Origin of the sequence: Kocuria atrinae, assembly GCF_039531425.1 — a bacterium.
Classification (GTDB): Bacteria; Actinomycetota; Actinomycetes; order Actinomycetales; family Micrococcaceae; genus Kocuria; species Kocuria atrinae.
This window is the reverse complement of the sequence record NZ_BAAAQA010000008.1, coordinates 1-57,281: the sequence shown is the minus strand read 5'-3', so window position 1 is coordinate 57,281 and position 57,281 is coordinate 1. Positions and strand designations below refer to the sequence as shown.

General features: G+C 63.9%; 49 protein-coding genes, 1 other RNA gene and 4 riboswitches (1 of these 54 running past the window's edge). Of the genes, 18 read left to right on the top strand and 32 right to left on the bottom strand.

Going from position 1 to position 57,281, the window contains the following annotated elements; translation table 11 throughout:
* Positions 1-1,457, bottom strand: the 5' portion of a protein-coding gene (gene paaZ, locus ABD283_RS04825; protein ID WP_344223864.1) for a phenylacetic acid degradation bifunctional protein PaaZ. The gene continues 655 nt to the left of window position 1, outside the view; the window shows 1,457 of its 2,112 coding nt (coding positions 1-1,457); the start codon lies at positions 1,455-1,457; its stop codon lies beyond the left edge, outside the window.
* A 167-nt stretch (positions 1,458-1,624) separates the two neighbouring features.
* On the opposite strand from paaZ, the gene ABD283_RS04820 reads away from it, so the two are divergent.
* Entirely contained in the window at positions 1,625-2,122 is a 498-nt protein-coding gene (locus ABD283_RS04820; protein WP_344223863.1) for a hotdog fold thioesterase, read from the top strand.
* 265 nt (positions 2,123-2,387) lie between these two features.
* Here the strand turns inward: ABD283_RS04820 and aceA are convergent, their stop codons facing one another.
* Entirely contained in the window at positions 2,388-3,674 is a 1,287-nt protein-coding gene (aceA, locus tag ABD283_RS04815) for an isocitrate lyase (RefSeq protein ID WP_344223862.1), read from the bottom strand.
* A 164-nt stretch (positions 3,675-3,838) separates the two neighbouring features.
* Here aceA and ABD283_RS04810 point away from each other — a divergent pair, with 164 nt between their 5' ends.
* Positions 3,839-5,383 carry a helix-turn-helix domain-containing protein gene (locus tag ABD283_RS04810; protein ID WP_344223861.1) on the top strand — a complete coding sequence of 515 codons (1,545 nt, stop codon included), beginning with the start codon at positions 3,839-3,841 and terminating at the stop codon, positions 5,381-5,383.
* A 139-nt stretch (positions 5,384-5,522) separates the two neighbouring features.
* Entirely contained in the window at positions 5,523-5,990 is a 468-nt protein-coding gene (rraA, locus tag ABD283_RS04805) for a ribonuclease E activity regulator RraA (RefSeq protein ID WP_344223860.1), read from the top strand.
* A gap of 112 nt (positions 5,991-6,102) precedes the next feature.
* Here rraA and ABD283_RS04800 read toward each other — a convergent pair whose 3' ends face one another.
* The 7 genes from ABD283_RS04800 to ABD283_RS04770 all read right to left on the bottom strand — a co-directional run bounded on the left by ABD283_RS04800 (position 6,103) and on the right by ABD283_RS04770 (position 14,274).
* Positions 6,103-6,882 carry a hypothetical protein gene (locus ABD283_RS04800; RefSeq protein ID WP_344223859.1) on the bottom strand — a complete coding sequence of 260 codons (780 nt, stop codon included), beginning with the start codon at positions 6,880-6,882 and terminating at the stop codon, positions 6,103-6,105.
* 149 nt (positions 6,883-7,031) lie between these two features.
* Positions 7,032-7,820, bottom strand: coding sequence for a hypothetical protein (locus ABD283_RS04795; protein ID WP_344223858.1), 789 nt, complete (start codon positions 7,818-7,820; stop codon positions 7,032-7,034).
* Positions 7,821-8,109: 289 nt separating this feature from the next.
* A complete protein-coding gene (locus tag ABD283_RS04790) occupies positions 8,110-8,976 on the bottom strand; it encodes a 3-hydroxyacyl-CoA dehydrogenase family protein (protein ID WP_344223857.1) in 867 nt (288 codons plus the stop codon).
* On the bottom strand, positions 8,973-9,782 hold the full coding sequence (locus ABD283_RS04785; protein WP_344223856.1) for an enoyl-CoA hydratase/isomerase family protein: 810 nt from the start codon (positions 9,780-9,782) through the stop codon (positions 8,973-8,975). Before ABD283_RS04785 ends, ABD283_RS04790 begins: the two co-directional genes overlap by 4 nt.
* Before the next feature lie 7 nt (positions 9,783-9,789).
* Positions 9,790-11,013: a thiolase family protein gene (locus ABD283_RS04780; RefSeq protein WP_344223855.1), complete on the bottom strand. Its 1,224-nt coding sequence runs from the start codon at positions 11,011-11,013 to the stop codon at positions 9,790-9,792.
* Positions 11,014-11,245: 232 nt separating this feature from the next.
* Entirely contained in the window at positions 11,246-12,676 is a 1,431-nt protein-coding gene (locus tag ABD283_RS04775) for an MFS transporter (protein WP_344223854.1), read from the bottom strand.
* Between the two features lie 386 nt (positions 12,677-13,062).
* Complete coding sequence (locus tag ABD283_RS04770; RefSeq protein WP_344223853.1) at positions 13,063-14,274, bottom strand: cobalamin-independent methionine synthase II family protein; 1,212 nt, start codon at positions 14,272-14,274, stop codon at positions 13,063-13,065.
* Positions 14,275-14,287: 13 nt separating this feature from the next.
* Positions 14,288-14,378, bottom strand: a riboswitch (SAM riboswitch).
* A gap of 156 nt (positions 14,379-14,534) precedes the next feature.
* On the opposite strand from ABD283_RS04770, the gene ABD283_RS04765 reads away from it, so the two are divergent.
* Positions 14,535-15,725: an acetyl-CoA C-acetyltransferase gene (locus ABD283_RS04765; RefSeq protein WP_344223852.1), complete on the top strand. Its 1,191-nt coding sequence runs from the start codon at positions 14,535-14,537 to the stop codon at positions 15,723-15,725.
* A gap of 107 nt (positions 15,726-15,832) precedes the next feature.
* Positions 15,833-16,666, top strand: a complete 834-nt coding sequence (locus ABD283_RS04760) for an HpcH/HpaI aldolase/citrate lyase family protein (protein ID WP_344223851.1) — start codon at positions 15,833-15,835, stop codon at positions 16,664-16,666.
* Positions 16,667-16,689: 23 nt separating this feature from the next.
* Here ABD283_RS04760 and ABD283_RS04755 read toward each other — a convergent pair whose 3' ends face one another.
* Positions 16,690-17,235, bottom strand: a complete 546-nt coding sequence (locus tag ABD283_RS04755) for a MarR family winged helix-turn-helix transcriptional regulator (protein ID WP_259916383.1) — start codon at positions 17,233-17,235, stop codon at positions 16,690-16,692.
* Positions 17,236-17,429: 194 nt separating this feature from the next.
* Here ABD283_RS04755 and ABD283_RS04750 point away from each other — a divergent pair, with 194 nt between their 5' ends.
* Positions 17,430-17,951 carry a DUF2243 domain-containing protein gene (locus ABD283_RS04750; RefSeq protein WP_259916380.1) on the top strand — a complete coding sequence of 174 codons (522 nt, stop codon included), beginning with the start codon at positions 17,430-17,432 and terminating at the stop codon, positions 17,949-17,951.
* Between the two features lie 8 nt (positions 17,952-17,959).
* A complete protein-coding gene (locus ABD283_RS04745) occupies positions 17,960-18,778 on the top strand; it encodes a cytochrome c oxidase assembly protein (protein WP_259916377.1) in 819 nt (272 codons plus the stop codon).
* A 10-nt stretch (positions 18,779-18,788) separates the two neighbouring features.
* Here the strand turns inward: ABD283_RS04745 and ABD283_RS04740 are convergent, their stop codons facing one another.
* A complete protein-coding gene (locus ABD283_RS04740; RefSeq protein WP_344223850.1) occupies positions 18,789-19,283 on the bottom strand; it encodes a GNAT family N-acetyltransferase in 495 nt (164 codons plus the stop codon).
* 226 nt (positions 19,284-19,509) lie between these two features.
* Entirely contained in the window at positions 19,510-20,037 is a 528-nt protein-coding gene (locus ABD283_RS04735) for a TetR family transcriptional regulator (RefSeq protein WP_344223849.1), read from the bottom strand.
* A gap of 93 nt (positions 20,038-20,130) precedes the next feature.
* Between ABD283_RS04735 and bioB the strand changes: the two genes are divergently transcribed.
* From bioB to bioD, 4 genes are read left to right on the top strand one after another with little or no spacing between them, the layout of a single operon-like run.
* Entirely contained in the window at positions 20,131-21,237 is a 1,107-nt protein-coding gene (gene bioB / locus ABD283_RS04730) for a biotin synthase BioB (RefSeq protein WP_344223848.1), read from the top strand.
* Positions 21,230-22,708 carry an adenosylmethionine--8-amino-7-oxononanoate transaminase gene (gene bioA, locus ABD283_RS04725; protein ID WP_259916368.1) on the top strand — a complete coding sequence of 493 codons (1,479 nt, stop codon included), beginning with the start codon at positions 21,230-21,232 and terminating at the stop codon, positions 22,706-22,708. Before bioB ends, bioA begins: the two co-directional genes overlap by 8 nt.
* A complete protein-coding gene (locus ABD283_RS04720) occupies positions 22,705-23,853 on the top strand; it encodes an 8-amino-7-oxononanoate synthase (protein WP_344223847.1) in 1,149 nt (382 codons plus the stop codon). Before bioA ends, ABD283_RS04720 begins: the two co-directional genes overlap by 4 nt.
* Complete coding sequence (gene bioD, locus ABD283_RS04715; RefSeq protein WP_344223846.1) at positions 23,853-24,575, top strand: dethiobiotin synthase; 723 nt, start codon at positions 23,853-23,855, stop codon at positions 24,573-24,575. The genes ABD283_RS04720 and bioD overlap by 1 nt, the downstream gene beginning before the upstream one ends.
* A gap of 163 nt (positions 24,576-24,738) precedes the next feature.
* Here bioD and ABD283_RS04710 read toward each other — a convergent pair whose 3' ends face one another.
* A complete protein-coding gene (locus ABD283_RS04710; RefSeq protein WP_344223845.1) occupies positions 24,739-26,265 on the bottom strand; it encodes a gluconokinase in 1,527 nt (508 codons plus the stop codon).
* A gap of 253 nt (positions 26,266-26,518) precedes the next feature.
* Between ABD283_RS04710 and ilvD the strand changes: the two genes are divergently transcribed.
* From ilvD to ABD283_RS04690, 4 genes are all read left to right on the top strand, one after another.
* Positions 26,519-28,357, top strand: coding sequence for a dihydroxy-acid dehydratase (gene ilvD, locus ABD283_RS04705; RefSeq protein WP_344223844.1), 1,839 nt, complete (start codon positions 26,519-26,521; stop codon positions 28,355-28,357).
* A 189-nt stretch (positions 28,358-28,546) separates the two neighbouring features.
* Positions 28,547-30,202: an amino acid permease gene (locus tag ABD283_RS04700; protein WP_344223843.1), complete on the top strand. Its 1,656-nt coding sequence runs from the start codon at positions 28,547-28,549 to the stop codon at positions 30,200-30,202.
* A gap of 58 nt (positions 30,203-30,260) precedes the next feature.
* Positions 30,261-31,289, top strand: a complete 1,029-nt coding sequence (locus ABD283_RS04695) for an ornithine cyclodeaminase (protein WP_344223931.1) — start codon at positions 30,261-30,263, stop codon at positions 31,287-31,289.
* 137 nt (positions 31,290-31,426) lie between these two features.
* Positions 31,427-32,929, top strand: a complete 1,503-nt coding sequence (locus ABD283_RS04690; protein WP_344223842.1) for an alanine/glycine:cation symporter family protein — start codon at positions 31,427-31,429, stop codon at positions 32,927-32,929.
* A gap of 122 nt (positions 32,930-33,051) precedes the next feature.
* Here ABD283_RS04690 and ABD283_RS04685 read toward each other — a convergent pair whose 3' ends face one another.
* Positions 33,052-34,353, bottom strand: coding sequence for a YkvI family membrane protein (locus ABD283_RS04685; protein ID WP_344223841.1), 1,302 nt, complete (start codon positions 34,351-34,353; stop codon positions 33,052-33,054).
* Positions 34,354-34,497: 144 nt separating this feature from the next.
* On the opposite strand from ABD283_RS04685, the gene ABD283_RS04680 reads away from it, so the two are divergent.
* Positions 34,498-35,064 carry a hypothetical protein gene (locus ABD283_RS04680; RefSeq protein ID WP_129700919.1) on the top strand — a complete coding sequence of 189 codons (567 nt, stop codon included), beginning with the start codon at positions 34,498-34,500 and terminating at the stop codon, positions 35,062-35,064.
* 132 nt (positions 35,065-35,196) lie between these two features.
* Here the strand turns inward: ABD283_RS04680 and ABD283_RS04675 are convergent, their stop codons facing one another.
* From ABD283_RS04675 to ABD283_RS04660, 4 genes are all read right to left on the bottom strand, one after another.
* A complete protein-coding gene (locus ABD283_RS04675; protein ID WP_344223840.1) occupies positions 35,197-35,688 on the bottom strand; it encodes a CoA-binding protein in 492 nt (163 codons plus the stop codon).
* Positions 35,685-37,079 (bottom strand): O-acetylhomoserine aminocarboxypropyltransferase/cysteine synthase family protein, encoded by a 1,395-nt coding sequence (locus ABD283_RS04670; RefSeq protein ID WP_344223839.1) that lies wholly within the window; start codon positions 37,077-37,079, stop codon positions 35,685-35,687. The genes ABD283_RS04675 and ABD283_RS04670 overlap by 4 nt, the downstream gene beginning before the upstream one ends.
* Before the next feature lie 61 nt (positions 37,080-37,140).
* A riboswitch (SAM riboswitch) is annotated at positions 37,141-37,238 on the bottom strand.
* 111 nt (positions 37,239-37,349) lie between these two features.
* The gene (locus ABD283_RS04665) at positions 37,350-38,045 is read right to left on the bottom strand and encodes a 2Fe-2S iron-sulfur cluster-binding protein (protein WP_344223838.1); all 696 of its coding nucleotides are present in this window, start codon (positions 38,043-38,045) and stop codon (positions 37,350-37,352) included.
* Positions 38,045-38,848 carry a succinate dehydrogenase cytochrome b subunit gene (locus tag ABD283_RS04660; RefSeq protein ID WP_344223930.1) on the bottom strand — a complete coding sequence of 268 codons (804 nt, stop codon included), beginning with the start codon at positions 38,846-38,848 and terminating at the stop codon, positions 38,045-38,047. The genes ABD283_RS04665 and ABD283_RS04660 overlap by 1 nt, the downstream gene beginning before the upstream one ends.
* Before the next feature lie 178 nt (positions 38,849-39,026).
* Between ABD283_RS04660 and ABD283_RS04655 the strand changes: the two genes are divergently transcribed.
* Positions 39,027-39,584, top strand: coding sequence for a hypothetical protein (locus ABD283_RS04655; RefSeq protein ID WP_016996184.1), 558 nt, complete (start codon positions 39,027-39,029; stop codon positions 39,582-39,584).
* Between the two features lie 70 nt (positions 39,585-39,654).
* On the opposite strand, the gene ABD283_RS04650 is transcribed toward ABD283_RS04655, so the two are convergent.
* Both ABD283_RS04650 and ABD283_RS04645 read right to left on the bottom strand, forming a co-directional pair.
* Positions 39,655-41,793 carry an AMP-binding protein gene (locus tag ABD283_RS04650; protein ID WP_344223837.1) on the bottom strand — a complete coding sequence of 713 codons (2,139 nt, stop codon included), beginning with the start codon at positions 41,791-41,793 and terminating at the stop codon, positions 39,655-39,657.
* Positions 41,787-41,881: riboswitch (SAM riboswitch) on the bottom strand. (Overlaps the previous gene by 7 nt.)
* 216 nt (positions 41,882-42,097) lie before the next feature.
* On the bottom strand, positions 42,098-42,517 hold the full coding sequence (locus ABD283_RS04645) for a CoA-binding protein (protein WP_344223836.1): 420 nt from the start codon (positions 42,515-42,517) through the stop codon (positions 42,098-42,100).
* A 90-nt stretch (positions 42,518-42,607) separates the two neighbouring features.
* Positions 42,608-42,722: riboswitch (SAM riboswitch) on the top strand.
* Positions 42,723-42,805: 83 nt separating this feature from the next.
* Here ABD283_RS04645 and ABD283_RS04640 point away from each other — a divergent pair.
* Complete coding sequence (locus ABD283_RS04640) at positions 42,806-44,227, top strand: LLM class flavin-dependent oxidoreductase (RefSeq protein WP_344223835.1); 1,422 nt, start codon at positions 42,806-42,808, stop codon at positions 44,225-44,227.
* Between the two features lie 72 nt (positions 44,228-44,299).
* On the opposite strand, the gene cls is transcribed toward ABD283_RS04640, so the two are convergent.
* The 12 genes from cls to ffs form a co-directional block, all read right to left on the bottom strand.
* Positions 44,300-45,787 carry a cardiolipin synthase gene (gene cls / locus ABD283_RS04635; protein ID WP_344223834.1) on the bottom strand — a complete coding sequence of 496 codons (1,488 nt, stop codon included), beginning with the start codon at positions 45,785-45,787 and terminating at the stop codon, positions 44,300-44,302.
* A 12-nt stretch (positions 45,788-45,799) separates the two neighbouring features.
* Entirely contained in the window at positions 45,800-46,333 is a 534-nt protein-coding gene (locus ABD283_RS04630) for a GNAT family N-acetyltransferase (protein WP_344223833.1), read from the bottom strand.
* 15 nt (positions 46,334-46,348) lie between these two features.
* Positions 46,349-48,646 carry a phosphoribosylformylglycinamidine synthase subunit PurL gene (purL, locus tag ABD283_RS04625; RefSeq protein ID WP_344223832.1) on the bottom strand — a complete coding sequence of 766 codons (2,298 nt, stop codon included), beginning with the start codon at positions 48,644-48,646 and terminating at the stop codon, positions 46,349-46,351.
* Positions 48,647-48,753: 107 nt separating this feature from the next.
* A complete protein-coding gene (gene purQ, locus ABD283_RS04620) occupies positions 48,754-49,545 on the bottom strand; it encodes a phosphoribosylformylglycinamidine synthase subunit PurQ (protein WP_344223831.1) in 792 nt (263 codons plus the stop codon).
* Between the two features lie 2 nt (positions 49,546-49,547).
* Entirely contained in the window at positions 49,548-49,805 is a 258-nt protein-coding gene (gene purS / locus ABD283_RS04615) for a phosphoribosylformylglycinamidine synthase subunit PurS (RefSeq protein WP_016997403.1), read from the bottom strand.
* 36 nt (positions 49,806-49,841) lie between these two features.
* A complete protein-coding gene (locus tag ABD283_RS04610) occupies positions 49,842-50,201 on the bottom strand; it encodes a Rieske 2Fe-2S domain-containing protein (RefSeq protein WP_344223830.1) in 360 nt (119 codons plus the stop codon).
* Complete coding sequence (locus ABD283_RS04605; protein ID WP_344223829.1) at positions 50,198-51,106, bottom strand: 3-methyladenine DNA glycosylase; 909 nt, start codon at positions 51,104-51,106, stop codon at positions 50,198-50,200. The genes ABD283_RS04610 and ABD283_RS04605 overlap by 4 nt, the downstream gene beginning before the upstream one ends.
* Positions 51,099-51,581: a MarR family winged helix-turn-helix transcriptional regulator gene (locus ABD283_RS04600; protein ID WP_344223828.1), complete on the bottom strand. Its 483-nt coding sequence runs from the start codon at positions 51,579-51,581 to the stop codon at positions 51,099-51,101. The genes ABD283_RS04605 and ABD283_RS04600 overlap by 8 nt, the downstream gene beginning before the upstream one ends.
* Before the next feature lie 103 nt (positions 51,582-51,684).
* Complete coding sequence (locus ABD283_RS04595) at positions 51,685-52,971, bottom strand: aspartate kinase (protein WP_344223827.1); 1,287 nt, start codon at positions 52,969-52,971, stop codon at positions 51,685-51,687.
* A 110-nt stretch (positions 52,972-53,081) separates the two neighbouring features.
* Positions 53,082-53,687 carry a recombination mediator RecR gene (recR, locus tag ABD283_RS04590; protein WP_344223826.1) on the bottom strand — a complete coding sequence of 202 codons (606 nt, stop codon included), beginning with the start codon at positions 53,685-53,687 and terminating at the stop codon, positions 53,082-53,084.
* A gap of 21 nt (positions 53,688-53,708) precedes the next feature.
* Positions 53,709-56,879: a DNA polymerase III subunit gamma and tau gene (locus ABD283_RS04585; protein WP_344223825.1), complete on the bottom strand. Its 3,171-nt coding sequence runs from the start codon at positions 56,877-56,879 to the stop codon at positions 53,709-53,711.
* A gap of 64 nt (positions 56,880-56,943) precedes the next feature.
* Positions 56,944-57,040: signal recognition particle sRNA small type (gene ffs / locus ABD283_RS04580), an RNA gene on the bottom strand.
* Positions 57,041-57,281: the final 241 nt, after the last annotated feature.

Sequence of the window (57,281 nt, the reverse complement as noted above, 5' to 3'; positions counted from 1 at the left end):
ACCAGGTGCGGAACGGGGGAGCCGTGACCGGTGGAGGTTTTGGCGTCATCGCGGTCCAGGAACAGCACGCGTCCGTGGTGGGAACCGATGCCTGCCGCAAACTCGCCCGCCAGCTCGGGCGAGTGGGTGCACACCGTGGCCACCAGGGAGCCGCCGCCCAGGGCGGCGATCTCCACGGCGTCGGAGACCGAGCCGTCGTAGCTGATCACGGAGGTGACGGGGCCGAAGGCCTCGACCTCGTGCACGGCCGGCGTGCGGGCGTCATCGAAGGACAGCAGGGTCACGGGGAAGAACGCACCCTCGGAAGGAACCGAGGACAGCGCCTCAGGGCCACCGAACTCCACCACTGCGCCGGCATCGATCAGAGTGCGCACGGAGCGGGAAACTTCTGACTGTTGCTCGTCGGAGGCCAGGGCACCAACGGTGGTTTTCTTGGAGCGGGGGTCGCCCACCTTGGCGCGTTCGGACACGCGGGCCTCGATGGCGGAGATGACGGCCGAGCGCATCTCCTGCGGGACGATCACGCGGCGCACGGCGGTGCACTTCTGACCGGCCTTGGCGGTGATCTCCAGGACGACCGACTTCACGAACGCCTCGAACTCGGGCGAATCTGCGGTGACGTCCGGGGCCATGATCGCGGCGTTGAGGGAGTCGGTTTCCGCAGTGAAGCGCACGCCCTTGTCCTGCACGTTCGTGTGCGAGCGCAGGGACTTGGCGGTCGCGGCCGAACCGGTGAACGCAACGTGGTCGCGGGCGTCCAGGTGGTCGAGCAGATCGCGGGCCGAGCCGGAAATGAGCTGGAGCGAACCCTCGGGTAGGAGGCCGGAATCCAGCATCAGGCGCACGCAGGCCTCGGTCACGTAACCGGTGGGCGTTGCGGGCTTCACAATGGACGGCACACCCGCAATGAACGCCGGGGCGAACTTCTCGAGCATGCCCCATACGGGGAAGTTGAACGCGTTGATCTGCACGGCCACACCGGGAATGCGGGTGTAGATGTGCTCGCCCAGGAATGAGCCGTCGCGCGACAGTTGCTCCACGGCGCCGTCGACGATCACGTTGGAGTTGGGCAGTTCACGGCGTCCCTTGGATGAGAACGTGAACACGGTGCCGATGCCACCGTCGATGTCGATCAGGTGATCCTTGGCAGTGGAACCCGTGGCGTAGGAGATCTCGTAGAGCTCATCCTTGTGCTCGGTCAGGTACTGCGCGAGCTTCTTGAGGATCAATGCTCGGTCATGAATGCGCAGCTTGCCCAGGTACTCCTGGCCCACCGTGCGGCCGTATTCAATGGCGGCGGCGGTGTCCAGACCGTCGGTGCTGACGCGGGCCACGAGCTCGCCGTTCGCCGCATTGTTCACATCCGCAACTCGCTCCGGGTTCTCCGGCCGCCACCACTGGCCGCTCACGTAGCTGGGGAGGATTTCGATGTCCTGGGTTTTGGTTTGGGTGCTCACGCGCCGGTCCCTTCTCAACACTTCTAGCCGAACGATCGGTCAGTATTTAGTCCAGGATAACCTAGGTCACAACAGCGCACCACCGTTTTTCGGGCAACGACGCCGCTCGGGTACCTTGCGCAGGCAGCGCACCGCGGCGGCGTCGGACGCCAAGCTAAGGAGGAACCATGCACGAGGACCCCACCCCGGCGGACATCCGCGCGGACCAGGACCGGAAGAACCGGGAAAAGCTCCCCTTCGAGGACGCGGACGGTCAGCCCTACGAGCCGTGGACAATTCAACTGGGCGAGCTGGACCGGAAAATGGGCGTGGTGATCGAGGAACAGTCCGCCGAGCGAGTGGTGGCCACCATGCCCGTGGAGGGTAACCGGCAGTCACTGGGGTTGTTGCACGGTGGCGCATCCGTGGCCCTGGGTGAGGCACTGGGTTCGTGGGCCGCGGTGATTCACGCGTCCACGTTCGGCAAGGTGGCCGTGGGTGTGGACATCAATGCGACCCACCACGCCTCCGCACGCTCCGGCATGATCCGCGGCGTGGCCACAGCCATCCACCTGGGCCGTTCGGCCACCACCCACGAGGTGGTCATCAGCCACATCGACACCGGCAAGCGACTGTGCACCATCCGCATCACCAACTTCCTCAAGGACACCGAGAAGAAGTCCTGACGGGCTCTGCAACTTCGACGCCGCGGCACCTTTCGACCGGAAGGTGCCGCGGCGGCGTTGTTGCTGGGGATTTCTATGTGAGGCAAATGCAGCCGCGCAGTCTCAGGTGAGGTAAATGCAGTTCCGGGGCCCTGAATCAACGTTTTCTCCACACCAGATTTCACTGCTGCAGTTTCCTCACATCACACTGCGCATGCAGGTTGCCCGGTGGGTCATGATCCACCGGGCAACCTGACCGCCGTCGAGATGACTTTGCAGGAACCGCTTAGAACTGCGCGGTCTCCGTGGAATCCGCCAACGCCGTGGTCGAGGAGTCGGGGTTCACGGCCTGGGACACCAGGTCGAAGTACCCCGTGCCCACCTCGCGCTGATGCTTTGTGGCGGTGTAACCGCGTTCCTCGGCGGCGAACTCGCGCTCCTGCAACTCCACGTAGGAGGTCATCTGGTTGCGGGCGTAACCGTGAGCCAGATCGAACATCGAGTAGTTGAGGGCGTGGAAGCCGGCCAGGGTGATGAACTGGAAGCGGTAGCCCATGGCGGACAGCTCGCGCTGGAACTTGGCGATGGTCTCATCGTCCAGGTGCTTCTTCCAGTTGAAGGACGGTGAGCAGTTGTACGCGAGCATCTGGTCCGGGAAGTCCTCGTGGACGGCGTCGGCGAATTTGCGGGCAAGCTCGAGGTCCGGGGTGCCGGTCTCCATCCAGATCAAATCCGAATACGGTGCGTACGCCTTGGCGCGGGCCACGCAGGGCTCCAGGCCGTTGCGGACCTTGTAGAAGCCCTCGGAGGTGCGCTCGCCGGTGATGAACTCGGCGTCCTGCTCGTCCACGTCGGAGGTGATGAGGGTGGCTGCCTCGGCATCGGTGCGGGCAATGATCAAGGAGGGAACGTCCTCGACATCCGCGGCCAGGCGGGCGGCATTCAGGGTGCGCACGTGCTGCTGCGTGGGAACCAGGACCTTGCCACCCAGGTGGCCGCACTTCTTCTCGGAGGCCAGCTGATCCTCCCAGTGCACTCCCGCCGCGCCGGAATTGATCATGGACTTCATCAACTCAAATGCGTTGAGCGGACCGCCGAAGCCGGCCTCCGCATCCGCCACGATCGGGGCCATCCAGTCATCGACCGTCTTGATGCCCTCGGAATGCTCGATTTGATCCGCGCGGCGCAATGCGTTGTTGATGCGCTGCACCACCTGCGGCACCGAATTGGCGGGGTAGAGCGACTGGTCCGGGTAGGTCTGCCCGGCCAGGTTCGCGTCACCGGCAACCTGCCAGCCGGAGAGATAAATGGCCTTGAGGCCGGCCTTGACCTGCTGCACCGCCTGGTTGCCGGTCAGAGCGCCCAGAGCATTGATGTAATCCTCCGTGTTGAGCAACTGCCAGAGCCGGTCTGCACCGCGACGGGCGAGGGTGTGCTCCTCTCGAAAGGAACCCTGCAGACGCAGGACCTCCTCGGGCGTGTAATCACGGGTGATGCCCAGCCAGCGGGGATTCTCGTCCCAGTCCTGCTGAATTTCCTGGGCAGTGCGCTGATTGCTGTTCATGGGGTTCATAACGGGCTCCTTCGTCCGTGCGATACGACGGCTGTTCGTTGAACGTCCGCCGCTCTGTGCCTTGTAATTACTACTTTGGTGGATTTTCAGCGGGCTGCCCCCAGAAGTTTGGGTGAAGAAACGCGGTTCTTCACGTTCTGCCATCTTTCTCGTAAGCTCGTGCCATGGCACCTCGTTCGACGACGCCGCGGAGCCACCGCACCCGCGCCAACGCACCGTCCGTTCCGCCCGCCGGTTTCGCCGTCGACGGCGATCCCGCCGACCCCATCGCCGTGGGCCGCCGCATCCGCTACCGCCGCAAGAGGCTCCGCGTGACCCTGGGGCAGCTGGCCGGTCAGGTGGGGGTGGCGGCGTCGGCGTTGTCGCTGATCGAGAACGGAAAGCGCGAGCCCAAACTCTCCACGCTGGCGGCCATTGCCAAGGCGTTGGACATGACGGTCGAGCAGCTCATCGGTGCCAAGGCGCCGTCCAAACGCATGGAGCTGGAGATCGAGGTGGAGCGCGTGCAGCGCGGACCCATGTACTCGTCGCTGGGATTGCCATCCGTGCGCGTGGGGCCGGGGCTGAGTACCGAGGCGCTCGAGGCCATCGTCGCGTTACAACGGCAACTCGCTCACCGTCTGGATGAACAGGCAGCCACACCCGAGGAAGCCCGGCGCGCCAATACCGACCTGCGGGCGCGCATGCAGAAACTGAACAACTACTTCGAGCGCATCGAGACGATGGCCGGGGAGCTGCTGGCGGCCATCGGGCACGGCGGTGGGCCACTCTCTGAGCACCACATCTCGTCGCTGGTGTCCCACGTGGGGTTCGAGATTCACCAGGTTCCGGATTTGCCGCACTCGACTCGGTCGGTCACCGATCTGCGCAATAGGCGGTTCTACCTGCCGGCGCGCTCGAGTATCGGATCGACCTGGTCCGTGTTGCTGCAGGCCGTGGGGCATTTGTTGCTGGATCACAAGCGTCCCGAGAACTACGGGGAGTTCCTGGAGCAGCGGGTCGAAACCAATTACTTTGCGGCCGCGCTCATGATTCCGGAGTCCTCGGCGGTGAAGCTGCTTTCCGAGTCCAAGGCCCGCCGGGAGCTGTCCGTGGACGATCTGCGGGACGCATTCGCCGTGTCTCACGAAACTGCTGCGCACCGTATGACCAACTTGATGACCCAGCACTTCGGGATCCCCACGCACTTCGAAAAGGTGCACTCGTCAGGGATCATCCACAAGGCCTGGTCGAATGACGGCATCGCCTTCCCCACCGATCACACCGGCGCGGTCGAGGGTCAGCGGGCCTGTCGTTATTTCTCCGCGCGGCAGGCGTTCTCCGCGACCAACCGGCTGCTTTCGCACTTCCAGTACACGGACACTCCCGCCGGCACGTTCTGGTGCTCGGCGCGCGTGGAGCGGTCCACGGACGGTGAGTTCTCCATCGCGTTCGGGGTGCCTTACGAGCACGTCAAGTGGTTCCGAAACAGGGACACCACCGTGCGCAAGCAGTCCACCTGTCCGGATCCCGCGTGCTGCCAAGAGCCGCCCGGCGCGCTCGCGGACACGTGGGACGGCCAGTCCTGGCCCTCGGCCCGGCCTGCGACCCACATGCTTGCGGCCATGCCCGCCGGCGCCTTCCCTGGGGTGGACGAGACCGAGGTCTACCGTTTCTTGCAGCGCCACCAGCCCGCGCCCAGCGTTGATCCCGATCACCACCTCACGTAATCTCCAACACAATCCCGCCGACGACGCCGCGCTCTCGCCTCGAAGCCGAAACTCACGTTTTCGTGACCTCGGCACCCGCGAGCCGAGCGCCGTCGGCAACCCGTGTTCTACCCAATTTGTCTCTGACGAAAGGCAACCCATGAGCTTTGCGACCGCTGACCTGTACGACGAGCACGGTGAGGACCTGCAGTCGGTGACCACCCAGATGATCTCGGTGGGCGGTGTGCACCGGTTCACCGGCCCCATCCGCACGGTGCGCTGCTTCGAGTCCAACGTGGAAGTCAAGAAGCTCGTGGCCACCCAGGGCGAGGGCGCCGTGCTGGTGATCGACGGCCAGGGGTCCATGAGCCGCGCGCTGCTGGGTGACAACGTGGCCCGCACTGCCATGGAGAACGGCTGGGCCGGCGTGATCGTCAACGCCCCCGTGCGCGACCGCGTGGAACTGGGCACGCTGCAGATCGGCGTCAAGGCGCTGGGCACAAATCCCCGCAAGTCAGAGCCCAATGACTCGGGTGAGACGGATGTGATCGTGAACTTCGGTGGTGTGACCTTCCGGCCAGGCAAGACCGTGTGGGCGGATGAGGACGGGATCCTTGTGGAGCGGTGAGATTACCCGTCTCAGGAACTGAATAATTCAGGGTTGTGGCCCCACTTCGTGTGAAGTGGGGCCACAGTCTTTTTCGGGGGTGTCGCCGCTCAGCGGGTCTCTTGGGTGGGTATCAGCTCTTGGCGGTGAAGCCGGAGCCGTCCCAGGTGTATTCGACGGTCTCACCGGTGTCAGTGCCGTTCTCATCCACCTTCTTCTGGATGATGGTGGCCTCACCGTTGGCGTCAATCTTCAAGCCGGAGTTGGAGAACGGTGCTTTCTCCCCCTCGGCCGGAGGCATGCTCCCGTTGGAGTCATAACCCTTCTCGGTCGGGGTCAGCACCGTAACTCCGTCACCGTAGGAGAGGAATACGTTGCCGTGCTTGTCGACATTCGAGCCATTCGCGAGATCCCAGGTCTGACCGGGCAACTTGGGTTCCTGGCCGAAGGTGACCACACCGACTCCATCGGCTGAGGGTACGAAGCCCACGGGGCGACCATCCTGGTACAAGGCGTAGGAGCCTTCACCCGTAGTGGGGGCTGCGCCCGGTGCGCTGGTGACCTCGTGATAGGTCACGACCTCCATGGTGCCGAACTTGGGGTGATCCACGGGGATGCGTGCGGTTTCGGTGCACTGACCGGCACAGGGATCGGTCACCGCGGGAAGCTGCTCGACGCCATCGGACTGTTCGCCGGTAGCGGTCGAGGCCGGATCCGCGCTGGGTGCTGCTGATTCGGTGCTCTGCGGGGCAGTTTCCGCGCCAGAGGCTTGTGCTGTCTGGCTGGCGGGGCTCGACGCCTCACTCGATCCGTCAGTGGGGTTCGCCGTGGCCTCGGTGTCGGCTTGGCCGCAGCCCACCAGCAGCGGGATGGAAAGTGCAGTAGCGGTAATGACAGTAGCTTTCTTCTTCATGATCCTGACCTCCTTGGAGGTGGTTGCCGTTCAGGTGTGTAAAACGATCTTGGTGCGGCTGGTCCGTTCAGCTGTGGCCCCCACTTCGGGTGCCCTGGGGCCACAGCCCTATCGGGGAGTCACCGCTCAGTGGTTTTTCTCGGGGGTTCTTAGCGCACGGGGGCGAAAGAGTTGCCCTCCCAGGTGTATTCAATGATTTGGTCGGTTTCCACACCATCCTTGTCGAACGTCTTTTGCAGGATGGTGGGTTCGCCGGTCTCGTCGATCTTCAACCCGGCGTGATCGAACGGGATCCCCACGCCCTCGGGCTGAGGCAGACTGCCGTGAGAGTTGTAGCCCTCATCGGTGGGCGTCAACACGGTGACGCCGCGGTCGAAGGAGAGGTACACGTTGCCGTACTTGTCAACATTGGAGCCATTGGCCAGGTCCCAGGTTTGACCGGGCAGGGCCGGTGATGTGCCGAAATGCACCACTTCTCCCTCAGTGCCCACGTACCCAACGGGGGTGCCATCCTGATACAAGGCGTAGGAAGCGTTACCGGTGCTCGGTGCAGCACCATCCTCGGAAGTCTGGTTGAAGTAGGCCACTACTTCCATGGCCCCGAACTTGGGGTGATCCACCGGGATGCGGCCGTTCTCCATGCACTGGCCCGCGCACGGATCTTCCACAGCAGGCAATGCGCCAGCGTCGCTCGTCGCTTCACCTGTGGCTGCTTCAGTGGATGCGGGATCCTCGGAAGGCGCCGCGGTATCGGTGCCCTCTGTGGGATCGGCCACGCCGGAGCCCTGTGCAGTCTGGGCGACGGGGCTCGAGGACTCGGTCGAGACGGACGACCCGGCGCTGGAGCTCGCGGAGGCTTCGGTATCTGCCTGGCCGCAGCCAACGAGCAGCGGGAGCGAAAGGGCAGTTGCGGTTGCGATCGTGATCTTCTTGTTCATGATCTGACCTCCTTGGAGGTGGTTGCCGTTCAGGTCACAACCCACACTTCCGGTGGTGGTTTGCAAATGCAACCCGTTGTGATCGAATCGTGATCTCGCTCCAAGACTCCCGGTGACAACGGGATACGGGCGCATCCTTGAGATATCACGGAAGGCGCGCGTCGCACTTAATTAACTCTTGCAAACGAAAAAACTCGGTGGGTAGTTCATGGTTGAACTACCCACCGAGGCGGTGGCCACCGGCGCCAGGGGCCGGGCGGCGTCGTCGTGCGGGACGAGCCGTGCGCGACTACGAGTAGTCGTAGAAGCCCTTGCCGGACTTCTTACCCAACTCGCCGCGCTCGACCATGTCGCGCATGAGCTGCGGCGGCGCGAAGCGGGGGCCGAGCTTGGACTCGAGGTACTCCGCGATACCCAGGCGCACGTCCAGGCCCACGATGTCCGTGAGCGCGAGCGGGCCGATGGGGTGCTTGTAACCGAGGACCATGGCGTTGTCGATGTCCTCGGCGGAGGCCACGCCTTCTTCGACCATGCGGATGGCCTCAAGGCCCAGTGCGACGCCCAGACGGGACGACGCGAAACCGGGGGCGTCGTTCACAGTCACCGGCGTCTTGCCGATGCCGGCGACCCACTCGAGGGTGAGCTTCTGCAGTTCATCGCTGGTCTGCTGGCCGATCACGATCTCCACGAGCTTGGAGGCCGGGACCGGGTTGAAGAAGTGCAGACCGCAGAAGCGCTCGGGGCGCTTGAGCTCGGCGGCCAGCCCGTCCACGGACAGCGAGGACGTGTTGGTGGCCAACCATGCGCTCTCGGACAGGTTCGCCTCGACCTGCTGCAGCGAGGAAACCTTGAGGTCCCAGATTTCGGGAACGGCCTCGATGACCAACTCGCACTCGGAAAAATCAGCGTGGTCCAGGCTGACCGTGAAGTTCTCGGCCCACGCGTCGAGGTTGCCGTCGATCTTGCCGCGCTCGAGGGACTTGGCCAGGTCCGACTCAACTCGCTCCTTGGCGCCCTGGGCGGCCTGAGGATTGGCCTCAACCACCGTGACCTTGGCGCCGGAGATCAGGAACGCGTGCGCGATGCCCGCACCCATGCGGCCACCGCCCAGCACGCCGACCTTGGCGGGAACGGTGCCCTTGGTCTCTTCGCTCATTTCTTGTTCTCCTTCTTCCGGTCCAGGAACGCCTGCATCCGGTCAAACTTGGCTTGTGATTCGAACAGGATCGCCTGCGCGAGTTCATCCACGTGAGGGTGGGATTCGCGCGGCATGTGGAACACGCGCTTGGACACGCGCACGGCCAGCGGGTCCTGCTTGCCGATGCGGTCGGCCAGGGCGTGCGCAGCGTTCACCAGCTCGTCCGGTTCATGGATTTCCGTGATGAGGTGCGCGGCCAACGCTTCTTCAGCGTTGAGAACGCGTCCGGCCAGCACGATCTCCTTGGCCACCGGCTCGCCCGCGAGTTCCTTGATGCGCCACAGCGCGCCTGCCGCGGCGATGATGCCCAAGCCGGTTTCCGGTTGGCCGATCTTCACGTAAGGGGTGCCCAGGCGGAAATCCGCGGCCCACGCGAGTTCCGCGCCGCCACCCAGCGCGTAGCCGTCCAGTGCCGCAATCACAGGCATGGGCAGCTTGGCGATCCGGTCGAAAATCTGCGAATTCACCCCGCGCAGCGCGTCCTCACGACGCCGCTCGCGCAGTTGCGCAATATCCGCACCCGAGGCGAAAATCCCCTTCCCGTTCACTTCCGTGCCGGACAGGATCATGATCTTCGGGTTGCGTTCCAGGTAACCGCACACGGTGTGCAGCTCGTCGACCATGGTCTGGTCAATCGCATTGCGCACACCGGGGCGGTCCAGGATCACGTGCAGGCGATCCTCGGTTTCCTCCAGGCGCAAGGCGGTGAAGTCACCCTGTAGGCCCTGGTCCTCGCCGTTCGACGACGTCGCTTGTTCGCTCATGCGGGCATCACACCTTCTCCACGAGCATGGCGGCACCCTGGCCAACACCGATGCACATGGTGGCCAAGCCCTTGTCCGCGTTCTCGCGTTCCATGCGACCCAGCAGGGTGATCACAATGCGGGAGCCGGAGGAACCCAGCGGGTGGCCCAGTGCAATGGCACCGCCGTCGCGGTTGACGATGTCCGGGTTCAGGCCCAGGCGGCGGATCGAGGCCAGGGACTGGCTGGCGAACGCTTCATTGATCTCCGCGGCACCAAGGTCGTCCACGGACCAGCCTGCGCGCTTGAGAACCTTTTCGGTCGCCGGGACCGGGCCAAGCCCCATGATCTCGGGAGCGAGGCCGGCGGAAGCGCCGTCGATCACGCGGGCGCGAGCCTTCAGGCCGTACTTCTCGATGGTGCTCTCGGACGCCACGATAATGGCGGAAGCGCCGTCGTTGAGGGAAGAGGCGTTACCGGCGGTGACCACGGAACCACCCTTGACCACGGGGCGCAGCTTGGCCAAAACGTCCGGGGTGGAGCCGGGACGGGGGCCCTCGTCGGTGTCGACCACGGTCACGGCGCCCTTGCGGCCCTTGACCTCGACCGGGACGATCTCGTCCTTGAAATGACCGGCCTCGATAGCGGCGATGGCCTTTGCATGGGATTCAGCGGCGAACTCGTCACAGTCCTCGCGGGAGATGTTGTCCAAGCGGGCAACTTCCTCCGCCGTCTCCGGCATGGAGTAGGTGGCCTTGCCGTCGCGGGACAGCGGGCCGTCCTCGAACTTCTCGTTCACGAAGCGCCAGCCGATGGAAGTATCGAAGGCTTCGCCGGGCTTGGCGAACGCGGTCTTCGGCTTCTCGACGACCCACGGAGCGCGGGACATGGACTCCACGCCGCCGGCGACCACGATATCCGCGGCGCCGGACTTGATCATCTGGGAAGCGATGGTGATCGCGGACATGCCGGAGGCGCACAAGCGGTTCACGGTGATGCCGGGGACGGTGTCCGGGAAACCGGCCAGCAGCCAGGCCATGCGGGCCACGTTGCGATTTTCTTCGCCGGCGCCGTTGGCGTTGCCGAGGATGACCTCGTCAACGTCTGCGGGATCAATGCCGGCGGCTTCAACCACGGACTTGATGCAGAGGGCGGCCATGTCGTCAGGGCGAACGGAGGACAGTGCCCCGCCGTAACGACCTACGGGGGTTCGGGCCCCTCCGACTAGAAAAGCTTGCGGCATCGTGGACATGCTGTCTCCTTCGCAGGGGCAATAACTGACCGATCGTTCATCTAAAGATTCCACGATTTTGTGAGCTACGTCAATACGATCGGTCGGGATTGCGAGATTCGGACTTTTTCGGCTCCAGTGCGTTCGGCTCCATGTTGAGGGTTGGAGCTGAATGACCTGCGAATGCGATGTGGCCGGACCCGCGAAGGATCCGGCCACATCAGCTATTCAGTTGCATGCACTGCGCGGAGCTTTACCGGCGGTGCTGCGGGGCATTGCTGTCCATGTCTTCGGGCAGTACCGGGGGAACTTCTTCGCCCGGGTGCTTGGCAATGAATTCCTCGTGCACTTCCTCGATGTGCAGGTCGCGGCCCTGGTCCGACTTGCGGACGAAGCACACGGCCGTGAAGGACACGACAGAGAGCAAGGCGATGTAAAGGCCGATGGTCCAGGACTGGCCAGTCTCAGTGAGCAGTAGCTCGGCGATCATCGGCGCAAACGCGCCGCCGATAATGGAACCGAATGCGTAGCCGATCGAGATGCCCGAGTATCGAACGCGAGCAGGGAACATCTCCGCGTACATCGCGGACTGCGGACCGTAGGACGGGCCAAGGCCGATGGTGAGGATAAAGATCGCCGCCGCGAACAGTGGCAGGGATCCGGTGTCCATCATGAACCACATGGGGATGGCCCACAGGATGATGAACCCGTAACCCAGTTGGAAGGTCAGCCTTCGTCCGATCTTGTCGGACATCCAGCCGCCGAGCATCGTGAAGATTAGCCAGCCCACGCCGCCGACCAGCGAGGCAATGAGGGTTTCTGACCGCTCCATTCCGAGCGACTTGGCGCCGTAAGACGCAAAGAATGCGATGACCAAGTAGCCAGCGGCGTTGTTGGCAGCAAAGATCAGGGCAGCGAGGGTCACTTCTCGCTTGTTGGTGCGGAACAACTGGCCCAGCGGAGCGGAAGACTCCTTGGCGCGCTGCTGCATGGCAACGAACACGGGAGACTCATCCACCGCGCGGCGAATCGCGTAGCCGACACCGATCAGCACGACCGAAAACAGGAACGGAACGCGCCAGCCCCAGGATTCGAACTGTTCGGGAGTCAGCATGGAGGTCAGGCCGAACATGAAGAGGGTGGCCATCAGCATGCCCAGGGGCACGCCGATCTGCGGGTAGGCGCCGAAGAGTCCGCGCCTGTGATTGGGGGCGTGCTCTACGGCCATCAGGGCAGCGCCGCCCCATTCACCACCGGCGGAGAAACCCTGCAAGATGCGCAGGAGAACCAGGATGATGGGTGCTGCGATGCCGATTTGTTGGTAGGTGGGAAGCAGGCCGATCAAAGTGGTGGCTGCACCCATTCCGAACAAGGTCATCACCAGGGTGATCTTGCGGCCGTACTTGTCACCGATGTGGCCAGCGACAATGGCGCCGAGCGGGCGGAACAGGAAGCTGATACCCAGTGATGCCCAGGCAAAGATCTGGCCCAGAGCCGCATTTTCTGCACCTGCAGGAGCAAAGTAATGCGTGGCCAGGATGAAGGCCGCTGCCTGAGCGTAGATGAAGAAGTCGTACCACTCGATGGTGGTGCCCACCAGGGTGCCGGCGAGAACCTTGCGCTCTTCGCGGGACATGGTGTGCGCCTGCTGCTGTGCGGGCGGGGAAGCTGCGTTTGTAGCCATGGAAGCTCCAGGATCATGAGTTGCGCGGTCCGGGCCCGGCAAGATCTGCGATTACTGACCGAATGGTCGTTGGAATAGATAGTACTGATGATCGTGACTCGCGTCACTACCTCCGCGCAAAATTATCAAAGGTTTGAGGAAACACGTGTGAGGCGTGGCGCCATGGTCCTGCGCTGACCAGCTATTTCGGTGTTCACCGGGCATGGGTTGGGCAAACAAATTCTGTCCGCTCGGGGCGTGTCCCCGCCCATAGCGCTGGGACTTCTCATCGGATTGCGGCGGCCATCGTCCTTAAAGCCGTGTGGCCCGTCAGTATGACGGGCCACACGTGGTTCAGGCGGCGAGCGGCGTCGTCGATGAATTGCCGACGCCGCTTGCGAACCTTGCTAGAACAAGCGCTCGGTCGCAAGGCGCGAGCCTTCGACCAGGGAATCAAGCTTGGCGAGCGCGATCGAGGGGTGAATGCGACCGCCCAGGCCGCAGTCGGTGGACGCGATGACGTTCTCGCGACCCACCACGGACGCGTACTGCTCGATGCGGTCGGCCACGAGCTCCGGGTGCTCCACCACGTTGGTCGAGTGAGAGACGAAGCCGGGGTAGACCACCTTGCCCTCGGGGAGCTTGTGGTCCTTCCAGACCTTCCACTCGTGTCCGTGACGGGGGCTGGACGCCTCGAAGCTGTAGCCGCCGGCGTTGATGGTGAGCATGAGGTCCACCAGGTACTTGAACTCGAGGTCAGTGGTGTGCGGGCCGTGCCACGATCCCCAGCACAGGTGGAAGCGGATCTGGTCCTCGGGCAGGTCGCGCAGGGCGTAGTTGAGGGCGTCCACGCGGATCTTGGTGAAGGCCAGGTAGTCCTCCACGGTGGGCTCGGGGTTGATCTGGTCCCAGGACTCCGCAATGGAGGGGTCGTCGATCTGAACCGTCAGGCCGGCATCGACGATGGCCTTGTACTCCTCGCGCATGGCGTCCGCGCAGGCGTATACGAGCTCTTCATCGGTCGAGTAGTACTCGTTGCGAACACGCGCACAGGAACCCGGGGACAGCGCGGCCACGAAACCCTGCTGGGCGCCGGTCTCGGTCATCGCGTCCTTGAGGCGGCGGATATCACCGGCCACGGCGTCCTGACCGGTGTAGGTCAGGGGGCCCGTGATCTTGGGTTGAGCAACTGAGGCGCGGTGCGCGAGGACGCCCGCAGTGGGGTCCTCGTAGGCCTCGCGGAAGCGAGCGCGATCGCGGCGGTCCGGGAAGCTGGTCAGAACAATGTTGCCGGGGGAGGAACGCTTGACCTCTGCGTCCTTCCAACGGTCCTCGTTGGTGGGGGTCAGCCCGCCCAGGCGGGAGAACGAGTAGTTCCACCACGCGCCGTAATCCACGGAGGAGGACATGGCGTGGCCGTATTCGCCGTCATTGACGATGTCCAGGCCGATCTCACGCTGCTTGCGGACGATGTCGATCACGCCGTTGTCGAGCGCGGCATCTAACTCCTGGGCGGAGGCCTCGCCCTCCTGGAAGCGCCTATTGGCCTCCAACAGATCAGGGGTGCGGGGCAACGATCCCACGTGCGTGGTCTGAATGCGATCGGTGTTCTGTGGCATGAACTAACAGTCCTTTCCATCGGTCCTGGCGGTAGCACCGTGGGCTGAATCCCGGGTTGCTGCGGCGTCAACGAGCCAGATCTCTCGGCCGCTCTGGATGGGTACCTTCTCATCAAACATCATGGGTGGGTGGTCGGGCCAATTGTGGCGCGCGTCGCGACACCTCGGATCCCTTGGTGGCACCCGTAGGATGAAATCAACGATAAATCAGTGATGCAGCTCACGGGCGGGTGCTACGAGTCCGCCCAGTAGGAGGACAAATGACCGAGAACGCCAATGATGTTGTGATCGTCAACGGGGCGCGCACGCCGCAGGGCAAGCTGATGGGGGCGCTGGCGTCTCTGAGCGCTGTGGATCTGGGCGCGCACGCCATCAAGCACGCGGTGGAGCGCTCGGGCGTCTCGCCCGAGACCGTGGATTACGTGTACATGGGCAACGTGGTGCAGGCCGGTAATGGCCAGAATCCGGCCAAGCAGGCCGCTGTGGAGGCGGGTCTTCCCATGAACGTTCCCGCCATGACCCTGAACAAGGTGTGCCTGTCCGGTTTGGTCGCGGTGACCGAGGCGGCCCGGATGATTCGCGCGGGTGAAGCGTCTGTGGTGGTGGCCGGTGGCATGGAGTCCATGACCAACGCGCCTCACCTCGCGCTCGGCTCCCGCAAGGGCAAGCCCTACGGGGATATGACGCTGGCTGATTCGTTGGCTAACGATGGTCTGGTGGATGCCGCTCTGGGCGTCGCGATGGGTGAGCTCACCGAGACCGGCAATTCCGAGCGCTCGATCGGCCGCGAGCAGCAGGATCAGATTGCCGCGCGCAGCCACCAATTGGCGGGAGAAGCGCAGTCCTCGGGAGTCTTCGCGGACGAGATCGCCCCGCTGGAGATCCCGCAGCGCAAGGGAGACCCGGTCACCGTGTCCGAGGATCAGGGCGTTCGCCCCGAGTCCACGGCCGAGGGTCTCGGCAAGTTGCGTGCCGCCTTCACCAAGGACGGCACCATTACAGCGGGTAATTCGTCCCCTATTTCCGACGGCGCCGCTGCCGTTGTCCTGACGACGCGCGCCTACGCCGAGGAGCACGGTCTGTCCTGGCTGGCCGTGGTGGGCAAGCCGGGTCAGGTTGCGGGGCCGGATACGTCGTTGCACTCGCAGCCTTCGCGAGCCATCGAGCACGCCGTGGAGCGCGCCGGGTGGTCCGTGGACGAGCTGGACTTCGTGGAGATCAATGAGGCCTTCGCGGCCGTTTCCGTGCAATCGGTCGATGACTTGGGGATTCCTCTGGACAAGGCCAACATTCACGGCGGTGCCATTGCCCTGGGTCACCCGATTGGTGCGTCCGGTGCTCGCCTGGCTTTGCACGCGGCACTCGAGCTGGCGCGCCGTGGTTCCGGCAAGGCCGCAGTGTCCCTGTGCGGTGGTGGTGGTCAAGGAGAAGCGTTGCTGCTGAGCCGCTAATTCCGCGTGTTTCCACAATCCGGATAATGGAATAGTTATTCCATTATCCGGATTTGTGCTGCATACTCGGTGGACGAGACCTACGCCACACTCAGGAGATACCACCGATGACTCAGACTCACGCCCTCAATGGACCGGCATGGATTGTCGTACCCGCCGATCAGCCCGAGCAGTTCGCTGAGGCCGCACAGGCGGCGGACGTGGTGGTGCTGGACCTCCATAACGGCGTGCTGCCACGGGACAAGGAGTTCGCACGCCAGTGCATCCTGGAATGCCCGTTGGATCCGGCGCGCACGGTGATCCGGGTGAACCCGGTCGGCACCGATGAGCACACCGCGGATCTGCAGGCGTTGGAAACCACAACCTATCGGCGCGTGGTCGTCCCACAGGTCGAATCCGCTCAGCAGATTGCGGGGCTGTCCGGCTATGAAGTCGTGGCGTCGATCGACTCTCCCGAGGGTGCTCTGGCCCTGGGTGAGGTTGCCGGCGCGAGCGGCGTCGTCGGATTGGTGTGGGGCTCCGAGGACTTGATCGGGAACCTGGGCGGACTCACGAGTCGCAAGTGCAATGGTGCGCTGCGCGATATTTCGCTGCACGTGCGCTCGCAGACGCTCCTGCACGCCAAGGTCAATGGGATTTTTGCAGTCGACGGCATCTTCCTGGACGTCGAAAATCTGGAGGGCTTGCTGGGAGAGACGCTGGATGCCTCCAGCTCTGGCTTCAATGCCAAGGGCGGCGTGCACGTCTCCCAGATGGCTGTCATCAAGGAGGGCTTCCTCCCCAAACCGGACAAACTCGACTGGGCTCGCAGCGTGGTGGAGGCGGCCCCGGAGCAGCGGGGATCCTTCCGGCACGGGGCGCAGATCGTCGACGCGTCCGTGATTCGACTGGCGGAGCGCATGGTGGCACGAACGGACGCAAATGCTGCGGTGACGTCCTAGCCCGAGAGCGGCTTGCCGGGGTGCTACTTACGCGTCTTGGCGCCGATAACCGTACGGTGGTCCATGATCTTGTCGAGCAGACTGATGAGGAGTTCGCGTTCCTGTTCGGTGAGAGCTTGGCTCCAGTCGTTCTCGCGGGAGTTCTGCAGCGCGAAGATCTCTTGGATCTTGCTCTGACCCGTTTCGGTCAGGTGCAGGATCAACGAGCGGCCGTCATCTTCGGACGCCTGCTTGACCAGTAGCCCCTTGGACTCCAGGTTTCCCGCGAGATTCGAAACCGCCGCACGACTCATGCCCATGAGTTCCGCCGCGCGATGCGGTGTCAGCGGGCCTGCAACCCAGAGTGCGAACAGCATGCGGTAACTGGCCCACGTGCCTCCAGCGGGGCGGTGGATGGATGACTCGAAGTCATAAATCACGGAGGAGGATGCCCGGAACAGCGTGACGAACAGGCGGTTGGCCGTGACGTCCGATTCCGGAAACTCCTGGGAGATGCGCGACGCAGCGGCGTTCGCGAACTGCCAGTAATCCGGGTTCGCCACGTTGGGGGCGTCGTCAGGTGTGGGCATGGTTCAAATTTAGTGTGGATCCCAGTCGTTCGGGGAGTTTCCCTTGGTCGGGCAGGTTGTTAGACGTTTTATTACCTGCCGAATCCCCGGTTGTCATTCCGGGTGCGTCATTCGGGTCGCGACCAATTGATCAGCTTGCTGAATGGTTGAACAATGAGAACAACTGACGAATATCGCGCTGAGGAGTGAGGGGCATGTCCACCGTTGAGCCGAACGCAGAGGGGCGCGCGCAAACGGAACGCAGCGGCGTCGTCGACACCCGGGACGAGCGGCGGCCAGGCAAAAGGATCGTGCTCTCGGGATTCTTATTCGGCTGTGGCATCGCGGCCTCGATCGTCGACCTGTTCATCTTCCATCTGGGCTTGCAGTGGCACCACTTCTACGACCTGTCCACCCATGAGGTTGCGTTGCTGGCCGATGGGCTTTTCCACGCCTTCGGTTGGTTCATCACGGTGTGGGGCCTGTTCCTACTGGCTGATATCCGGCGCCGCGGAGGCGTGAACTGGAAACGCTGGGTGGGAGCGGTGGTGCTGGGCGCCGGCTCGTTCCAACTGCTGGACGGCGTGCTCAACCATAAGATTCTCGGTATCCACCAAATTCGATACGGCGTGGACCTGCTGATGTACGACGTCGTGTGGATCGGTTCCGCACTCGTGCTTATGGTGGTCGGCTGGCTGGTGTTGCGGTTGACCAGCCCCGCCCGCCGCGCCCGCTGAGCAGTTCGATGCACACTCACGATTCCTCATCCTCACCGGTCACATCGTTGGACGGGTGGTTCGTCTTCGAGGTGTTAGTCGTAGCGCTGCTGCTGATCGCGGCCGCCGGGTACGCCTGGTTCTTATGGGCTGGGCGGCATCGGAGCGCGTGGCCCCTACACCGGCCCATTCTGTTATACCTGGGGCTCGCATGCGTTGCCGCGAGCCTGGCAGGCCCATTGGCCCAGGCCGCTCACGGATCTTTCACCGCGCACATGGTGGGGCATCTGCTGCTGGGGATGATCGCGCCGCTGCTGTTGGTGTTGGCAGCCCCGGTGAGCGTGGTCCTGCGGGGCCTGTCCGTGAGGAGGGCGCGCGCAGTGGTTCGAGTACTGCGCTCGCCGTACGTGCGGGTGATCACGCACCCCGTGGTGGCAGCAGTTCTGAACGCAGGCGGCTTGTGGGTGCTTTACACAACGCCCCTGTTCCACGCCATGCACGGATCGGTGTGGGTGCATGCATTGGTTCACGCGCATATATTTCTAGCGGGCTATGTCTTCACCGCTTCCTTGGTGGGGCTGGATCCAGACCCACACAGAGCACCGTTCAAGCTTCGAGCCGGGGTCCTCATAGCGTTCATCGCTGCGCATTCGATCCTGGCCAAGTGGTTGTATGCCCACCCGCCCGCGGGTGTAGAGCTGGCTGACGGCCAGTTCGGGGCGCAGCTCATGTACTACGGGGGAGATGCGGTGGATGTGCTGCTGATCGTGCTTCTCTTCACCGGTTGGTACCGGGCTACGAGGCCGCGGGTGAGTAGCTCGGATGGGAGCCGAGCAGTGTCGTCATAGAAGGCACCGACTAGCGCACCATGCGAATGGTCTTCAGGCCGTTGGAGGAGCTATCGATCCGTTCAGCGCCATCCGCTACGAACCCGTTCTTTTCGTAGAACCTGCGTGCCCGTGGGTTGTCCTTGGCCATCCACAATTGTGACGGCTCATCCCCCAGTGAAGCGTCCATGAGTTCTTGTCCCGCGCCGGTGCCGTGGAATTCCTTCAGGACGTAAAGCATGAATAGCTGGAAGTCCCGCACGTCATCTTCTTCTTGGGGGTGGGCGGCCATGGAGAACCCGATGACGTGGTCGTCCGCTTCCGCGATCCACGGGAACATGTCCTGGCCGTGGTTGTTCACGATGGCTTGCCAAGTGCGGCGCCGGGATTCCCACGCGGTGTCTCCGAAGAACGCGTGGGGCAATTGACCCGCGTACGTCTCCTGCCAGCACCGCAAGTGAACGTCGGCCAGCGGCTCAACGTCGGTTGGTTCGGGGTGTCGCAAGGTTATCGGTGGAGCACTCATGGTTTAACGCTAAAAAATATCCCCGGGGGCGGATCAACCGGTCCGTCCCGGAACTCCTGCGGCGGGTATTCAGCGCACCATCCGCACCGTGGTCATACCCAGAGTTGCCCCCTCGGAGCCATCGACCGTGAAGCCATTGCGTTCGTAGAAACGCCGTGCCCGCGGGCTGTGGCAAGCGTTCGCGCATCCTTCGGGGAGGGGCGGCGCAGCGTGATACTCGGGCCGGTCATCTTGAGTGCAGCACCAACTCCACGCCCGCGGTGAATTCGGCCTCCGAGGACGAGGTATCCAGGCCCATTGCTTCCCGTGTCTGCTGCGTGGTCACCGAGCCCAAGGTGAAGCGGATCAGGGTGAGGGCCGTGGCCATCGCAGTTTCGCGAGAGACCCCGGACCCCGTGACGAGCGTTGCCAGTTCTGGCGCCGGGTTCAGTTCTTCCGGGCTGATGGAATGGGCCACGCTGACCACGTCGGCTCCGTCGCGCACGGCGAGAATCAACGAACGGAACTCCCCGGTGAGGTGAGCTGCGCGTTCGAGCGGGGGAACGGCGTCGTCGAAGGTGAGTTCGGAAAGCGGTGCGACCATGCGCTGGGCAAGCACCCCGAGGAGTTCTTGTTTGTTGGCCACATGCCAGTAGAGGGCGCCGGGCTGCACTCCGAGTTCTTTCGCGAGGCGACGCATCGAGAGGTCGCCCAGACCGTAACTGTGCAGAATGCCCCACGCGGCATCCACGATCTGCTCGCGGGACAGGGCCATGATGCTCCTCGAAGTGTGGGCTGGGACGAGTCGAACTTTACCCGGGGGGCGGTGTCGGGTTGACAAATTTGAACACCGTTCAATAATTGAACGGTGTTCAAGAAATTTAATGATCTCGCAGATCGCACGCTCAACGGCGAGCCGGTGACCCCCGAAGAGGCGCTCCAACTGCTCGAAACCAGCGACCAGGACATGCTCGACCTGGTGGCTGCCGCGGCCCGGTTGCGGCGCGAATACTTCGGGATGACCGTCAAGGTGAACTACCTGGTCAACTTGAAGTCTGGCCTCTGTGCGGAGGACTGCGGCTACTGCTCGCAGCGGTTGAATTCCGGTGCGGGCATCCTGAAGTACTCCTGGCTTACGCCCGATCAGGCTGTGGAGCAGGCGCAGCACGGCATCAAGGGCGGGGCGAGCCGGGTGTGCTTAGTTGCCAGCGGCCGTGGGCCGTCCAATCGCGAAGTCAACACGGTGACGCAAACGGTCGAGGCGCTGAAGGAACAGCACCCCGGAGTGGAAGTTTGCGCCTGTCTGGGTCTGCTCAAGGACGGCCAGGCCGAGACCCTTAGTGACGCCGGCGTGGATGCTTACAACCACAACCTCAACACCGCCGAGTCCAATTACGAGAGCATTTGTTCCACGCACACCTACCAGGACCGCGTGGACACCGTGGAGCGCGCCAAGGGTGCGGGGCTTTCTCCGTGCTCCGGTTTGATCGTGGGGATGCGCGAGACGGATGAACAACTCGTGGAAGCGCTTTTCGCCTTGCGCGAGCTCAACTCGGATTCCGTGCCGGTCAACTTCCTGATGCCCTTCGAAGGGACGCCGCTAGCGGGCACCTGGCAGTTGAGCCCGCAGAAGTGCCTCAAGATCCTCGCCGTGGTGCGCTTCGTGTGCCCCGACAAGGAGATTCGCATGGCGGGCGGTCGCGAAATGCACTTGCGCTCGCTCCAGCCGCTGGCATTGCACGTGGTCAATTCGCTGTTCCTGGGTGACTACCTGACCTCCGAGGGCCAGGCGGCCAAGGCGGATCTGGACATGATTGCCGACGCCGGATTCACCGTTCTCGGGGCCGCTCCCGGTGCCGACGCGCCCACGTCTTCGGAGGAGATGGTGTCCGAGCCCTACGAAAAGGTGGACCTGGGTTTGGAGCCTGCACTGCGGCGTCGCGGGGCGGGCACGGCGGTGGCGCCCAATGCTTAAGGCGGTCGAGCGATCCCTGGCCGATCGGGACCGGGGCTTGTTGTGGCACCCGTACGAAGCGCTCGACGGCGACTCGCCCTACGCGGTCGAGGAGGCCGACGGCGTCACCCTGAGCCTGCGGGCTCCCACAGGCGAGTTGGTGCATGCCATTGACGGTATGTCTTCGTGGTGGTGCGCGGTGCACGGTTATCGGAACGCACGCTTGGATCGCGCGGTGATCGAACAAGTCAGTCGGTTCTCGCACGTGATGTTCGGAGGCCTGACGCACGAGCCCGCTGTGGAGCTGGCTGAACGACTGGTTGCCCTGACCCCGGACGGCCTGGACCACGTATTCATTGCAGACTCGGGCTCCGTCAGCGTAGAGGTAGCCCTCAAGCTCGCGGTCCAGTACCAAGCCGCGCGGAATCACCCAGAGCGGCGCCGGATCCTCACGGTCCGCGGCGGTTACCACGGTGACACCACCGGGGCCATGAGCGTGTGCGATCCCGTGGGTGGAATGCACTCGCAGTTCAGCGGGCTCGTTGCGGATCAGCTGTTCGTGGCACCCCCGCCCGCCGCGCGATTCATCCCGGCCGGCGAACCTGCGGATTCCGACATCAACTCCGACGGCGCCGCGTCCGGGTCGTCCGGTAACCTCCCGGCCGGTTCATGGTCCAGCGATACTGCGGAGGTCGACCGCTGGATCTCGGAATTACAAGAAGCCGCGCGCCTTCACCGGCATGAGCTGGCGGGGGTGATTGTTGAGCCGGTTCTTCAAGGTGCCGGGGGTATGCGCACCTACGATCCACGCTGCCTCAAGGCTTTGCGTGAGCTCGCAGATGAGCTGGATCTGGTCTTCATCGCGGACGAAATCGCTACCGGTTTCGGGCGCACTGGTGCGTGGTTTGCTTGTGAGTGGGCGGACATCGTTCCGGACGTGATGTGCATGGGAAAGGCGCTGACCGGTGGCTACATGACGTTGGCTGCTGTGCTCGTCTCGCGGCGGGTCGCTGCCGTCATCACCGATTCGCCGCAACGTGCGCTGATGCACGGTCCCACCTTCATGGCCAACCCGCTTGCTTGTGCCGTGGCGAACGAGTCCCTGGCCATGCTCGAAGACAGCTGGCGGACAAGCGTGACCCGGCAGAACCTGAAATTACAAGAAATCCTGCCATTGGCCATGGAGCTGCCTGGGGTGGCGGATGTTCGGGTGATCGGCGCCGTGGGAATCATTGAATTCCACGAGGTACCGGATCGAGACGTGCTGACCCGGACTGCCCTGAAACACGGAGTCTGGTTGCGGCCCTTCGGGAAATTGCTCTATGCCATGCCGCCATATATCTGCACCGAGCGCGAGACCGAGCGGATTGGCCAGGCGATGGTTGCAGCGGCCCGAGCCGTGGAGTCAACTACGGTCGCAGGTCGGGTATTGGACGTGGGCGTTGAGCCGAATGACCAATCACGTGCCATTCAGACGGGGGCGGCGTCGTGATTGGGCCGCTCGACTCCTGGCTTCGTGACAAGGCGAGCGCCCGTGCGGATTCGGGGCTGCGGCGTCGTACCGTGGCGATCCGCGAGAACTCTGTGGATCTAGCGTCCAACGACTACCTGGGTCTGTCGCGGGACCCGCGCGTGGTGGGAGCCGCGGCGGAAGCCCTCCACAGGTACGGCGCGGGATCGCGCGCATCTCGGTTGGTCACCGGAACGCTGAACGTTCACGCGGACCTCGAACAGGCCCTCTGCGAGCTCACGGGACAGCCCGCTGCGCTTGTATTCTCCAGCGGGTATGCAGCGAACACCGGTTTACTCACGGCGTTGGGGGACGCGGACACCCTGATCATTTCCGATCAGCACGTGCACGCCTCGCTAATTGACGGGGCTCGACTGTCACGGTCTCCGGTGGTGATTGCCGAGCACAACAATGTTGAGCACGTGGCACAGTTGCTCAAGGAACGCGCCCAAACGCGAGCCGTGGTGGTCGTCGAGTCCATCTACTCGGTACTCGGCGACCATGCTCCGCTCAAGGAACTCGCCGCGGCGTGCGAACTCCACGGGGCGCTGCTCGTGGTGGATGAGGCTCACGGCATCGGTGTCGCAGGACTGGGGAGGGGGCTCGTCTATCAGGAGGGCTTGGCGCGGCACCCCCATGTGGTCCTGACAGTCACGCTGTCCAAGTCCCTTGGCGCTCAGGGCGGAGCCGTCCTGGGGTCTGAGCTACTGCGCGATCACCTGGTTAATGTCGCTCGCCCGTTCATTTTCGACACGGCGCTCGCCCCGGCCAGTGCGGCCGCCGCCGCTGAAGCCTGCCGAATCATTCTTCGCGAACCGGATCTGGCGGAACGGCTGCATGAAAACGGCCGGGTCATCGCCGAAGCTCTTGGAATCAAGCACGCCATAGCAGCAGTGCAATCAGTGCCGATCGAGTCGCCGGAGTTGGCTCTCCGCACGGCCGAGGCCCTGCGGGATCGCGGGATTCTGGTGGGCTGTTTCCGGCCACCGTCAGTGCCGGACGGCGTCAGCCGATTACGGCTTACCGCCCGAGCAAACGTGGAATTACAAGAATTGATGGACGCGCTGCGCGAGGTCCAAGACGTCCTGGCCGACTTGGGCGCCCGGCCGACAGGGGTGGCCGCGTGATGGGTAACCCTTTGTCGGACGCGGCGGAGCTGCTGAACGGGGTCGTGGTCGTCACGGGCACTGATACGGACGTCGGCAAGACCTACGCCACGGCGGCCCTTGCGTTGGCGGGGTACTCGTCGGGGCGGCGTCGGATTGCCGTCTACAAGCCTGTCCAGACCGGCGTGCTTTCCGGTGATTCCGGGGACACCGACGACGTCGCTCGGCTACTTTCCGAAGCGGGCGTACCTCGCGAGGTGCTCACCACGGCCGAAGGGCAACGCCTCTCCGCGCCCATGGCACCGCCACCGGCCGCGGCCATTGACCAGGTGCCGCTGTTGAGCCTTGACGATCATGCTGAACGCATTGCCGCATTACTGCGCGATCACGATCTGGTGCTCGTAGAGGGCAGCGGAGGTGTACTCGTGGAGCTCGATGGCCAGGCGCACAATATCGCGGACCTGAGTAATCTCATTGGTCGGAACGTGGACCGGAATGTAGGAGTCGTTCTGGTGGGCCGCCCCGATCTGGGCACCTTGAATCACACCCTGCTCAGCCTCGACGCCCTGTACCGCAGGGGAGTGCGCGTGCTCGGAACGGTGCTGGGTAGTTGGCCCTCGAAACCGCAGGCACTGCACGAGACCAACCGCGATTACATCCGCAACATTCACGCGGAGGACGGCACGAGCGTCCCGTTGCTCGGCACTATTCCGCTGGGCTGGGGCTCCGCGGCCGGAGACTGATGTGAGTCAACTGCAGTCCGGAAGTGTGGCAACCACCCTTAGAACCCGCGGCAGGAAATCGGCAGTTCCCTCGCTTGAGACTTCGTCGATGCCGTTGCCTCACATGAGACTCGCACGCGCTGCTGGATGGCGGAGCATGTTCGGCGGTTAGCGCTCCGCCAGATCAAGAACCCGCGACTAGTGCGTCGTACACGCGCTCGAACCGTTCGTGGACACCGTCGTAGTACTCCCGCGTCTCATCTTGCGGCGAGTAGGTACCGGCGGGTTCGTGATCGGCCGGATTCACGTCCGGAGCCAGCGCCTCGAGCATCAGCAGAGCGGTGCCGCGGGCGGTGGAGCGCTTCATGACCTGATGAATCACCGGTTTGCCCAGGTAGTCGCCCAGGATCTGCAACCACGACGGCAGATCCTGCGTCACGCTTCCCGCGGCCACGATCTTCTCGACGTGCTTGGCGGCTTCTTCCATCTCATCGGCCACCCGCCGGTACGAGGCCGCGATGCCCTCCAACATTCCGCGGGCCATCCCCGCTGCATCGGTGGACGCGGAGACATCCACGAACGCGGTGCGCGCGCTGCCGGCCCAGCCGGTGGAACGCTCGCCGGTCAGGAAGGGCAGCACTCCCGGAGTCGAGGTCGACACAGCTTCTGCGGCAATCTCATCCAGGTCAACGCCGTCCAGATTGAGCGTGTTCTCCAGCCAGCTGACGGCTCGGCCCACATCATTGAGGGCCCCGCCCAGTAGGCAACGTTTGGAGTCGATCCGGTAGCACCACAGTCCGGGCGGAATGTCGTTCGGGCGGTGATGCAGAAGCACCCGCATGGCACCGGAGGTGGCTGCAGAGACGACCATGGTCTGTTCGTTGTCGCCGCCCACGCCGATGTTGGCGCACAACCCGTCGGCCACCGGCGCGTACCACTGGGCATCGGAGAGACCCTCCCAGCGTTCGGTGCGTTCGGGGTCCACGTCCGGCAGCGGTTGATCGGGGTCAAGGATCGGCGAGAGGACATCCTCAGAGATCCCTGCTGCCTTGAGCATGCGCTGATCCCAGTTGCCGGATCGTCGGTTGAGCAGCCCGGTCCACGCGGCGGTCGCGGTACCCGCTGCAGTAGTTCCGAGAAGCTTCAGCCACACATATTCACCGATGGACATCCATCGAGCGGCCTCCTCCATGACCTCCGGCTGGGTCTCCGCCAGCCAGCGAAATCGCGGAGCCAGGTAGCTGGTGTGCAGCCGGGCACCCACGATGTCCTGTACTTCGCGCTCGTCCAATTCTTGACGCAGTTGCGCGAGCTGCGGCGCGCAGCGGGAATCCGCATACGTGAAACACGGGGTAATAGCGCTCCCCTCCTCGTTCACGCCCACGAGCGATGACGCAAAAGTATCGAGTCCGACGCCGCGCACTCGCCCGGCCAGCTCAGACCGGTCACACACCAAGTCCAGGATCTCGCTCAACTCCTCAACCACCTGATCGGGGTCGATCACCGATGTGCCGTCGGAGGCCGTGGTGAAGGAATGCGGAACCTTGTGCCGGTAGCCACGGACCGGGGTCCCGGTGGCATCGTGGAGGGAACCACGGCTTGCCGTGGACCCCACGTCCAAGGCCATGACCAAAGGGTCCACCGCTTTTTTGAGTTCGACAGCGAACTCCACCCCGTCGTCGGGGCGCGGTGTGTCCTTGTGCTTGCCCATGATTCCTCCTGCTCCGTTGCGGTGGATCGCTGTCTTCAGTCTATGGAGCCGGGCAGAGCGGTGGGCGGGAGCAACTCGCGTGAGTGTCGAGTGGAACTGAACAGAGCGGCGTCGGCGTATCAAAATTTGAGACGCATGACCGACATATGGATAGCGTCGTGGGCCGCGCGTATCCTGGAACGAACAAATCTTTTCGGGTCACGGCACAATCGAGCCGTGCGAGAGCCCGAAGCACACCTTGGAAGGAGTCACTGTGCCGCAGCTGCGATCAGCAACGTCAACCACCGGCCGGAACATGGCGGGAGCGCGCGCCCTGTGGCGGGCCACCGGCATGGGGAGCGAGGACTTCGGTAAGCCGATCATCGCGATCGCCAACTCCTTCACCCAGTTCGTCCCCGGGCACGTCCACCTCAAGAACATGGGCGACCTGGTGGCCTCCGCGGTCCAGGAAGCCGGCGGCGTGGCCAAGGAATTCAACACGATTGCCGTGGACGACGGTATCGCCATGGGCCACGACGGGATGCTCTACTCGCTGCCCTCCCGCGACATCATTGCGGACTCCGTGGAGTACATGGTCAACGCGCACTGCGCGGACGCCCTGGTGTGCATCTCCAACTGCGACAAGATCACCCCGGGCATGCTCATGGCTGCCCTGCGATTGAACATCCCCGTGGTGTTCGTCTCCGGTGGCCCCATGGAATCCGGTGAGGGCGTGGAAGGCGTGGTGGAGCACCGCGTGGACCTGGTGGATGCCATGGCACTGGCCGTGGACGAATCCGTCACAGATGCTCAGCTGGCCCAGATCGAGGAGAACGCGTGCCCCACGTGCGGCTCGTGCTCCGGTATGTTCACGGCCAACTCGATGAACTGCCTGACCGAGGCGCTGGGCCTGTCCCTGCCCGGTAACGGCACCACGCTGGCCACGCACGTGAACCGTAAGCGCCTGTTCTTGGAAGCGGGCCGCCGCATCGTGGAGTCCGCCAAGCGCTACTACGAGCAGGACGACGAGTCCGTGTTGCCCCGCAATATCGCGACCAAGGCCGCGTTCAGCAACGCCATGGCACTTGACGTGGCCATGGGCGGCTCGACCAATACCGTGTTGCACATTCTGGCCGCCGCGCAGGAGGCCGAGGTGGACTTCAACCTCTCGGACATCGACGCGCTGTCCCGGAAGGTTCCTTGCCTGGCCAAGGTGGCACCGAACTCCACTAAATTCCATATCGAGCATGTACACCGCGCCGGTGGTATCCCCGCCATCCTGGGTGAACTGCGCCGCGGTGGCCTGCTGGATGAGGACGTCCACACCGTTCACGCTCAGACCATGGGCGAGTGGCTGGATGAATGGGACATCCGTTCGGGCAAGGCCTCGAACGAGGCCAAGGAGTTCTTCCTGGCGGCCCCCGGCGGTGTGCGCACCACCCAGGCGTTCTCGCAAGCCAATGAGTACGAAGACCACGATCTGGACGCGGCCGAGGGCTGCATCCGGGATATGGAGCACGCCTACACCATCGAGGGTGGCCTGTGCGTGCTGTTCGGCAACATCGCCGAGGACGGCGCCGTGATCAAGACCGCCGGCATCGATCCCGAGCTGTTCCACTTCAAGGGCAACGCTTACGTGGTCGAGTCTCAGGATGAGGCGGTGCACGAGATCCTCTCCAAGAACGTGAAGGAGGGGGACATCGTGGTGATCGCCTACGAAGGCCCCAAGGGCGGACCGGGTATGCAGGAAATGCTGTACCCGACCAGCTACCTCAAGGGCTTGGGCCTGGGCAAGAAGTGCGCGCTCATCACGGACGGCCGATTCTCGGGTGGCACCTCGGGCCTGTCCATCGGTCACATCTCGCCGGAGGCCGCCGCCGGCGGTGCCGTGGGTCTGATCGAACACGGTGACGAGATCGAGATCGACGTGGAGAACCGCGTGCTGCGGGTCAACGTGGACGACGCCGAGCTTGCGCGCCGTCGGGAGGCCAAGGGCTCCGCACCGTGGAAGCCCACCAAGCCGCGTGAGCGCAGGGTGTCCAAGGCGCTGCGCGCCTATGCCTCCATGGTGACCTCCGCCGACAAGGGCGCTGTGCGCGTGATCGAGGACTAAATGGAAGTTATTTATTAGTAGCTAAGGCACTAATAAGACGAAAAAGGTGACTCCGTTGATCAACGGGGTCATCTTTTTGTCATATCCCCCCTTTTGGGCGGCGCATGTGTCTCAGACAACAGCGCTGGTCATAGGCTCAGCTGTCAGGCACGCGAACTTTTTCGGGCCTTAAGCGAAAGGAATTAACGGATGTCTCAGCAGGGCCCGCACATCACGCAGAGCGAAGAACGCCAGATCCTCAAGGAACGGTTCAATGATGAAACCGTTGGATTCCACAAGGGGCTGGGTGCGCGTCAGCTGCAGATGATCGCGATCGGTAGCGCCATCGGAACAGGGTTGTTCCTGGGCGCAGGTGGCCGGTTGGAGCAGGCCGGACCGTCACTGTTCATCCTGTATGCAATCTGTGGTTTCTTCGGTTACCTGATTCTGCGTTCGCTCGGTGAACTCGTGGTCCACCGGCCGTCCTCCGGCTCTTTCGTGTCCTACTCACGCGAGTTCTACGGCGAGAAGGCCGCGTACGTTTCCGGCTGGCTCTACTGGTTGAACTGGGCCATGACAGCGGTTGCTGATGCCACGGCCATTGCCATCTACATCAAGTGGTTCGGGCAGTACAGCCCGGCCCTGGCTGAGTTTCCGCAGTGGATCCTGGCCTTGGTCGTGGTGATCTTTGTGGTCGCCCTGAATATGGTGTCGGTCAAGGTGTTCGGTGAGTTGGAGTTCTGGTTCTCGCTCATCAAGGTGCTGGCACTGGTGATCTTCTTGATCGTCGGAATTTTCTTCGTGCTCTTCGGAACGCCCACCGGTTCGGAAGTGGGCTTCTCCCTGATCCAGGACAACGGCGGCCTGCTGCCGGCCGGTATTCTTCCCGCGCTGATCGTCGTGCAGGGCGTGGTCTTCGCGTACGCCGGTATCGAGCTGGTGGGTACCACCTCGGGCGAGACCCGCAACGCGGAAAAGGTCATCCCCCGGGCCATCAACACCGTGATCCTGCGCATTGCCGTCTTCTACGTCGGCTCAGTCCTGCTGCTGTGCTTGTTGCTTCCCTACACCGCTTACAGCGCGACCGAGAGCCCGTTCGTCACGTTCTTCTCCTCCATTGGAGTGGGCGCGGCCGGTCCCATCATGCAGCTCGTCGTGATCACTGCGGCGCTGTCCTCGCTCAACGCCGGCCTGTACTCCACCGGGCGCATCATGCACTCGATGGCCCAGGCTGGTTCCGCTCCCAAGTTCGCCGGCAAACTCACGAAATCTGGTGTGCCATTTGGCGGCATTCTCATGACCGCGGGTGTGGCCGTGTTGGGTGTGGGGCTGAACTTCGTGGTTCCTGAGCAGGCCTTCGAAATCGTTCTGAACCTGGCCGCACTGGGAACGATGGCCGGCTGGGCCGCCATCACCATGGCCCACAAGAAGTACGTGTCCATGGCCAAGAAGGGTTTCTACAACCGACCCAGCTACCGCGCCCCGTTCGCACCATTCACCAACTGGTTGACCATCGCGTTCCTAGCGGGTGTGATTGTGCTGATGGCCGTGGACTACCCGGTGGGCACCCTGACACTGGGATCCTCGCTCCTGCTGATCCCCATCCTCACGATCGGCTGGTTCGTGGTGCGCGGCCGGGTACGGGCGATCGCCGCTGAGCGAGAGGGCTTCACCGGGGCGTTCCCCATTCTTGCGGAGCGCCCGGTGGTGAGCGCATTCCGGGTCGGTCGTGAGCGATCCACCGGTTCCGGCTCCACCACCTCGACTGCTTCACTTCACCAAGTGCCCCAGCCGAATTCCGAGAAGCCGAACCCCAGCAATCCCCACACCGGCCAGTCCGCCACAGATCAGACCACTAACGACTAGACCACCACCGAGAAGCACACCACTGACGGGAATGACTCCCGCTAAGAAGAACGAGACCATGACACAGTTCGTCGACGTACCCAATATGGCCCGATGGATCCAGCGCGAAGGCGTTGAGGGGATCATGCGCAACATGGTCAAGTATCTGGAAAATGACTTCACGCGGTGGGAGAAGTTCGACAAGATCCCGCGTGTGGCCAGCCACACCCCCTTCGGAGTGATCGAGCTGATGCCCACCTCCGATGGCGAGGAGTACTCGTTCAAGTACGTGAACGGTCACCCGTTCAACCCCGCCCGCGGCTACCAGACCGTGACCGCCTTCGGTGTTCTGGCAGACGTGGACAACGGCTATCCCACGTTCCTGGCGGAGATGACCCTGCTGACCGCGCTGCGCACCGCGGCGACGTCCGCCATGGTGGGTAAGCGTCTGGCCCGTCCGGACTCCGAGCGCATGGGCATGATCGGTTCCGGTTCCCAGGCTGAGTTCCAGGCACTGGCTTTCCGCGCCGCGATGGGCATTGAGGACCTGGATGTCTACGACGTGGACCCTGCCGCCATGGACAAGCTCAAGCGCAACCTGGAGCCGCTGGGCTTCCGGGTCACGGCCATGTCCTCCTCGGACGAGGCTGTGGCCAACGCGGACATCATCACCACGTGCACCGCGGACAAGGCACAGAACACCGTCCTGTCCGACAAGCAGGTCAAGCCCGGCGTGCACATCAACGCCGTGGGCGGCGACTGCCCGGGCAAGACCGAGCTGGAGGCCGCGATCCTCTACCGCTCCACCGTGTTCGTGGAATTCCCCGAGCAGACCCGTATCGAGGGCGAGATCCAGCAGGTCGAGGAGGACTTCCCGGTCGTGGAGTTCTGGAAGGTCCTCACCGATCAGGCACCCGGCCGTACCTCGGAGGAAGAGATCACCATCTTCGACTCCGTGGGATTCGCCATTGCGGACTTCTCCGCACTGCGCTGCCTGCGTGATTCCACCAACGGTACGGAACTGCAGACCTACATCGACCTGGTGGCCGAGCCTGAAGATCCCAAGGACCTGTTCTCACTGGTGAACTCGCTCAAGCCCGTGGGCTGAGCCGCGCTCACACCCCGGCGGTAGTTTCCGCTACTGTGACCTAAATCAGTGCAACAGCGCACATTAGGCACCCAGTCCCGCTCGCCCGAAGGCAGCGGTGAGCGGGACTGTTCCGAGGGAGAAGTCCGGGGATATTCATGGATGCATTAACAGAACTTGTCGGAACGGTGGGCGAGTACGTCTGGTACGTCGTCTTCGCGATTCTCATTGGTGTGGGTCTCTACCTGACCGTTCGCACCGGCGTGATCCAATTGCGCGGACTTCCCGAAATGTTCCGGGTTCTCACCGACCCGCCCGGTGACGCTGAGGACGGTAAGAAGGGCATTTCATCCTTCCGCGCGTTCACAGTTTCCGCAGCCGCCCGCGTGGGTACCGGCAACATTGCGGGTGTAGCCATCGCCATCAGCTTGGGCGGCCCGGGCGCCGTTTTCTGGATGTGGACCATTGCGGCCATTGGCGCGGCCAGCGCGTTCGTGGAATCAACCCTGGGCCAGCTCTACAAGATCAAGTCCCGGGACGGCTATGTGGGCGGCCCGGCCTACTACATGGAGCGCGGACTCAAGAAGCGCTGGATGGGTTTGATCTTCGCGGTCACCATCACCATCACTTACGGCTTCGTGTTCAACTCCGTGCAGTCCAACTCGATCGTGGACGCGGTCAGCGGCTCGTTCAACCTGGACATGGCCGACAGCCAGAACATGTGGATCCGCATTGTGATCGGCCTGGCCCTGGTGGCCATCACCGCAGCCGTTATTTTCGGCGGTATTCGCTCGATCTCCAGCGTGACTCAGATCGTGGTTCCCGTCATGGCCGTCCTGTACCTGATTCTGGGACTGCTGATTGTTGTCCTGAACATCACCGAGGTCCCCGCCATGTTCCTCATGATCGTGGAAGGTGCCTTCGGTATCCGTGAGTTCGTGACCGGCAGCCTGATCGGTGTGCTGATCCAGGGCATGAAACGCGGCCTGTTCTCCAATGAGGCCGGTATGGGCTCCTCGCCCAACGCCGGTGCTACCGCGTCCGTGTCCCACCCGGCCAAGCAGGGATTCGTGCAGTCCCTGGGCGTCTACTTCGACACCATGATCGTCTGCTCCGTGACCGCCTTCATCATCCTGCTCTCCAACCCGACCTTCGGGGATGAGCGCCAAGGTGCCTCGCTCACCCAGACCGCCTTGGGCGCACAGCTGGGCGAGTGGGCCATCCACTTCCTGACCATCGCGATCTTCCTGTTCGCGTGGTCCTCGGTGATCGGCAACTACTACTACGGCGAATCCAACATCCGGTTCATGACCGGATCCCGTGCGGTCATGACCGGTTACCGCTTCTTGGTGTTGGCCTGCGTGTTCCTGGGCGCCATTGCTGCCCTGGACCTCGTGTGGTCGCTCGCGGACCTGTTCATGGCGTTCATGGCCACCATCAACCTGATCGCTCTGGTCGGGTTGGCCGGGGTCGCCGCCAAGGTGTTGCGCAACTACATGGACCAGCGCAAGGCCGGTGTGGAACCCGTCTTCCACTCCGGTGACATCCCCGGTCTGTCCGGTCTGGGTGCGTGGGACGGCTCAGACTTTGTGACCACGCGCCAGCACTGGATCGTGCAGGCGGAGGAGAAGGCCGATAAGAAGGAGGCCAAGCGCGGCTAGTTCCGCCGCGGCGTCGTCCTCCTGAATCATTCGTCACCAGGACGACGACGCCGCTGGCTCCCCATACGAAAGCTCCCCACCACATAGTGGTGGGGAGCTTTTGCTACGGCCGGGGGTTCAGATCAGTGGGAGTCCTTCGAACTTGATGCCGAGGTTCCCGATGAATCCGTGTTGCCGTTCTTACCGTTCTTCTTGCTGAGGCTGCTGACGACCTCTTTGTCGATGGCGCCGGTGATGGTCTCATTGTCAGCGGTCGACTGCTCAGCGGTGTCCTCGAGGCGCTTCTCATGGCCCTCGGGGAAGTCCTTGTCGTCGGACTCCTTCATGGTGAGCAATGCGCGCATCCGATCACGGCGGCTCTCTTCGCCCTCGATCTTCTTGCGGCTGCGGAACCACCAGACCAGCATGACAATCACCATGATCATGCCCACGTAACCAATGGCGGGGTACACGTAGCTCATGAGCGTGCCGAATCCGATGAGGCTGATGAAGTAGCCGACCACGCAGGTGCCCAGGAACACCGGGACGTAACGGTTGCGGTGATTGACGCTGAGACGGCGCCCGAGGGCGTAGAACATGCTGATGCACGTGTTGTAAATCATGATGAACGTCACGAACACCATGCACAGTGCGGCCACGGGGTGGATCGTCTCGAAGAGCTGGAGCATGGGGATGTCCGAGCCCTCAACCGATTCGTAGTTCACCAGCAGGGCCACGGCGTTCATGAGCAACAAGATGGTGTAGACAACGCCGCCCAGGACACCGCCCCATCCTGCGACACGCGGGTTCGTGGTGTTACCGCCGATGACCAGGCTCATGGAGACACCGAGCATCAGGGCCATGCAGGTGTAGTTGATCCCGGACAGCCACCAGGGGGTCACGGGGGAATCGGCCTGCACGGCGAGTTCGCTCACGGAACCGAAGTCCACGGGGAGCTGCATCATGGTGTACACGAACACGACGATCACGGCCACGAAGATCAGTGGTGTGACGGCGGAGATGATGTTGGTGACCTTGTTGACGTTCAACAGGCCGGTGAGCATCACGATGACCACCATGATGGCGGAGCCGATCCATGCGGGCAGCCCGAACTGCTGCTCAAGCGTTGAACCGGCGCCGGCGAGCATCACGAACCCCATGGCGAACAGGGTCAGGGTGACGCTGATGTCCAAGAACTTGGAAGCCACCGGGTGGGAGACCGAGCGGAAAACGGCCCGGTGCTCATCGGCCATGAAGTAACTGCCGATCTGAATGATCACGGCACCGGCCGCGATCATGAGCAGCCCGGAGACCACTGCTCCGGCCAAGCCCCACGTGCCGAAGGAAATGAAGTACTGCACCACTTCTTGACCGGTCGCGAAGCCAGCCCCCACCAGGAGCCCGACAAAGGCCAGAGTGACTTGTAATGTTTTTCTGGCATTCACGGGTGACAACTCCTCGAATTTAGGGAACAAATGGCGAAAATCAGCGAACCTTCCCAGGATAGAGGACTGCATGACAAACGCCACCTGGTGTGATAGGGCGAGTGAGATACTCGGGGCAATAGCTTGCCGAGAAAGGAGAATCGCATGGCGCAGCAATGGGAAGACGACCTCAAGGACTGGGTGGCCGGTTGGGATGCGGTGCGCGGAACCGAAGCACCGCCGCAGAACGTGGTGGCCTGGGACGGTTCAGTCCCTTCAAAGGACGGGCTCGTGTTGGTCTGTCCCGAGGATCAGGTCGTGATGGCCCGCGGCGCCGTGAATGCTCAGGAGAAGGAGGTGCTCTCGCAGGGCATCTTGCTGACGGGTGCGGTTCAGGAGCTGGACCGTGGACTGAGTTTCCCGGGTGAGTCCGGGATGTTCGATGCACCCATGGGGGACGTCACGCGGTTCGAAGTGGACGAATGGGGCAAGCCGGTAGCGCACTCCACGCTGTCTGTGCAGGACGAGGTTGCCTACATGGGCCCGCTGCTCACTGATGCGTCCACCGAACGCGATCCTGCCGAGGTGCTGGACCCGTTGGTCTCGTCCATGGCCAACGAGGCCTTTCTTGCTGATGCCGAGCGTTTGTACACCGTGGTCCCCGAGGACGAAGTTCCCGCCCGCGAGTCCCAGGGCTGGGAACGCGCGGCCGTGGTGTTGCGGTTGGGCTGAGAGCGACGTCGGCAGTTTGCAGCTGGGCCGGAGAACAGCAGGCCCCAGAACCATGTGATCCCGCCTCACTGCAAAGTAACCGTGGTTACTACGCAGTGAGGCGGGATCAATTGGTTGGTCACCCAATGACCGTCAGGCAACCACCTGACGCTTGGCGGAAATCACCCCGGTGTTGAAGCCGGCCAGGTGCAGGCCGCCGTGGAAGCGGGCGTGTTCGATCTTCACGCAGCGATCCATCACGGCGTTGAGCCCGGCGTTCTCGGCGATCGCCGCGGCTTCCTCACTCCACGAGCCCAGCTGCATCCACACGGTCTTGGCGCCGAGGTCCACGGCCTCCTGGGCCACGCCGGGCAGATCGGAGTCCTTGCGGAACGCGTCCACCATGTCCGGGACCTCGGGCAGGTCCGCGAGCGAGGGGTAGATCTTCTGGCCCAGCACCTCGTCCAACACGGGGTTCACGAAGTACACGCGGTACGGGGACGAAGACAGTAGATACGTGGCCACGAAGTAGCTGGCCCGCGCGGGCTTATTGGACATGCCCACGATCGCGATCGACTCGGTGTTGCGCAGGATGTTCAGTCGCTCGGGGGCGCTGGGGCCCACCCAGGTGCGTTCGGTGCTCATGCGTGGACTCCTTCGGCAGCTTTTTCGGACGTGGGTTCGGCGGTGGCCGCTGCGGGCGTCACGGTTTCGACGACGTCGCCCTCGCGGTTGATCCCGGTCGCGGCGGTCAGTGCCTGGTCCAGATCCCACAGGATGTCCGCGGGGTCCTCGAGACCCACGGAAATGCGAATCAGGTCTTCCCTCACGCCGCCGGATTCCAGCTGCTCGGAGGTGAGCTGCTGGTGGGTGGTGGACGCCGGGTGCAGCACCAGGGTGCGGGCGTCACCAATGTTGGCCAGGTGCGAGGCCAGCTGCAGGTTCTCGATGAACCGGCCGCCCACTTCGCGGCCGCTGAGCTGATCGGTGCCGGCTACACCGAAGGCGAACACGGAACCGATGCCCTGGGGCAAGTACTTCTGGGCGCGTTCGTGGTGCGGGTGATCTTCGAGACCCGCGTAGTTCACGTAGCCGATGCGCGGATCGGTGGCCAGCCACTGCACGACCTCTTGCGCGTTCGCCACGTGGGCGTCCATGCGCTGGGGGAGGGTTTCCACTCCCTGCAGCAGGTTCCACGCGGCCTGCGGGGTCAGCGATGGACCGATGTCGCGCAGCTGCTCGGAACGCAGCTTGGTCAGGAAGCCGTACTCACCGAAGTTCCCCCACCAGGTCACGTTGTTGTACGAGGGGACCGGTTCGGTCATGGCAGGGAACTTGCCGTTGCCCCAGTTGAAGCGACCGGCTTCGACCACCACACCGCCCAGGGTGTTGCCGTGGCCGCCCAGGAACTTGGTGACCGAGTGGATCACGATGTCCGCACCGTGCTCGAACGGGCGGCACAGGTACGGGGTGTTGAGCGTGGCGTCCACGATCAGCGGCAGACCGGCCTCGTGGGCGACTTCCGCGAGGCCTTCCAGATCGGCAATTTCACCGGACGGGTTGGCCACGAGCTCGGTGTAAACGGCCTTGGTGTTCTCGGTGATGGCCGCCTTGTAATCGGCGGGATCGGTGCCGGGAACAAAGGTGGTCTCCACACCGAAGCGGCGCAGGGTTACATCCAACTGCGTGACGGTTCCGCCGTAGAGCTGCGAGGAGGCGACCACGTGATCGCCCTGCCCGCACAGCGCGGCAAAGGTGATGAACTCGGCCGCCATGCCGGAGGAGGTTGCTACCGCACCGATACCACCCTCGAGGGACGCGATGCGCTCCTCCAAGGCAGCCACGGTGGGGTTGCCGATGCGCGAGTAGATGTTGCCGTACTTCTGCAGCGCGAAGAGGTTGGCGGCGTCGTCGGCGTCTTTGAAGACGAACGAGCTGGTCTGGTAGATCGGAACGGAACGGGCGCCGTGCTCGGCGTCCGGGGTGCCGCCTGCGTGCAGTGCACGGGTGCGGAAACCGAACTGGTGCTCGGCCATAGGGCTCCTCCTTGTCGGCCGCGTACAGCTCCCGTCCGAACACTGCCCGGGGCCGCGCAGCACTCCATCGGTCCTGGCGGTAGCACCGTGCAGTAGGCCGATCACTGCGGGTTGCTGCGGCGTCTTCGATCCAGGTCTCTCGGCCGCTCGGGATGGTGAGTCCATTGTGTCGCGTGGGTGGCGGCGTTCACAAACCGGGGCCCGCAGGTGACCACGGTGCGAGACGACCGCCGACGCCGCCGCGCGGCGCCTCCCGCGTGGCCACGCTGATTAGGCGTACTTCTCCGGGTTCATCCGGCGGAGATTTTCCCGGGCGACCTCGGTGAGGTTCTCCAGCGGGAGGCCCGCGGGGCAGACCTCCATGCAGTCGCCCAGTAGGGAGCAGGGGCCGAACTCGTGCTCGGCGGCGTCCAGAACTTTGCTCGAGCGCTCGTTGCGCTCCTCCGGGGTCTTGGCCAACGGCGGAAGTTCCTTGAGCAACGTGCCCACGTACAACTGGCCGGAACCGTTGGGGCACGCGGCCACGCACGCCCCGCAGCTGATGCAACCGGCGTTACTCAGGGCCTTGAGCGCGACCGGGAATTTGGCTTCCTTGGCCACTCGGCGCAGAGCCTTCTTGTCCACGGACAGGTCCTTCTTGACCGGGAACGAGCCCGCGCGCATGGGTTCGATGAAGATCTCGTCCCCGTCGCGGTAGGCCCGCAGTGACTGCGTGCACGAGGCCTGGTTCTTGTCCGGGCCGTGGGGCACGCCGTCCACGGTCACGCCGCACTTGCCGCAGATACCTTCGCGGCAGCCGTCGTCAAAGCTGACGGGGTCATCGCCCTGGCGGGTGAGGGTTTCGTTGACGGCATCGAGCAGGTCCAGAATGCTCATGTCCTCGCGAGCCTCGACCGGGCTCACGGCCACGAAATTGCCCTGGTCCTCCGCGGTGGCCTGCCGCCACACGTGCACGGTCAGCAGCATCAGCGCACCACCTTGGCCTGCACGGCCGCGGGGATGGTGACGTTTCCGAGAGCCACAGCGGTGCCCACCAGCTTGGCTACGGCCTCGGTCAGCTGGGCGCGCTGTTCGGTGGTCGTGAAGCCGGCGTCCATGGCGGCCGTGCGCACGCCGTGAATCATGTGGCCGGCCAAGGCCGCCATCGAGGCGGTGTAGAAGAATGCGACGCTCGGGCGGGACAGGCTTGCCACCAGGTTCCCGTAGGCGTCCCCGTGCCGATGCTTCGACGACGCCGCCGGGCGCGCACCCACCGTCAGATCCGCTACGTGGTAGGCCGTGAACAGGCCGAGCACCACGCCCGTGGAGCGCATGGAGCGGGCGATGATCTGGGGGACCGAGCGACGTCGGCCGCGAGGGCGCCTCCGCTGCTTGCCCGTGAGCTGAAGCTTGAAGTCCTGAATCGTGCTCTGCACCGTGTGCCGCTCGGCGCGCATGGCCCGCAGCGTGAGTTCGGTGCCGGCCATGATGTGGCTCGTGGCGCTCGCGAGCAGTCCCACTCGGACGACCCACAGGACCGAATTGCGCGGCAAAACCGGAGCACCCACGGTGCGGAGGAACTCCGCGTACTCGTTGTAGTGCTTCCGGCCCAGATACACCTGCATGTTCCCGGCCATGTGCCCCGCGGTGAACAGACTCAGGATGGTTCCGGACGCGGCCATCGCGAGTTTGAGCTCGGCATTGGTGGCGTCCTTGAACATCACTTCCCACGCGCTGGGCTTGGGAGTGGAGTCGGCAGTGTCCGTCGAGGGCTGAGCGGCGGGATTCATCACTGGATCATCCTAAGAGTTCTGGGCAGAAGTATCAGTTCGAGTGCCCTGGGAAGTAACGAACAACTCGATCCTCATGCGCGCGGGGTGAAATTCCAACGCTCGGGGGAGTCGGTGCCTGCCTTTTCTTCGTAGCCTTAAAGATAAGGAGCAACCAGGCGATGACTAGGAGCGCTGGATGACTGACTCACGTGACGCCCCGCGGGAAAGAACTCGCAACCGAGCCCAGGACCTCGATGGCGATCAACCCATCACGACCTTCAGGGAGCGGCCTCAACCGAACTTTGCGCTGGATCCGTTCCACAGGGTGCTTCTTTTGGTCAGCATGATCTCGGCCGTGGCCCTGCCGGTGTACTTCTTCCTGCGGTATTCGGGTGCCCAGGGAGATTTCGCCCTCCATTACGACTTCACTGGTGACGTGACCCGCGAGGGGTCTTTCCAAGAGGCCGCCATTATCCTCGTGCTGCTGAGTCTGCTGACGATCGGTTGTGGAGTGCTGACGCGATACCCACGGGTCTTCAACTTCCCCGTGACCCTCACCCGGGACAACGTGCAGCGTCAGTACAAGAACGCCGTACAGATGTTGGTGTGGGTGGTTGCCGGTATGGCGGCGGTCCTGGCCATCATGGTGGGAGGCTGGCTCGGGATCCTCAGTGCGGACCTGATGTGGCTGCCGCTCGCGGCCATGGGGATCGTCCTGATCGTGTTCATCCGGCGGATGGTCAAGCTCCGCTGAAATCGTCGGGCCGGCTCAACCCAGCCGGCCCGACGACGCCGCTCAGCGCTTTTCCTTGCTCAGCCCACGTCTATTCGCGCGTCGCCAGGACGTCGGCGATCGCGTCAAGTGCTTCCTCATTCTGCAACGAGGAGCGGTCGCCCAAGGTCTGCCCCTCGTAGAGCTGGGTCAAGAGGCGACGGGTGATCTTCCCCGAACGAGTCTTGGGGAGATCCGGCACGGCGATGACCTCGCGGGGTTTGGCGATCGGGCCGATCTCCTGCGCCACGTGGGCGCGGAGTTCTTCTCGAACCTCATCCGCGGACAGTGACTGTGCCTCCGCAGTGAGTACCACGTAGGCCAGAACGGCGTGTCCGGTGACGGGATCCTTGATGGGGGTCGCACCAGCCTCGACCACGTGCGGGTGAGTCACCAGTGCGGACTCGATCTCGATGGTCGACAACCGGTGCCCGGACACGTTGATCACGTCATCCACGCGGCCCAAGATGTACAGGTCGCCCTCGTCATCGGTGCGTGCGCCGTCACCGGCGAGGAACCAGCCGCGCTCGCCGTAGGCCGACCAGTACGAGGACAGGTAGCGCTGCGGATCGCCCCACACCGTGCGGGCCATGGACGGGCCGATCTTGTCGACCACGGCGAAGCCCTGCAACCCCGCCGGAACTTCCTCACCGGATTCGTCGAGCACGCGCACCGAGATACCAGGGACGGCGCGCGTGGCGCAGCCCGGCTTCAGGGAGGTGTGCGGAGCGGCGTCGTCGAACGTGCCGGGCGGTGCGAACTGCGGATCGTGCGGGCGCGGGGAGGCCACGCACGAGCCTGTCTCGGACTGCCACCAGGTGTCCACAAACGGGACCTCGTCGCGGCCGACCTGCGCTCGCAACCAACGCCACGCCTCGGGATTGATGGATTCGCCCACCGACCCGAGCAAGCGGATGGACGAGAGGTTGTAGACCTGCGGCAGACCTTTGGGGAAGGCCCCCATGAGCGAGCGGATCAGCGTGGGAGCGGTGTAGTAATTGGTCACGCCGTAGCGTTCGATGACCTCGAAATGGCGCCCGTAATCCGGGGTGTTGGGGGTGCCCTCGTAGATCACTTCGGTCACGCCGTTGGCCAGTGGGCCGTAGATCTCGTAGGTGTGCGCGGTGACCCACGCGAGGTCCGCGGTGCACCAGTGAACGGTCGAATCCACCTTGGCCGGGTCGTTCACCGCGGAGAGCTCGTCCGGCCGAAGCACGCCGTTGGCATCGGGCACGTCCGGGAGCAGGTCGAACATGAGGGCGTGCGTATACGCGGTCTGCACCAGATATCCGCCCATCGTGTGCACCAGGCCCTTGGGCTTCCCCGTGGTGCCGGAGGTGTAGATGATGAACAGGGGCGTCTCCGCGTCGAAGGCCTCGGGCACATGCACGTCCGAGACATCCGCGGTCAGCTCGTGCCACCACACGTCACGGCCACGCGTCCAGGGCACAGTGTCCTCTTGCTTGGAACGCAGCCCGCGGGTGCCGCGCGGCAGGTCCATGCGGCCGGGTCGCGAGGTGCGGCGCACCACGATCACGTGCTCGATGTTGTTCTCGCCGCTGCACGCCTGGTCCGCGTTGGTTTTCACGGGAACGACGGCGCCGCGCCGGTTCTGCCCGTCCGTGGTCACCAGGACCTTGGCGCCGGTGTCTTCCACACGGAACTTGAGAGCCTCGGCGGAGAAGCCCCCGAACACGAGGGAGTGGATGGCGCCGATACGCGCGCACGCGAGCGTGATGATGACGGTTTCGGGAATCACCGGGAGGTAGATGACCACGCGGTCGCCCTCTTCCACACCGAGTTTCAGCAGGGCGTTGGCGGCCTTGGAGACCTCGCGCTGCAGGTCCGCGTAGGTGTAGACCAGGCGGTCACCGGGTTCACCCTCGAAGTAGAGGGCCACGTGATTGCCGCGGCCGGCGTCCACATGGCGGTCCACGCAGTTGTAGGAAACGTTGAGCTTGCCGCCCTCGAACCAGGCGATCTCCGGTACCGAGAGGATGTCGTTGCCGGCCTCGTCCGTGCCGATCTTCTGCGGCTTGTCGAAGCGGTGGGTCGTGTGCCACGGCTCGGCCCAGTCCAGACGGGTCGCCTGCTTGGCCCAGAACTCCTCGCGCGCCTCATCCGAGATCAGCGCGGGATTGGGCGTGGGCGAGTAAGGGTCTGAGAAGGAAGTAATCTCGATCAACTCCATCGTCTCCTGGCATTAGCACCTTGCACCGCACGGGTACCGGTTGCTGCGACGTCAACGAGCCAGGTCTCTCGGCCGCTCCGGATGGGAACCGTTCCATTCAACGTCTCGGGAGGGGGCGGTCGCAAATTGAGTCAGCGCGCGGAGCATGAACATTTGTGGCAGAGGTTCGCACGTCAGAAGTGGTAGTGCACATTTTTGGCAAGGGATCGCACTAAACACCGTGCTCCGCGCGCGAACCTCTGCCCAGAATGTCAAAGGCCTGTGGGGGAGACCGTCCTTGCCCGCGTTGACAGAACCGGCGCGCCTACAGAACCCGCGGGGCCTCGATCAGCGGGCAGGTGTTCATGACCACCTTCAACCCGGCGGCCTTCGCCCGTTCGGCGGCAGCCTGGTCGGACACACCAAGCTGCATCCACACGGCCCCGGCCCCAATGTTGATCGCTTGATCCACCACTTCACCCACGCGCTGGGAGTTCACGAAGCAGTCGACCACGTCAACGTGCCCCGGGATGTCCGCGAGCGAGCGGTAGCCGGTCTCGCCGTGCACGTCCTCACCGGCCAGATTGACAGGGATGATCTCCTGACCGAATTCATCACGAATCCGCCGGGACACCGCAAAGGCCGGTCGCGTGCGGTTGGTGGACAGCCCAACAACGGCCCACCGCCCCGGGGTGGTGAGTAGCTCGCGAATCAGGTCCGGATCGTTGACGTGGCGATCACTCATACGACCATCGTCTCACTGTGAATCAGCTCGGTCATCATGTTTCACGGGCCGCCGGAACCGGTGGGGAAACTGTACAGTGGTGCCCAGAACGATCATGAGTTCCGACGCACAGCCCTGGCTTGTCGGACGGCAACCCTCTCCCGTAGCGGGGTGCCCCAGGTGAGGATCGGGCCGCATGGCACACCGCATGCGGCAAGTACGGCGCCACACAAGCGCGCTGGACCCGCAGAGTAGGCCGCCGCAGGTGGTGCACGGGGCGCGGGTCGAGTTCGACCTCAAGGGGCACACATGAGCAAGAAGCGGATTTCCGTGAACGCCTTCGACATGACCTGCGTGGACCACCAGAGCTTCGGCCTGTGGCGTCACCCGCGGTCCAAGGCCACCGAGTACAACACCATTGAATACTGGACCAACCTGGCCAAGACCCTGGAGAAGGGCAAGTTCGACGCCCTGTTCCTGGCGGACGTGGTGGGTATCTACGACATCTACAAGAACTCCGCCGCGCCCTCGGTGGCGGACGGTGCGCAGGTTCCGGTAAACGACCCGTTCATGCAGATCTCCGCCATGGCGGCCGTGACCGAGCACCTGGGCTTTGGCGTAACCAGCGCCGTGACCTACGAGCAGCCCTACACCCTGGCTCGCAAGTACGCGACGCTCGACCACCTGACCAAGGGCCGCGTGGGCTTCAACGTGGTGACTTCCTACTTGCCCTCCGCCGCGGAGAATCAGGGTCTGCCTCGTCAGATCGAGCACGATACCCGCTACGAGATTGCCGAAGAGTTCCTCGACGTCTGCTACAAGCTGTGGGAAGGCTCCTGGGAGGACGGCGCCGTGGTCAAGGACCGCGAGGCCGGCCGCTACGCGGATCCCCAGAAGGTCCACCCGATCCAGCACTCGGGCAAGTACTTCAGCGTTCCGGGCGCCGCTCTCACCGAGCCCTCCCCGCAGCGGACCCCGCTGATCTTCCAAGCGGGCGCATCCTCGCGTGGCCAGGCGTTCGCCGGACGCCACGCGGAGGCCGTGTTTGTGGGAGGTCTGCGCCCAGACCTCACCCGCTATGTCACGGACAAGATCCGCGAGCAGGCCGAGGAGCAGGGTCGCCACCGCGACGACGTCAAGATCTACGCGATGCTCTCCGTGGTCGTGGACGAGACCGAGGAGAAGGCTCAGGAGAAGTACCGGGAGTACCTCTCCTACGTGGACCTTGAGGCGTCCCAGGCGATCATCGGCGGCTGGTCCGGCGTGGATCTGAGCCAGTTCGACGAGGACGAGGCCCTGAACTACATCAAGACCGATTCCATCCAGTCCTTCCTGACCCCGTTCACCCTGCAGTCCAAGGACAAGAAGTGGACCCGCGAGGAGATCGCCAAGCACTGTGCCCTGGGCGGTATGGGTGACGTGATCGTGGGATCGCCGGAATCCGTGGCGGATCAGCTCGAGACGTGGGTCGACGAGGGTGGCCTGGACGGCATCAACCTGGCCTACCACGTGAGCCCCGGTTCCTTCGAGGACTTCGTGGAGTTCGTGGTCCCGGAGCTGCAGAAGCGTGGCCGCTACCGCACCGACTACGAGGGTTCCACCCTGCGGGAGTCCCTCTACGGCGCCGGTCAGTCCCAGGTCATGGACACCCACCCGGCCGCGCAGTATCGCGGTGCGTACGCCGACAAGCCGTCCGTCGCGGACACCGCCGCTCGCGAGTTGGTGGGCTAACAGCCCCTCTGCCCACGACGCCGCTGTCGCGACCTTTTCGAACGAAAGGTCGCGACAGCGGCGTCGTGGCCGTTAAAGCAAAGCCGAAGTGAGGCGACAGACGTTCTCTACATACTTCTGCAGCAGGGGGCGCTTGTTCCACGCCTCGAGGTTCAGCACGGTTGAGGATGCCTTGAACTCATCGACCACATTTTCCATTCGTACATGGAAATGCTGATCCACGATCATGACGGAGACTTCCAGGTCCAGAGCGAAGGACCGCTCGTCCATGTTGGAGGAACCGATCACACTGATCAGGTCGTCCACGAGCACGAACTTGGCGTGCAGCACGGTGGGGGAGCTGTAGCGGTAGATCTTGACCCCGGCCTCCGCCAACTCGGCATAGTAGGAGTTCTGGGCATGGTGGGCCAGGAAATGATCCGAGGACTCACCCACGAAGATCTCCACCTCCACCCCGGACTGCGCCTCAGTGGTGAGCGCGTGCAGCAGGGACTCATCCGGTACGAAGTACGGGCTGGAGATCACCACGCGCCGGTTGGCGTTGTAGATGAGGTGGTTGAACAGCCGCAGGTTGTTCTCAGTCTCGAACCCCGGCCCGGACGGTACCACCTGCGCATACACCGGGCCCTCCACATCAGTGAGAACCTCGGTGGCCTCATCCAGGAGCAGGTCGTCGGTTTCCGAGTACCAGTCCGAGACGAACACCGCGTTGAGCTCGGAGACCACGGCCCCGGAACAGCGGATCATCAGATCCTTCCACTCCAGGCCGCGGCGAAGGTTCTTCTTCTTGTTGTACGAGCGGTGAATGATGTTCTGCGAACCGGTGTAGGCGATCGAGCCGTCCACCACCAGGATCTTGCGGTGGTTGCGCAGGTCCGGGCGCTGCCACTCGCCTCGCCACGGGCGGATCGGCAGCATGCGCCGCCAGGGAATACCAGAGGCGTTGAAGCGACGGGCCAATTCCGCGTAACCGGGGTAACCGAGCGATCCCACGTGGTCGATGAGGATGCGCACCCGCACCCCACGTTCATGGGCTCGCACGAGGGAGTCCAGGAGCACCGTGGACACCGGGTCCGTGGCCACGATGTAGAACTCGAAGTGCACGTAATCCGTGGCACGGTCCACGTCGTGAGCCATTCGCTCCATGGATTCGTGGTTGTCCGTGAGGATGTCAAAGTCATTGCCACCCACCATGGGTAGCGCGCCCAATCGGTAGTTCAGCTTGGCGGTCGTGGTGACCCACTCGGGCAGGTCATGGAACTCCTCGCCCAGGGAGAAGTCCTCCGGGGTGTTCTCCCGGATGATGTCGTTCATCTTGGCCTGCTTCTCCATCCGCTTCCGCGGCAGACGGGAAGAGCCGATGATGAGGAACAACAACAGGCCCACAAAGGGGAAAACGGTCAGACCCAGTAGCCACGCAAGTGCGACGGAGGGCCTACGGCGATGCGGGATCCAGCCGAGCGCTACCACTGTGATCGTGAAATCCAGGACGCCCAGGGCAATCAGAATCCATTCCGGATAGGTATCCGGGAGTAAGGCATACGGGGTCCATGGGTACATCAGGTCACTAACTCAGTTGCTCCGAGGTGTCTCCGGGCGCGCGTACACGTAAGCGGATTCGGACCCGCCGCACGGACGTTCGGTGAAACCGTTGTCGAGCAGCAGCTTGGAAGCGGGCCCATTACCCCACGGGACGGAGGCGTTCACCGCAGTGACCTCGGGATTCTGGAAGGCCAATTCCAGGAGGTGGGGCAGAACCTCGCCCCCGTACCCCTGGTTCTGACGCGCGGGCACTATGGAGCCAACCACCTCGAGTTCGTGGTCAATGGGCGGGCCCACGAAACCAGCCATGCCGATGATCTGTTCAGAGGCCGCATCCACTATCGCGAACATCGAGAACATGGTCTCGGTGAAGAAATAGCTGCCGGCCTCCAACGCAGTTTGGGCCCAGTCCCGATCCTCGGGGGTCGGGAACCCCGGGGCGAACTGTGGCAGGTCCGTTGAGTCCGCAATTGCCTCGAGCTCTTCCGGGACGAACGGACGCAGCAGGAGGCGCTCGGTACGAATCGGTCGTTCCGGCCTGAGCTCGTCGAGAACCTCGGTCATATCTCTATCCTTCGATCAACCAAAATACTTGGGTAGCGTGGCGCTGTGGGCCTCTCGCAAGGCCTCCAGGTCCACGGAGAACTCGCCCTGAACATCCAGGGCTCCGGACTCCGCATCCACCACTCCGATGCGCGCAAACGGGTAGTGGCGCACGGCGCACATGTCCTTGAAACGCACCTCCTCCGAACGAGGGACGGCCACCACGGTTCGGCCCTGGGACTCGGAGAACAACAGGGTGAACGTGTCCACACCATCCCGATCAGCTACTTCCCCCAGACCGATCCGTGCACCCACGCCAAAGCGCAGGGCCATCTCCGACAGGGTCGCGGCCAAGCCACCCTCGGACACATCGTGTGCCGCGTCGATCATGCCGTCGCGCGACATGTTGACGAGCATGTCCCCCAGGGTACGCTCCTTCTTCAAGTCCACCTTGGGAGGCTGTCCTCCCAGGTGGCCGCGTACGCGGGCCCATTCGGAGCCGTCCAGCTCGTCCGCGGTCTCGCCCAGCAGGTAAATGGCCTGACCGTCCTCGCGCCACCCGGAAGGGGTGCGGCGAGCGACGTCGTCGAGAACCCCCATCAGCGCGACCACCGGGGTGGGATTGATGGCGACGCCGCCGGTCTGGTTGTAGAGCGAGACGTTGCCGCCCGTGACGGGCACGCCCAGTTCTTGGCAGCCGTCGGACAGGCCGCGCACGGCCTCGGCGAACTGCCACATGATGTCCGGGTCCTCGGGGGAGCCGAAGTTCAGGCAGTCCGAGACGGCTGCGGGGCGGGCGCCGGCGGTCGTCACGTTGCGGTAAGCCTGGGCGAGCGCGAGCTGTGCGCCGGCGTACGGGTCGAGGCGGGTGTAGCGGCCGTTGCAGTCGGTGGACAGGGCCACGCCCAGCCCGGTTTCCTGGTCCACGCGGATCACTCCGGCGTCATCCGGCATGGCCATGGCGGTGTTGCCCTGCACGTAACGGTCGTACTGGCTGGTGACCCAGTCCTTGGAGCACAGGTTGGGCGAGGCCATCAGTTCGAGCACTGCTTGTCGTAGCTCGGCTCCGGAGGGACGGGATGCGTCCTCGGGTGAGCCCGTGAAGTGGTTGGCCTGCAACTGGTCCTGGGACTCGGGGCGGGCGTAGGGACGTTCGTAGACCGGGCCGTCGTGGGCCACGGTGCGCGGATCCACGTCCACGATCACTTCGCCCTGGTAGTCGATGACCAGCCGGCCCGTGTCCGTGACCTCACCGATCCAGGAGTACTCCACATCCCACTTGGCCATGACCGCTTCGAAGGCCTCGACCTTCTCCGGGGTCACCACGGCCATCATGCGTTCCTGGGACTCGGACATCAGGATCTCACCCGGGGTCAGGGTGGGATCGCGCAACAGCACCTTGGTCAGGTCCACGCGCATGCCGCCGTCACCGTTGGAGGCCAGCTCGGAGGTCGCGCAGGAAATGCCGGCCGCACCGAGGTCCTGGATGCCCTCCACCAGCGAGCCCTTGAACAGCTCCAGGCAGCACTCGATCAGGATCTTCTCCGCGAACGGGTCACCCACCTGCACGGCCGGACGCTTGGAGGGCTTGGAATCGTCGAAGGACTCGGAGGCCAGCACGGAGGCGCCGCCGATGCCGTCGCCGCCGGTGCGCGCACCGAACAGCACCACCTTGTTGCCGGTGCCGGACGCGTTGGCCAGGCGGATGTCCTCGTGGCGCATGACGCCAACGGCCAACGCGTTGACCAAAGGGTTGCCCTGGTAGCAGGGGTCGAACTCTACCTCACCGCCAATATTGGGCAGACCCAGCGAGTTGCCGTAGCCGCCCACACCGGCCACCACGCCGTGCACCACGCGCTGAGTGTCCGGGTGGTCGATAGCGCCGAAACGCAGAGGATCCATCACGGCCACCGGGCGGGCGCCCATGGAAATGATGTCGCGGACAATGCCGCCCACACCGGTTGCCGCACCCTGGTAGGGCTCCACGAAGGACGGGTGGTTGTGGGACTCGATCTTGAAGGTCACGGCCCAGCCGTCACCGATGTCCGTGACACCGGCGTTCTCGCCGATGCCCACCATGAGGTCCTTGCGCATCTCGTCCGTGACCTTGTCACCGAACTGGCGCAGGTGCACCTTGGTGGACTTGTACGAGCAGTGCTCGGACCACATGACCGAGTACATGGCCAGTTCCGCGGCGGTGGGGCGGCGGCCCAGGATCTCCTTGACCCGTTCGAACTCGGATTCGGTCAACCCCAGTTCGGCCCAGGGCAGTTCGATGTCCGGGGTGGAGGAGGCGTGTTCGACGGTGTCCAGGTTGAAGTGAGTTTCGCTCATGTCGGTTACGAGAATCCCTTGCCGTGGTGGTGGGCGCGTACGGTGCCTTCCCGGCGCTCACGCGAGAATGTCGGATAGTGAAAGCGGGCAGCTAAGCCCGCGGGGCGTCAGCGGGTCAGGCGTTCCAGGACGGACACGAAGATGTCCAGGCCGTCGGTGCCGTGGCGCATGTCCACGTCACCGGCGCCGGAGAAGTCCGCGCCGAAACCGGGTTCCACCGCGTGCTCCGGGTGGGGCATGAGTCCCACCACGTTGCCGCGGGCGTTGGTAATCCCCGCAATGTCATTGCGTGAGCCGTTGGGGTTGCCGCCCACGTAACGGAAGGCCACGCGGTTCTCGGCTTCGAGTTCGTCCAGGGTGCGCTGATCGGCCACGTACTGGCCATCCTGGTTCTTCAGCGGTACCACGATGGTCTGGCCCTGCTCGTAGCGAGCGGTCCAGGCCGTCTCCGCGTTCTCGATGCGCAGGCCCTGATCACGGCAAATGAACTTCAACTGCTCGTTCTTGATCATGGAGCCGGGCAGCAGGTGCGATTCGGTGAGCACCTGGAAACCGTTGCAAATGCCGAGAACGGGCAGAGCGGCGTCGGAATTGGCCGCGTCAATGATCTTGTCCATGAGCGGCGCGAAACGCGCGATGGCGCCGGCACGCAGGTAGTCCCCGTAGGAGAAGCCACCCGGCAGGATCACCGCATCAACGTTCTGCAGATCTTCGTCCGCGTACCAGAGGGGCACGGCGGTGCCACCGGCAATTTCAACGGCCCGCATGGCATCGCGGTCGTCCAGGGTGCCCGGGAAGGTGACCACACCAACGCGCACGTCCTGCAACGCGGCATTGGGTGCAGGCTGGGACAGATCCGCGATCAGGGGGGTCTGTTCGGCGGTCAAATTCTGGGCCACGATCAGTTCTCCTGGTCCAGCACCGAAACGTTCACGACGTCCTCGATGACCGGGTTGGACAACAGCTTCTCGGCAGCCTCGCGGGCCTGGGCGAGAACCTCGTCCGTTGCTTCACCATCCACGGTGAGTTCGAAGCGACGGCCCTGACGGACCTCGCTGAAACCATCCAGCCCGATACGGGGCAGTTCGTTGGCGATCGCCTTGCCCTGCGGGTCAAGGATTTCCGGCTTGGGCATAACATCAACCACGATACGGGCCATTACAACTCCTGAGATTCGAGCTAATCCTTGCCCATCCTATCGGTCCGGGGTCAGGTCCACCTCTACCGTGGCGTCGGTCACGCGGCACGGGAACTCCCGCAGGTTCCTCTCGGGGTCCGGCGGAGGGGTGCGCCCGGCTGCCAGTGCAATGCGCGAGCCCATGAAAGTCCCGTCCAAGCCGAAGACCCAGTAGTGATTGGGACACTCCACGGTGGTCTCACCGACCTGGGATTCGCGGCACACCGTAGCGGCCTGGTGCGGGCATTGGTTCTCGAAGGCCCGCACGGTTCCGCTTTCATCCCGAGTGATGAGCAGCCCGGTTCCGTCAACGCGCGCGGGGACCGCGGTGTTCGCCTCGGTCAGTTCGGCCGCCTTCACGGCCGGCTGCCAGCTCACGCGTCCACTTCCAATAAGTGTTCCGTGACGCTCAAGAGGCGCTGGCGCAGATCCTCCGACCTGGCCGCGAACGCTCGCTGGCGGCGCACGTACTCGGCCTTGCCCTCTGGGGTCTCGATGCGCACCGGCTGGTAACCCCACTCGCTCAGTTCGTACGGGGAGGCCTCCATGTCCGTGCGGCGCACATCCCACGCCAACTCGAAGCAATCGGCCAGCAGGTCAGAATCCACGGCGGGCAACAGTTTGTACGCCCACTTGTAGAGGTCCATGTTCGCGTGCAGGCAGCCGGGTTGTTCCATGCGCCGCTGGGCCTCACGCGTGGGTTGTAGTTCATTGCGGTCCACGGCCTGGGGCTGGAAGAACCGGAACGCGTCGAAGTGGGAGCAGCGGATCTTGTGCGATTCCACCACCCGGTCGGTACCTTCCGCACCCAACCTGAGCCCCACGTACTCGTGACGCACACCGTTCTCCTGTGCCTTGTACGCCATGGCCCATTCGTGCAGGCCGAAGCAATCGAACGTGCCGGTCTTAGCCACGGTGTTGGACAGTAGTTCCCGGATGAAACGAATGGCGGTCTCGCGTTTGGCCACAAAACGTTCACGATCCACCACGACGCCGCTCGCGCCCTCGGGTGCACCCGCCTCCCTGAGTTCAGCCTCCGTGGCGGGGCGGTAGAACTTCCAGTCCGCTCGGTCCTGGGCATCCAGCAGGATCGTTTCGAATCCGGGGTGCCACCGTGTGAACTGGGCGGGGGAGAGCGTGTAGTACGTGAACAGGAAATCTTCCACGGGGTGCTTACGCCCCTCGTGCCTACGGTTCAAGAACGGTTTGGTAAAACCGGAAATGCGCTGTTCGTGTGCTCGGGACGCTGCCAGCCATTCCTCACGGAACAGGGCTTCAGGCACGCGAGGCCTCTTCTGCCTGGGTGATCATGTGCCGCATGGAGTCGTTGAGTTCCCTGACCTGTTCCGGAGTCACTCCCATGCGATCCATCATGATGACCGGCACGTCCGCGGCCTTCTCCCGGAGCGCCTCGCCCTCGTCCGTGAGGGTGACGGCCAGGGCTCGTTCATTCTTGGGATCCCTACCTCGGCGGATCAGGCCGCGTGCTTCGAGCCGTTTCAGCAGCGGCGACAGCGTGGCGGAATCCTGCATGAGTTCCGAGCTCAGATCTTTCACGGTGCGGGGGCTGGAACCCCACAGCGACAGCATCACCAGGTACTGCGGGTGGGTCAGGCCAAGCGGTTCGAGAATCGGGCGGTAGCTCTGGACCACCATGCGCGAAGCCACTGACAGAGAAAAACAGAGCTGGTTCCCCAGAGCCAGCGGATCATGCGCAGCGTTCTCGGAAAAGGTCTCATCACCTGCTTGGCCGTTCATATGTACCTCTCCAACGTCTCCGTCATGAGTGATGATTTGTGCACTAAAAGTGTAGGTCACGGGCTACTTGGATGGCAGCCCGTGACCGGAAAAACTGAAACGCTCAGCGACCGGTGCCCCCGTACACGGTGGCCTCGTTGTCCGCGTCCAAACCGAATGCGGTGTGGATCGCCCGCACGGCGGCGTCCAATTTGCTGACATCGGTGATCACAGAGATACGCACCTCAGAGGTGGAGATCATGTCCACGTTGATGTCCGCGTTGGCCAGGGCCTCGAAGAACTTGAACGACACTCCCGTGTTCGTCTTCATCCCCGCACCGACCAGGGAAATCTTACCCACCTGGTCGTCGTAATCGAGACTCGTGTAACCGATCTTCTCTTCTGCGGCGCGCAGCAGATTCATGGCCAAATCGCCCTGGGACTCGTCCAGGGTGAAGGAGAGGTCGGTCATGGGACGATCGCCGGTGGAGACGTTCTGAACGATCATGTCCACGTTGACCTTGGAGTCCGCGAGCAGACGGAAGATGCGGGAAGCGATTCCGGGGCGGTCCGGGACCCCCACCACGGTGATCTTGGCCTGGGTGCGGTCGTGTGCGATCCCGGAAATCAGCGGCTGTTCCAAGGGAATCTCCTTCTGCGGCGTGAAGTTTTCGTGGGGCGTGGGCATGACCCAGGTGCCCTCGTTGTGGCTGAACGACGAACGGACGTGCAAGGGCACATTGAAGCGGCGGGCATATTCCACGCAACGCAAATGCAGGATCTTGGCGCCGTTGGCCGCGAGTTCCAGCATTTCTTCGGAGGAAACGCGGTCCAGCTTCTGCGCCGAGGGAACAATGCGCGGGTCAGCCGTGTACACGCCGTCCACGTCCGAGTAGATCTCGCACACGTCAGCGTTGAGCGCGGCCGCAAGCGCGACCGCAGTGGTGTCAGAACCACCGCGGCCCAGCGTGGTGATGTCCTTGGTGGAACGGTGCACGCCTTGGAACCCGGCGATGATCGCGATGTTTCCCGCGTCCAGTGCCTCGCGGACGCGGAGGGGATTGACCTCCACGAGCTTGGCGGCACCGTGGTCACCGTCGGTGATCATGCCGGCCTGAGAACCGGTGAAAGACTGGGCGGGTACGCCGATCTCGGAGGTGGCCATGGCCAGCAAGGCCATGGAAATGCGTTCTCCAGCCGTCAGGAGCATGTCCAGCTCGCGGGCGGGTGGCTTGCGGGTGACCTCGTTGGCCAGATCCAGCAGGTCATCGGTGGTGTCACCCATGGCGGAGACAACCACCACGACATCGTTGCCGGCGTTGCGGGTCTCTGCGACCCGGCGGGCAACTCGGCGGATTCCATCGGCATCAGAAACCGAGGAACCACCGAACTTTTGGACAATGAGGCTCATACATTCCTCTCGGACTGCGCAAGAATCACGCGATCAAGTGGTTTGGCGTCCATGCTAACTGTTCACACAACCATGATCGTTCCGGAGTCCAATGAGGCGCGGCTGAGGTGTTAGTTCGCTTCCGCGATGACCGTGCGCCCTTCGAAGGCCCGGCCGAGAGTGACCTCGTCCGCGTACTCCAGGTCGCCGCCCACGGGGAGGCCGGAAGCCAACCGGGTCACGCGGATGCCCAGGGCCTTGAGCATCCGGGACAGGTACGTGGCCGTGGCTTCACCCTCCAGGTTGGGGTCCGTGGCCAGCACAATCTCCTGGATGGTTTCGTCCGACAACCGCGTCATGAGTTCGCGGATTCGCAGTTGATCGGGGCCCACGCCCTGGAGGGGCGAAATAGCGCCGCCGAGCACATGGTAGAGCCCGCGGTAACTGCGGGTGCGTTCAATGGCCATGACGTCCTTGGACTCCTCGACCACGCAGATCACGGTGCGGTCGCGGCGGGCGTCGCGGCAGATCGCGCATTCTTCCTGCTCGGTCACGTTGCCGCAGACCTGGCAGAAGGACACGGACGTTTTGACTGTGGTGATGGCGTCCACGAGCTGCTGAACTTCGTCCTTGTCCGCGTCGAGCAAGTGGAAGGCAATGCGCTGTGCAGATTTGGGTCCTACACCCGGGAGCCTTCCCAGCTCATCAATGAGATCTTGGACCGCGCCTTCGTACACAGTTCTCCTTGGGGGATTCGGTTAGTTCGCTTGGTGGGGGCGCTCTTCAATGAGCAAGCCCCCCAGGATTCGTTCAATGGCCGCGCGCCCGTACACGGTGGAATCCTCAATGGACTCGTCATCCGCACTGGGCGAGAAGTTCTCATCCTCGCTGGTGTCCGATGAGTCAGCGGGCTGCTGTGCTGTTGGACGTTGCCGGGCCGCTGCGATTTCTGCCGCGTGGCGTTCCCGGAAGCTGGGCCGCTGACCACGCGGGCCGCCGGATTGGGCGGGTGCCTTCTCGGGTGCTTTCTCGGATGAACCGCCCGGGCGGCGATCCGATGTCTCATACAGGTCGGCGGGCGGCTCGTCCTCCGGCGGAGGCGGGGGTTCGTTGGGAGTCCAGTATTCGTTACTGGGTTCCGGGGCGTACGAGGAGGTCTGAGCAGCCTGCGGACGTGCAGACTCTGCTTCGGGGGCCTGAGCCGGCCGGTCGGATTCAGCGACCGGTTCTGAAGCGTCCGGGCCGCTGTCCGGGGTACGCGATTGCCCGAGGCTGTTGGCCGGCGCAGATTCGGACTCAGCGTCCTCCTCAGTGGTGTCCGGGTCCGTCTCCGGGCAAGCGGTGGCGCTGCGGTCGCCGGGCTCGGTGTCCGCGACGTCTTGGCCCTGCCCGATCGTGAAATCTGAAGGCGTGAGTGTGGCCGGGTCCGAGGAGGCGGCCGTGGATTCCTCCGAATCCGTATCGACCTCAGTTGTTCCTGAAGGATCTGCAGGCTTTGCCTCAGCTCCATCCGCATGGGTCGGAGCGGATGATTCGGCGGGCCCACCCTGCGGGATTTTCGCCACTGACCACGAGGTCACGGGTTCATCAGGAGAGGGCTCCGGCTCGGGCTCCGGAGTTTCCTCACGGGGCTGCTGATCCTCGTGAGCTGGGCGCCGGCGTTGCGCGCCGAAGCCCTCCTGTTCGCGGAAGTAGACGGGTGGCTCATTATTGGACTGTCGTTCTGCGCTGCCCTGGGCAGGCTCCTGAGCACGGTGATCCTGGCTGCCGCGAGCTTGACCGTCAGTTCCTTGGCGAGCCTGGGCCGGCCCGTTGCTGTCCTGCCCGCCTCCATAGGTGGAACGGCCGGAACGATCACCGCCCTGGTCGCTTCCGCGCGCTGGCCCTCCGGGGCCACCGCTGCCACGGCCTTGACCTCCACCGCGCGTGGGACCACCGGGTTCGTTCCCGCCCGGGGCGCCGCCGCGAGTGGGGCCACCCGAAGCGCCGCCGCTCTGGCCGCCGCCGTGAGTGTCACCGGGGCGTACTGCCTCGATGCGGCAGTCGATACCGAGTACGGAGTGGATGGCCGCACGAACATCGTTCTCGAAGCGCGGGAAGTTCAGCAGATCCCCCTCGGCATCGAAGGCAATGCGGAGGGTCTGACCGTCGAACGACACGGGGGTGCCGCGCATCGTGACCGTCCATGCCACGCGGCGGATCTCGGCCAGTGCGGAAACAATTTCCGGCCAGGATGCCCGCAACAGTTCGATCTCGCCGCCCTGGTCGGCGGAGGTATGAGTCTCCGGGCTCTGAGCCGGGGCAGTTTGGCCACCACGGGTTTCGCCGGTACCGCGGGGCGCCCCTGATGGGGCGGCACTTTGGTTTCGGCCAGGTTCCTCCGAATCAGGGCGTGCCGGAGTGGTGTCCCGGTGTTCCGGCCCGTGATCGACCGAACCATTGTCGTGAGCCGCGTCCGGTTCCCCCTGGCCGGTCCGACCGTCCGCGGGCGGGGTGCCGTTGGCCCTCTCACGTTCGGGCTCCGGAACCGGGCTAGCGGCAGCCGGGTGCGACGTTCCTTCAGGTTCTTCGGTGCCGTCCTGAGGATCCGTGGGTTCCTCCACGGTGGGGGCGTTCATCCCCGCCGACGGCGGAGCCGAAGGAGGTGTGGCTTCCGGCTGGGCCACGCGCTCAGGCGCGCTGGGACGCTGTGGTGCGGGAGCGGCGTCGTCGCCAGCGGAAAGCTGGTCGGTCTCGGGGGCGCCCTGGCGGATTCCGGCACCCCGGGGGATGCTGAGGCGGCGCTCGAGACGGTCCACGCGGGCCGTGATGCCGCGCGTGGTGTGGTCGGCGGAGGGCAGGAGGATGCGTGCGCACAACAATTCGAGGTGAAGCTGCGGGGAGGTGGCCCCGGTCATCTCGTTGAGCGCGGTGTTCGTGATGTCCGCGGCGCGAGAGAGCTCCGCGGCCCCGAGCTGGGTGGCCTGATTGCGCAACCGATTGATCTGGTCGGTGGGCATGCCGTGCAAGATGTTCGCGGCAGAATCCGGCACCGCGTTGACCACCACCAGGTCGCGGAAACGTTCCAGCAGGTCTTCCACGAATCGGCGCGGGTCTTGGCCGGTTTGAACCACACGGTCGATTGAGCTGAACACGGTGGCGGCGTCACCGGCGGCAAAGGCATCCACGACGTCATCGAGCAAGGCCGCGTGCGTGTAGCCGAGCAGCGCCACCGCGAGGTCGTACGTCATGCCGCGATCATCAGAACCGGCCATGAGCTGGTCGAGCACGGAGAGGGAGTCGCGCACCGAACCGCCGCCGGCACGGACCACCAGGGACAGCACGCCGGGCTCCGTGGCCACGTGCTCCTGCTCGCTCAATTGTTCCAAGTACTGCATGAGAGGCTCCGGCGGGACCAGCCGGAACGGGTAGTGGTGCGTGCGCGAGCGAATGGTGGTGAGCACCTTGGAGGGCTCGGTGGTCGCGAAGATGAACTTCACGTGCTCCGGGGGCTCCTCCACGATCTTCAGGAGAGCATTGAAGCCTTCGCGCGTGACCATGTGGGCCTCGTCGATGATGAAGATCTTGTAGCGATCCCGGACCGGGGCGAAGGTGGCCCGTTCGCGCAGGTCGCGCGCGTGATCCACGCCGCCGTGAGAGGCAGCGTCCATCTCGATGACATCCAAGGAGCCAGCGCCGTCTCGGGAGAGATCCCGGCAGGAATCACAATGACCGCACGGCGTGGCCGTGGGGCCTTCGGCGCAATTGAGACAGCGCGCCAGAATACGAGCCGACGTGGTCTTGCCGCAACCGCGTGGGCCGGAGAACAAATACGCGTGATTGACCCTGTTCTTGCGCAGGGCAGTCATGAGGGGCTCGGTCACATGTTCCTGACCGATGACATCCTCGAAGGTCTCCGGGCGATAGCGGCGGTACAGGGCGGTAGTCACGTATGAAACCTTAGCCGCGGTCACCGACAGGCACAGCGCGACCGCACGGTTGGGGAGTTAGAGACGAAAAGACCCCTCGCGCACCCGCCAGAGCCCATTTACCCTTGCTACCTTCCGGTCCTGGGGGAGTTCAACAGGATGACGCCACGCGAGGGGCTGCCCATTACTTTAGCTCAACTGCGGGCAGAGTTCGAAACCGATCGGGTGGCCGCTTCACGCCCCCGCGAAATTGATGAACAGCTGGGTGAATCGCGCCTCGAGGGGCCACTTCGTGGCCCGGTGAGTGGCTCGCGTGCCAACGGTTGAACACTTCCGTGACCTGCTCAAATATCGGGCTCTTCAGAGTTGAGTGTGGGGTGAGGCGTCGAGTCCACCGGTGATGAGGAGCATGCGGAGGCGGTA

What these genes read in the sequence shown, in the direction of transcription:
- ABD283_RS04820 (WP_344223863.1), top strand. Translation starts at nt 1,625, where the DNA reads ATGCACGAGGACCCCACCCCGGCGGACATCCGCGCGGACCAGGACCGG.
- aceA (WP_344223862.1), bottom strand. Translation starts at nt 3,674, where the DNA reads ATGAACCCCATGAACAGCAATCAGCGCACTGCCCAGGAAATTCAGCAG.
- ABD283_RS04810 (WP_344223861.1), top strand. Translation starts at nt 3,839, where the DNA reads ATGGCACCTCGTTCGACGACGCCGCGGAGCCACCGCACCCGCGCCAAC.
- rraA (WP_344223860.1), top strand. Translation starts at nt 5,523, where the DNA reads ATGAGCTTTGCGACCGCTGACCTGTACGACGAGCACGGTGAGGACCTG.
- ABD283_RS04800 (WP_344223859.1), bottom strand. Translation starts at nt 6,882, where the DNA reads ATGAAGAAGAAAGCTACTGTCATTACCGCTACTGCACTTTCCATCCCG.
- ABD283_RS04795 (WP_344223858.1), bottom strand. Translation starts at nt 7,820, where the DNA reads ATGAACAAGAAGATCACGATCGCAACCGCAACTGCCCTTTCGCTCCCG.
- ABD283_RS04790 (WP_344223857.1), bottom strand. Translation starts at nt 8,976, where the DNA reads ATGAGCGAAGAGACCAAGGGCACCGTTCCCGCCAAGGTCGGCGTGCTG.
- ABD283_RS04785 (WP_344223856.1), bottom strand. Translation starts at nt 9,782, where the DNA reads ATGAGCGAACAAGCGACGTCGTCGAACGGCGAGGACCAGGGCCTACAG.
- ABD283_RS04780 (WP_344223855.1), bottom strand. Translation starts at nt 11,013, where the DNA reads ATGTCCACGATGCCGCAAGCTTTTCTAGTCGGAGGGGCCCGAACCCCC.
- ABD283_RS04775 (WP_344223854.1), bottom strand. Translation starts at nt 12,676, where the DNA reads ATGGCTACAAACGCAGCTTCCCCGCCCGCACAGCAGCAGGCGCACACC.
- ABD283_RS04770 (WP_344223853.1), bottom strand. Translation starts at nt 14,274, where the DNA reads ATGCCACAGAACACCGATCGCATTCAGACCACGCACGTGGGATCGTTG.
- ABD283_RS04765 (WP_344223852.1), top strand. Translation starts at nt 14,535, where the DNA reads ATGACCGAGAACGCCAATGATGTTGTGATCGTCAACGGGGCGCGCACG.
- ABD283_RS04760 (WP_344223851.1), top strand. Translation starts at nt 15,833, where the DNA reads ATGACTCAGACTCACGCCCTCAATGGACCGGCATGGATTGTCGTACCC.
- ABD283_RS04755 (WP_259916383.1), bottom strand. Translation starts at nt 17,235, where the DNA reads ATGCCCACACCTGACGACGCCCCCAACGTGGCGAACCCGGATTACTGG.
- ABD283_RS04750 (WP_259916380.1), top strand. Translation starts at nt 17,430, where the DNA reads ATGTCCACCGTTGAGCCGAACGCAGAGGGGCGCGCGCAAACGGAACGC.
- ABD283_RS04745 (WP_259916377.1), top strand. Translation starts at nt 17,960, where the DNA reads ATGCACACTCACGATTCCTCATCCTCACCGGTCACATCGTTGGACGGG.
- ABD283_RS04740 (WP_344223850.1), bottom strand. Translation starts at nt 19,283, where the DNA reads ATGAGTGCTCCACCGATAACCTTGCGACACCCCGAACCAACCGACGTT.
- ABD283_RS04735 (WP_344223849.1), bottom strand. Translation starts at nt 20,037, where the DNA reads ATGGCCCTGTCCCGCGAGCAGATCGTGGATGCCGCGTGGGGCATTCTG.
- bioA (WP_259916368.1), top strand. Translation starts at nt 21,230, where the DNA reads ATGCTTAAGGCGGTCGAGCGATCCCTGGCCGATCGGGACCGGGGCTTG.
- bioD (WP_344223846.1), top strand. Translation starts at nt 23,853, where the DNA reads ATGGGTAACCCTTTGTCGGACGCGGCGGAGCTGCTGAACGGGGTCGTG.
- ABD283_RS04710 (WP_344223845.1), bottom strand. Translation starts at nt 26,265, where the DNA reads ATGGGCAAGCACAAGGACACACCGCGCCCCGACGACGGGGTGGAGTTC.
- ABD283_RS04700 (WP_344223843.1), top strand. Translation starts at nt 28,547, where the DNA reads ATGTCTCAGCAGGGCCCGCACATCACGCAGAGCGAAGAACGCCAGATC.
- ABD283_RS04695 (WP_344223931.1), top strand. Translation starts at nt 30,261, where the DNA reads ATGACACAGTTCGTCGACGTACCCAATATGGCCCGATGGATCCAGCGC.
- ABD283_RS04690 (WP_344223842.1), top strand. Translation starts at nt 31,427, where the DNA reads ATGGATGCATTAACAGAACTTGTCGGAACGGTGGGCGAGTACGTCTGG.
- ABD283_RS04680 (WP_129700919.1), top strand. Translation starts at nt 34,498, where the DNA reads ATGGCGCAGCAATGGGAAGACGACCTCAAGGACTGGGTGGCCGGTTGG.
- ABD283_RS04675 (WP_344223840.1), bottom strand. Translation starts at nt 35,688, where the DNA reads ATGAGCACCGAACGCACCTGGGTGGGCCCCAGCGCCCCCGAGCGACTG.
- ABD283_RS04670 (WP_344223839.1), bottom strand. Translation starts at nt 37,079, where the DNA reads ATGGCCGAGCACCAGTTCGGTTTCCGCACCCGTGCACTGCACGCAGGC.
- ABD283_RS04665 (WP_344223838.1), bottom strand. Translation starts at nt 38,045, where the DNA reads ATGCTGCTGACCGTGCACGTGTGGCGGCAGGCCACCGCGGAGGACCAG.
- ABD283_RS04660 (WP_344223930.1), bottom strand. Translation starts at nt 38,848, where the DNA reads ATGAATCCCGCCGCTCAGCCCTCGACGGACACTGCCGACTCCACTCCC.
- ABD283_RS04655 (WP_016996184.1), top strand. Translation starts at nt 39,027, where the DNA reads ATGACTGACTCACGTGACGCCCCGCGGGAAAGAACTCGCAACCGAGCC.
- ABD283_RS04650 (WP_344223837.1), bottom strand. Translation starts at nt 41,793, where the DNA reads ATGGAGTTGATCGAGATTACTTCCTTCTCAGACCCTTACTCGCCCACG.
- ABD283_RS04645 (WP_344223836.1), bottom strand. Translation starts at nt 42,517, where the DNA reads ATGAGTGATCGCCACGTCAACGATCCGGACCTGATTCGCGAGCTACTC.
- ABD283_RS04640 (WP_344223835.1), top strand. Translation starts at nt 42,806, where the DNA reads ATGAGCAAGAAGCGGATTTCCGTGAACGCCTTCGACATGACCTGCGTG.
- cls (WP_344223834.1), bottom strand. Translation starts at nt 45,787, where the DNA reads ATGTACCCATGGACCCCGTATGCCTTACTCCCGGATACCTATCCGGAA.
- ABD283_RS04630 (WP_344223833.1), bottom strand. Translation starts at nt 46,333, where the DNA reads ATGACCGAGGTTCTCGACGAGCTCAGGCCGGAACGACCGATTCGTACC.
- purL (WP_344223832.1), bottom strand. Translation starts at nt 48,646, where the DNA reads ATGAGCGAAACTCACTTCAACCTGGACACCGTCGAACACGCCTCCTCC.
- purS (WP_016997403.1), bottom strand. Translation starts at nt 49,805, where the DNA reads ATGGCCCGTATCGTGGTTGATGTTATGCCCAAGCCGGAAATCCTTGAC.
- ABD283_RS04600 (WP_344223828.1), bottom strand. Translation starts at nt 51,581, where the DNA reads ATGAACGGCCAAGCAGGTGATGAGACCTTTTCCGAGAACGCTGCGCAT.
- ABD283_RS04595 (WP_344223827.1), bottom strand. Translation starts at nt 52,971, where the DNA reads ATGAGCCTCATTGTCCAAAAGTTCGGTGGTTCCTCGGTTTCTGATGCC.